Raw genomic sequence first — 42,034 nt, 5'->3', positions numbered from 1 at the left:
TCCTTTGTTTATTCCTACTAAAGACAGTAAATTATTAAGATATTCAGAAGAGGACTGGAGTGACGCTGATATAAAAAATAAAATCAAGGAAGTATACGGTGATATAGAGCATAATCAGCATTAAAGATGGAAACCAGTCTATAATAAAAGTATGGGGCGACTGATTATGAAAAAAAGTATAAAATGGATAAAAATAATAGGTTTATTTGCTTTTTTCTATTGGCTGTGTCTGTTTTCGTCATCCAGTTTTTACGGAAATTTTAATCTTAATTCAACAGTAAAAAGTGAAGATGGTGAGTACTATGCCAATATATACAAACATCTGCCCACTTCACCAATTTCAATTATGCAAATATTAGGCGGTAATAAATACTTCGTCGTTTTATACAATAAAAAGGGAGAAGAACTATGGAGATGCTCTTATTTTGAATATCTTAGTAAAGAGGCGATATTATATCAAGAAATTTTTTTTCCTGATAAAACGGGAAATAGTTTTCTATTTTTTACAGATCATGGTTTAGAAGGACACAATTTTTCTACAACCATACGTAATCATAAAGTAGTACTAATCAAGTAATTTAAACCGGGTTAGCAAAATTTTTGGATGCAGGATAGGATTAAATCGATTTAACTCAAAAATCAAACGAGATAAAATATTGAATAATAAAAGCCCCCCTTTTTTGCTTGCATATTTCATATCATAACAAATGACAAAAATTTATTTTATACGATAAATATTTGTAGGTAGTTGGAAGTTATTCAGTTTGGCTGTTTCCTGAATAGATATTGATGCCGGGTTTAAATCTTCCGGGAGTAATGAAAAATATTTAGCTTTTTAGAAAAAGTGATGGTTATGATGGTATTAATATCAATATAAAATCAAATAAAACCATAGGAAATAAAATGAAACATAATATCCATATATTTTTTGAAAGTATACTACGCAAAAATGCTGTATTTAAAAAAAATATATTAGTACTAATTATGGTGCTGTGGTGGTGGTTTTTCTCGTCCTCCAGTTTTTATGGTGATTTTAATCTGTGCGAGACAATAAACGGTGAGGATCGTGAGTATTACATAAATGTATATGAGCATCTGCCAACAACCCCGTTGGCGGTCTATGAATTGATACAGGGGGATCGATATTTTTATGTTTTATATAACAAACAAGGTAAGAAAATTTGGCGTTCACCCCATTATGCTTATCTATACGATAATGTAGATAGTTTTTCGATACCGACTAAAAAAAGTAATTCATTCAAATATTATGATAAAGAATGGAAAACAGTTAATATAACAATAAAATAAATTAAGTATACAGTAATATAGAACACAAACAGTATTAAAGATGGAAGCCAGTCTATAATAAAAGTATGGAGCGACGGATTATGAAAAAAAGCATAAAATGGATAAAAATGATAGGTTTATTTGCATTTTTCTATTGGCTATGTCTGTTTTCGTCATCCAGTTTTTACGGAAATTTTAATCTTGATTCAACAGTAAAAAGTGAAGATGGTGAGTACTATGCCAATATATACAAACATCTGCCCACTTCACCAATTTCAATTGTGCAAATATTAGGCGGTGATAAATATTTCATTGTCTTATACAATAAAAAGGGAGAAGAGCTATGGAGAGTATCTTATTTTGAATATATTAGCGAAGAAGCACTGTCTACTATGATGTCTTTTCCTGATAAAACAAATAACACTTTTATTTGCCCGACAAATCATGGCGTAGACGGACACGATTTTTCTACAACCATACGTAATCATAAAGTAGTGCCAATCAAGTAATTTAAACCGGGTTAGCAAAATTCTTGGATGCAGGATAGAATTAAGTTAATTTAACTCAAAAATCAAACGAGATAAAATATTAAATAATAAAAGCCTCCTTTTTTGCTTGCATATTTCATATCATAACAAATGACAAAAATTTATTTTATACGATAAATATTTGTAGTAAGTTGGAGCTTATTCAGTTTGGCTGTTTCCTGAATAGATATTGATGCTGGGTTTAAATCTTCCGGGAGTAATGAAAAATATTTAGCTTTTTAGAAAAAGTGATGGTTATGATGATATTAATATCAATATAAAATTAAACAAAACCATAGGAAATAAAATGAAACATAATATCCATATATTTTTTAAAAATATACTACGCAAAAATGCTGTATTTAAAAAAAATATATTAGTGCTAATTATGGTGCTGTGGTGGTGGTTTTTCTCGTCCTCCAGTTTTTATGGTGATTTTAATCTGTGCGATACAATAAACGGTTTGGATGGTGAATATTACATAAATGTATATGAGCATCTGCCAACAACCCCGCTGGCGGTTTATGAATTGATACAGGGAAATCGATATTTTTATGTTTTATATAACAAACAAGGTAAGAAAATATGGCATTCCCCCCATTATGCTTATCTATACGATAATGTAAGTCCTTTGTTTATTCCTACTAAAGACAGTAAATTATTAAGATATTCAGAAGAGGACTGGAGTGACGCTGATATAAAAAATAAAATCAAGGAAGTATACGGTGATATAGAGCATAATCAGCATTAAAGATGGAAACCAGTCTATAATAAAAGTATGGGGCGATGGATTATGAAAAAAAGTATAAAATGGATAAAAATGATAGGTTATTTTGCATTTTTCTATTGGCTGTGTCTGTTTTCGTCATCCAGTTTTTACGGAAATTTTAATCTTGACTCAACAGTAAAAAGTGAAGATGGTGAGTACTATGCCAATATATACAAACATCTGCCCACTTCACCAATTTCAATTGTAGAAATATTAGGTGGTAATAAATACTTCGTCGTTTTATACAATAAAAAGGGAGAAGAACTATGGAGATGCTCTTATTTTGAATATCTTAGTGAAGACACGATAATATATCAAGAAATTTTTTTCCCTGATAAAACGGGAAATAGTTTTCTATTTTTTACAAATCATGGTATAGATGGACAAGATTTTTCTACAACCATACGTAATCATAAAGTAGTGTCAATCAAGTAATTTAAATCGGGTTAGCAAAATTCTTGGATGATTATTTATTTTTGTTTCATTTATAAAAAATCATCTTAGCTTAAGAAGTTTCTTAAATGCAGGGCAGTAAATATAAAAATTAGGTTTAACTGATATAGAGGATATACAGATATCAATAAAGCAATACCAGATGAATCAATCATTAAAATACCGATGAAACCAATTTGTAAATTGTGAAGTTAGATATATTCATTTTGATATCGCTGATATAACAGATAGCAGCAACTAAGACATGGCATTAACCACAAATTCAATAAAAATATTGTGTTTTGACGGCCGTTGTCTGTCGGCTGTATAAAGCAGATGTACTTCTTTTGCCGGTGGTAAAAAATCTTGTAATATGGGGAGTAACTTATTTTGTCTGATGGCATCGCTAAGCATGGATTCGGGCAACATAGTAATACCCAGTCCTTCAATTGCGGCTTTTGCTAATACCAGAGTCTCATTGCTTTGTAATGAACCTGATATAGAAACGTTAACTTTTTTTCCATTTATCATAAATGGCCAAAGGTAATCATGTTTATTTGGATTCATGTACTGATAAATAAGACAATTGTGCTTCTCTAAATCCTTTGGTACAGACGGAACACCATGCTGAGCCAGATAACTGGGAGAAGCGGCAAAAGTGAGTTGATAGGGTTTTAATTTTCGCGCAATTAAACCTGAATCAGCTAACTGGCCAATACGGAACACAACATCAAAATTGTCCTGAACCAAATCTACATAGCGATCACTTAATTGAATATCAACTTCTACTTTTGGATAGCGTTTCATAAAATCGCTGATTACCGGTATTAAATTGTAATAACCATAGCTTACGGGAGCACTAATTCTTAAATTGCCTTTTGGCTCTTCACTGAATTGTTGTGCAAGTACTTTAGTTGCCTGGATTTCCGCTAAAATAGATAAGCATTTCGGGTAATATTGTTTGCCGAATTCGGTCAGATTTTGTGATCGTGTGGTTCGGTTAAGCAGTTTTAATCCTAAATAATTTTCTAAAAATGCTATGTATTTAGCAATCATTTGCGGTGATGTATTTAGTGAAACGGATGCTGCGGCAAAAGAACCGGTTTTTACGGTCAGAATGAATGCTTGCATACATCGGAATAAATTCATATTGCCAACTTTCAGTTGTTAATCAATCAATTTTATTTGTATTTATTGCCTTTTAATTTGTACTGATAATACAGCGCACTATTTAGAAAAGGAAATATTACGATGAAAAAGATTGGCATTATCGGAGCAGGATTTATCGGTCAGGCCTGGGCAAAGCTATTTATGCAGGCAAGTTATCAAGTGATGGTGAGTAATTCCAGAGGGAAAAATACATTGTTCAGTGTGGCTAGCAGCATAGGCTGTGAAATTGGAAGCCAGGAAGAAGCTATTGAGTTTGCAGAAATTATTCTGATTGCTATTCCATTTAATAATTATCTGCAACTACCTGCTGAATCAATGAGTAATAAAATAATATTAGATACCATGAACTATTATCCTGATCGCGACGGGCACTGGCCGCAATTAGATAAGCGTGAAATCACAACCAGTGAATTGGTTGCTCAGCATTTTTCGAAATCCAAAGTGGTTAAAGTTTTTAATGCGATTCTGGCAAGAGATGTTATTAAAGATGCCAGACCAAACGATAAATTAAACAGAAGAGCCATTCCTGTGGCAGGCAATGATTTAACTGCTAAACAAACTGTATTTAAAATATTGGATCAGGTCGGTTATGATTTTGTTGATGCCGGTTTGCTGTCTGATAGCTGGCGATTTGAGCGGGCTAAACCTGCTTATTGTGTTCCGTTAAATATCCGGCAATTACAAGAGGCACTGGAGCAAGCTCAAAGAAATATTGATTTACCTGAAAATTCATGGAAATAAAAAAGTGAATGTTACTAAGATATAAACAGGCTTCATTATTCTGCTATCCTGATTGAATTTAGTAATTAAACAAATTAAAAAGCCCGTAATAATCGGGCTTTTTATAAGTTATATTTAATTCAGAAATAGTATTCGGTAAGCTTTTTGCCATCAGCCAGTAATCTGTTCTATGGTTAAAATTCATTAAATCAGCAATTATTCGGTTTGCAATATTTTAATTAGTATTAACCAGAATAAAAACACAGACTGCCACACAGGCAGTCTGCATAGGTTGCTCACTGTTTTATATGGTTTAGTTAACCTGATATTTCGCCAGTGCCGCACGAATTTGCGGTAAGGCTGCTCTGGCAGCCTGTTCACCCAGCCGGATAGCCTGAGTTTTCTGGTCAAAACCGCCTACTGTACCCAGTTTCTGTACCTGAGGACGGATTACGACCTGAGCTTTGCTCAGTTCGCTGTTCAGGGCTGATGCGCTCATGATATTCAGGCTCTGGTCAAGATAAGAAAAAAATCCCTGACTGGTCAGACGTGCCGGTTTAGCAGATATATCTACTGCAATAACTACATTGGCGCCCAGCTGTTTGGCTGCTGTGACCGGTACCGGAGCAACCAGACCGCCATCGACGAAACTTTTATTGCCGATTACTGTGGGCTGAAAAACATTGGGTATACTGGCCGATGCGCGTACTGCCTGTCCGGCATTACCACTGTTGAAAACAGCCATGCGGCCGGTACCGAATTCAGTAGCCACTGCGCCGAAACGGATAGGAAACTGCTGAATCGGTTTATTGCGAACTTTGTTGTTGATGTAATCCTGCAGTTTTTGTCCTTTGATAAAGCCGGATGTAGACAGTACCGGATCAACTAAATCGGTTTTATTCAGTATTTCAGCCTCAAGCTCCAGCCTGTCCGGACTCATACCGGAAGCATACATGCTGCCAACCAGTGCACCAGCACTGGTACCGGTAACAACCCTTACCGGAATATGGTTTTCCTGTAAGACTTTAATTACCCCTATATGCGCAAAGCCTTTAGAAACTCCGCCACCAAGTGCCAGTCCGATAACAGCGCGAGGTTTGGCCGGAGCAGGAGGAGTAACCGGTGTGGTGTTTTTGCAGGCAGTGATGGTAACGAATGTAGTAATAATAAGTATGCTATTACGCAATAATGCCGAGAATTTCATATTATATTAATAATGTTCGGATTCTAAGTTGTAGATGAGGGATAAAATTGTACTGGTGCTGTATTGTCGGGCAGTACCTGTTTTTTAACACCGTGTCCGTATACCAGCTCAAGCGTAACATTTTGAATATCATTGCTCTGCCATGCATCAGCCAGAATACGAACTGCATCGATTTCACTGTTAAATTGCAGACTTTGCCATAGTCCGGCTGTGCGCATGTCATCAATAAAGCGCTCTGCATTGGTGTATTGCAGAGTCAGCATATCCATGTCTGTTACCGGATCATAAAAACCGTGCTGAAACAACATGTCTCCAAGATCGTGCATATCGATCAGATTCGGTGTTTTCACTACTATACCCTCTGTACGCCAAAGTGTCATGACTTCTTTCAGGGTATCCGGACCAAAGTGGCTGAAAAAAAGCAAGCCATCCGGTTTTAAAGCGCCGGCCCAGTTTCTGATAACAGCCACGGGATCATTCTGGTGAATCAGACCAAGGTTACTCCAGACCATATCAGCAGACTGGTTGCCGGGAAGCTGGTCGGAAACGGTTTGTGCTGGCAGATTGCTGTGGAGTTTTTGCCACCAGTTTTGCTTGGCTTTGCGAATAATCTGTGCTGCCTGTAAATAAGCCTCGCGACTGTCATACTCCTGAAAATGCGCATGCGGATAACGCATGCTGAGCAAACGGTAACTTTCATCACCGTCTGCTGCTGCGAGGATAATCTGTTCCGGCGGTTGTTTCAGAATACACAGACGTTCATCCAGCGTAGCGGCCAGATGTGCATGGAGAAACCAGTCTGGCTTGTGTGGCAGAGTTGTCATGTGTGTCGCTCCCAAAATTGGCACAGTGCACGGGCAAATTGATCAGGATGGCTTAAAAACGGTGTATGTGCAGCCTGTGGCAGGAGGCACCATTCGCTTTGCGGCAGCCGCTGATGAATGTATTCACCCATACGTGGCGGGGTAATGGCATCGCGATCACCATAAACCAGTAATACCGGACAGTTTATGCTAGTGAGTAAAGGGCGTAAATCAGCCTGTTCTAACGCATGCAAAGCCGCGTTAAGAGCAGCAGGCGGCCCATACTGACAAATAGCCGGTATCAGGCTGTTAACACTGGTTTGTACTGAAGTGTCTGCATACAGCATCTGCAAATGTAGAAACTGCTGCATGTATTTGGGATAATCTTCACGAAATTTATCGGCCATAATATTGAGGCTGGTACGTTTCAGCCCTTGCGGATAATCGCTGCCGGCCAGCAGTCTGACCAGACTGGCAGTCAGACACAGTGTGGCTACTTTCTCCGGATAGCGGGCGGCCAGAGTCAGTGCCACCATCCCGCCCAGTGACCAGCCAAGCAGATGTGCAGGAGCCATAAGCTGTGCGGCCAGCTGGTCTGCAATACTGTCTATACTGAAATTGCCATTAAACGGTGCACAGCCATGCCCGGGCAGGTCTGGGGTATACCAGTTTTGTTGCCATGGGGCTGGCAGATATGCCTGTAAAAGGTCGAATATATGGTGGTTAGCGCCCCAGCCATGTATCAATAACGTTCGCGAAGGTGTGATCATGAGTATAACTTCATTGCTTACTTCATTCTGGCACGCCTGCATCGGCGCACCGCACTGTTTATTATGCCACGATTGTGCGGATGTCTCAGGTTTGTGCCGGTCATGCAGGCAGGATATGGCTGCTTTGCGGCGTTCTGATACTGATATCTGTCTGCGTTGCCGTGCCGGCGGGCTGACAGCCGGAGTGTGTGAACAGTGCGGCCAGAAGTGGCCTTTTACAACTTTATATGCCAGTTACCGTTATGCCGCACCATTACAGCAAATGCTGAGTGCATTTAAGCATCAGCGGCAGCTTGCTTTACTGGATACACTGGCAGCACTGATGCTGGCACAGCCGCCGCAGTGGCTGGAGAAGGTAAAAATAGATGCTGTACTGGCTATGCCGCTGAGCCGCCGGCGCCTGTTTGAGCGTGGTTTTAATCAGAGCCAGTTACTGGCTGCAATCATTGCCAGGCACTATACCTTGCCGGTAGTGACACCAGACTGGATAGAGCGTTGTCACCGGCCACCGCAATCAACTTTAAAAAAATCAGCACGTTTGCATAATGTACGCGGTGTATTTCGCCTTAATAGCGCAGTTAAAAAACGTAACTTGTTGTTAATAGATGATGTTGTGACCACCGGCGCAACAATTTTCGAATTGGCTCAGACCCTTAAGAAATCAGGTGTTGCGCAGGTTTATGTCTGGACACTCGCACATCCGGAATGAAAAAATCTTTGACAGACTGAAGTCTGTTTGGCATAGTGTCGCCCAGTTAAATACCTGATTCAATTGTTAACTGCATTACAACCAAGGCGATTTTGCCGGTTAGTAAGCGATTTTCAGAACCCGCCAGTGTGCTGTTTTAATCACAGCCGGTGTTTGTTCTTGCCAATTGAGGCACCAGCCTCTTCTGCCACATTTTAAGTGGCTGCCACTGTTTTTTGCTGTCTTAGTAGAAATTCAGTCTTTACCGGACTATGTATTATTTACCCGCAAATGGTAATTGCGTGTCTGGTTTTTGCGTCTTTTACTCAAAGAAACGGAAATACGGTTTGATCAGAATTAAATTGTTATTTATTAGTGTTGCCATGGTACTTGGATTGAGTGCGGCATATGCCGGACCATCAGGTAATTTGTCTGCACCAGTTTATCATCCCAAAAAATCAGTATCTAATCTTACAGTAGTACCTGCAGAGCATCTGCATAAAACAGCTAATCTTAGCTATCAGGTAGCGGGCAAACGTTATTATCCGCTACAAAAAGTGGCCAGTTTCAGTCAGGTAGGTAAAGCTTCCTACTATGGCAAAAATTTTCATGGCCGTAAAACTTCATCAGGCGAGCGCTTTGACAGCCAGATGCTGACCGCCGCCCATCCGACTTTACCTATCCCCAGTTATGCACGGGTAACCAATCTGTCCAATGGGAAGACAGTGGTTGTACGTATTAATGATCGCGGTCCCTTTCATGCTAACCGGGTAATGGATGTATCCTATGCTGCCGCACAGCAGTTAGGTTTTGTACGTGCCGGTACTGCTCAGGTACGGGTAGAGCAGATTCTGCCCGGAGAGCGTCTGCAACCGGCAGGTACCAGTGGTAATATTTACGTGGATCTGCAGAAATTTGACAGTAAGGAGCAGGCTCAGAAATATCTGAAAACCACTTCACGTCATTTACAGAGTGCAGGAAGCGAACAGCAGGCTAAGCTTGTGAAAGTTCAGAACAGCTATGTTGTCCGCATGGGTCCGTTTAAACAGCAGCAGCGTGCCGATGAGGCCAAAAAATCAATGCTGACTGTATTGTAAAATTGCTCAGGCTCAGAAAAAAGCCCGTGATATGATGCACGGGCTTTTATATATCTGGCTGTTGGGAAGGGAATATCATGATTAGCCGTTTACGCGGAATCATATTGGAAAAAAATCCGCCGGTAGTGGTACTGGATGTTCATGGTGTAGGCTATGAAGCTCAGGTTTCCATGCAAACCTTTTATACTTTACCGGCCGCAGGTGAAGAAACTGCACTGTATACTCAGCTGGTCGTGCGTGAAGATGCTCATCTGCTATTTGGTTTCGGCTCCCGCGAAGAACGGGAAACATTCCGTGCATTAGTAAAGGTAAGCGGTATCGGAGCCAAAAGTGCTCTGGGTATTTTATCCGCACTGACCAGTGAGGAGCTGGCTGCCGCTATTGCTACTGAAGATATTAAACGCCTGACAGCTGCACCAGGCATCGGTAAAAAAACCGCCGAACGCATGGTACTGGAATTGCGTGGCAAACTTGCTGCCGCCAGTGATGATGCTACCGGTTTGTTTACACAGAATACAGCCGGCAATAACGAAGATATTATTAATACATTGCTTGCTTTAGGCTATACCGATAAAGAAGCCCGTACTGCCTGTAAAAATATACCGGCAGGTACAGACGTCAGTGAAGGTGTACGGCTGGCTTTAAAAAACATGCTATAAATTAATTTGCTTTATAATCATATACGCCACCTCGGGAATTTGTATGGCATCTAAATTGATTTTGCTGGATCAGGATGGTGTTCTGGCCGACTTTGAGCAGGGAGTAAGACAACTATGGCAGCAAACCTATCAGCAACCGCTGCCCCTGACAGAACGCAGACATTTTTACCTGCGTGATGATATGGCTCCCGAATTTCACCGACAACTGGCGCAAATTTATAGCAGTAAAGGTTTTTTTGCTTCATTACCGCCTATGCAGCATGGTATTTCAGCAGCTAAGCGCCTGCTGGAGGCCGGCCATGATGTGCGTATTTGTACCTCGCCTATACAGGATTATCACTATTGTGTATCCGAAAAATTTGACTGGGTATGCCAGCATCTGGGTGAAGACTGGATGCAGCGCATAATTCTGGCCAAAGATAAAACCTGGGTGCGCGGCGATATTCTGATTGATGATAAACCTCAGATAAGCGGCAGTCTGGTGCCGCAATGGCAACACTGGATTTATGATCAGCCCTATAATCGGCATCAGACTGAATTATATCGGATAAACTGGGAACAACCGGAAACATGGTCTGAATTACTAAATAATTAAGTTCGGTGACCGGACTATATAAAACAGAGAGGCTGGAAACTACAATGCAAACGATTTTTTTAACATCTTATATTGCTGGAACCGGTCAGAAGCTTGCCGATTTTATGCAGAACAATAAAATTAATAGCAAGCGTGTTCTGTTTATCCCTACAGCCGGTAATGTTGAAGGCTACACAAAATATATAGATGAAGGTAAATCAGTATTAACACAGCTTGGATTGAAACTTGATTTACTGGATATTGCCACAGCGGATATCCGCCAGTGCCATACTGCTTTTTCGGCAGCAGAAATTATTTGCATAACCGGCGGTAATACATTTTATTTATTGCAGGAACTGAAAAGAAAAAATCTTGACCGGCTGCTTGCTCAAAGAATTGCTGAAGGCTGCGTTTATATTGGCGAATCTGCCGGTGCAATTATTCTGGCAGCAGACATAGAATATAATAAAATAATGGATGACAGCAGCCTGGCTCCGGAACTGAACAATTATACAGGTTTAAACTGCATCGATTTTTATCCTTTGCCGCATTATATTGACGAACCTTTTGTCCAGTCAGCCCGGCAAACCTATGCAGAATATAGTAAACGTTTGAATTTGGTAACTTTTAATAACTCTCAGGCTATTGTTGTTATTAATCATAATTATGAGGTGGTGTAAATTCAGAGCTGTAAATACGCAGCCAATCCAGTTTGTTCTGTCTGATTTTTAACCTGTACAGAAGTACTTTAAGGCAAAACTATCTGAATAAAATAAATAATAGTATCGCAGCACATTATCAAATAAATCTCTGTAAGCTACAATAGCACAATTATTCCAATGCCAAAGATCGGTTGTGATTCAGCTTTGGCCTCATATCGTATTCAGGAAAGCCCATGTTTGGATTTTTTAAACGAAAAAAAAATACTGAGCCAGTTGCTGAGCAGCCCGTACCGGCCCCTCACCAGCAGGAAAACTCAGAACAATTACAGAATATAGCTGATGATTCTGTTCAGACTGAAGTAATACCGCAGCCTGAACCGGCTATCAGTGATCCTGTTGCAGAAAAACCTGAGCAGGCCGACACCGCTCCCGTTCAACCACAGACCGAAACAGAACAAGATATTATTGTACCCACAGCAGTAGATGAACCGGCAGCCATTGCTGTAACAGACGATACTGCCTCACCAGTTCAGACACCTGTCGCTAGTGAAAACACAGTTGTGATAGCTGCTGAGCCGGATACAGTGAGTGAGCAGACAGAAAAACCGGCTAAACTGAGCTGGACTGCACGGCTAAAACAGGGGCTGAGCAAATCCCGCAATCAAATGGCCAAATCTCTGGCTTCAGTGTTTGGCGGCGGTAAAATCGACGAAGATTTGTATGAAGAACTGGAAACCGTATTGCTGACCAGTGATATGGGAATTGAAGCCACAGAAAAACTGCTGGCACAGGTGCGCCAGCGGGTTACCCTGAAAGGGCTGAAAAACGGAGATGAGCTGCGCAGTGCTCTGAAAGAAGCCCTGTATGAATTACTGTTGCCACTGGATCAGCCACTGATTTTACCGGATGATAAAAAGCCCTTTGTGATTATGATGGCTGGTGTGAACGGTGCCGGTAAAACTACCAGTATCGGTAAACTGGCGAAATATTTTCAAAGTCAGGGTAAAAGCGTGCTGCTGGCTGCCGGCGATACCTTTCGTGCAGCAGCCCGCGAACAATTGCAGCAATGGGGTGAACGCAATAATGTCACCGTGATTGCTCAGGCTTCCGGCGACTCAGCAGCAGTCTGTTATGATGCTCTGGAGGCGGCCAAAGCACGCGGTATTGATGTGGTACTGGCAGACACTGCCGGTCGCCTGCCTACTCAGTTGCATCTGATGGAAGAAATCAAAAAAGTAAAACGCGTCCTGCAAAAATCCTTGCCTGACGCCCCGCATGAAGTCATGCTGGTACTGGATGCCAATGTAGGACAGAATGCCATCAATCAGGTTGTAGCCTTTGATGATGCGCTCGGATTAACCGGTCTGATTGTTTCCAAACTGGATGGTACAGCCAAAGGCGGTATTCTCGCGGCACTGGCAGCCAAGCGACCGGTTCCGGTACGCTTTATCGGCGTGGGTGAAGGTATTGATGATTTACGCCCGTTTGATGCCCGGGCATTTGTAGATGCATTAATTGAGGATGAATAATAAAATGTCAGATAAAAGCCGGCTATAAAAATGAATAGACGGCTTTTCACTGTTTCAGTATAAACTGATGTTTTCGAAAAAGTGTAACTATAGAAATAGCAACCGGAACATTGAGCAGAATATATCAAAAATGCTTTAAGAATTAATTAGTCTTACCATACAAAATTATTGATATTAAAATAAATTAATAAAGCAGCTGATTATTAAAGTGGAGATACAAATGGCCGAAAATGAAACTAGATTAAACAGCAATTTATTCAAACAATATCAGAAGTTTGGTTTCGATATAATGGAGTATCTGGCTGATTTTTTTGAAAAAGCGGAGTTAGAAGAAATTGATGAGCAGGCCGTAGACAGTATAGATGGTTGTTATCAGCAACTAACTTTTCCTGATCAGTCTTCTATTCGTTATACTTCCTGGAATAATGGACAGCCGTTTTACATTATTTTATTTAACTCACGCGGTGATTATATTTTAGAGTTGGACTTAACCAGACTGGTTTGTATTGAAGACAGATTTACCTGGTATCTGGCCAAGCCGGTTAATCCTGAGTCAAGAGAAGTGTTAGCAGCACATCTGGACTTGGTACAGATTCCTTCTGATTATAGAGCATGGGTAATTAATCAGAAAAAAATGTTGAAACAAGGTGAAAAGGTTAATAAAGAAGGTTTTTTACTGGTAAAAGATAGTAACTGGAAAGAATTAGTAGAAAAACTGGCTGCTCTTATTCAGGTATATCCAAAAAATACGTGATTGGCGGATAGGTAATCAGGGTAGATAATCTAAATTATTTATTATTGGTAGGTATACAATTACACTGGCTTAATAAACGCAGAAGATTTTTTCTGATTAGTCTGGAATCTTCCTGTAAATTGATGGTAGAAAATCTGATTGTGTGGTTTTGAATAATGACATGTTCATTTATGTTCTCATCAATAGCCGGATACAGTAACATCCCGGTTGCATGACAAGATGGGGCATCAGTAGTGTTTTCCTGACTTCTCAGGTAGGCATAAAGCTGATAAATATGTGCACTTTTAAACTTTTTGCTATTATTAGAACCTGATTGCCGAACAATAGAGGTACATTTTGTATCGATAATCATACGATGCTGGCAGGCTGAGTGTTCAATAATTAAATCTGTTCGCATTTGGGGCAGAAATTTATTTATATTGTTACTTGCAGACTTCTGCTGCCAGAATAACCGTTTGCCGGAACTGATTTTCCATCTGCTGGCTGGCAGATTAACCCGGGCAAAGCCTATTGTAGCCTCTTCAAATAATTGCCGTAACCAAGTATCAGTTTTATTAATTTGTTCGGCCGATTGCACGCCGGCCTGTTCTGTCGGAATAGCCAGCTTAAAAATAAGACGGCATAAGGTGAGTAAATATCTATCCTGTGTGCCGGACCGATCAAAATAGTCGGCTCTGAAATCATAGTGAGTTGACTGGCCTATTTTCAGTGTATTAAAGTGGCTGATAATTTTCTGACATCGGATTTTTAATTTTTCATCCTCTATCAGAGGCAATAAAGTGTGAGCGGCTGCATGAATATAGCGGTTTTTTGGTGTATCAATAGTTAAAACCTCAAACTGACATTGTATTCTGCCCTTTTCCAGTAAATGCTGTCGTACTGTAGCAAGAATATCTATTTTTCCTCTGACACGATTCAGTATTTGCGTCTGTTGTGTATATCCGCAGGATAATGATCGCATGAGTTTTTCGGTAGCCTTACAATACAATTCGGCAGCCAGCTTAATCAGATCTTCAGGATTATTTTCCAATTGAACTCGTTGCTGTTTACCCAAAGTCTGGTATAAATTAGAAGCATAAAGTAACAATAACCAAATATTTTTAATCGGTATCTTGGCTACTGTAGTACTGGTTTCCTGCTTATTAGACATATATATTTTTTAGTTAGTTGTTATTTCTTGGTTACAGGAAATAATTTTAGCTTGGCTGCCTTAATTTGCTCGGGGGCATGAAACCAGTATTCTTCCAATAAAGGCATAATTTCAGTTTCAACAATAGTGGTAAACCATTTATCAGCTTTATCATCTTCTATGTGTTGACTGGTGGTCAGGTAGCTGTGTCCAATGGTAAATGCAGGACCAAGTGTTTGGTCATCGCTAATTTTTTTATTCAGTTTAATCATACAATTTTGCCATTTCTGTAATTTTTCCTCTGAAATTCCTGATTTGTCTTTCATATATTCCAGCCACTCATCATCAAAATTTGGTTTTAGATCAAAAAATGCAAAGCGGCGCCGCAATGCAAAGTCAACCATAGCCAGAGAGCGGTCAGCGATATTCATGGTGCCAATGACATACAGATTATCCGGAATATAAAAGCCTTTTTCATTTCCATAGGTTAACTCCAGTGCTTCCTGAGGATTACGTTTACTGGCTTCGAGCAGTGTTAACATTTCTCCAAAAATCTGTGCCGGATTTCCGCGATTGATTTCTTCAATAACAATAACATAGTTTGCGTCAGGATCATTTTCTGCCTGATTGGCTATATTAAGAAAAGGGCCGTCAACTAATTCAAGTTTGCCGTCGCTGGAAGGGCGATAGCCTCGGATGAAATCCTCATAGGATGTATTCGGATGAAACTGGATTGCTTTAATATTGTCAGAATTACGATAGCCAACGATTACACTGGCCAATCGTTTTGCCAGCCAGGTTTTACCGGTACCGGGCGGTCCTTGTAAAATTATATTTTTCTTTTCTTTTAATTTTGTCTGAATACTTTCTAATTCATCTTTGCTGATGAAACAGCCTTCTTCTATTAAATCATCCAGAAGATAAGGTTTTCTGAGTATATTCTTTTGGTCTGGATTTTCCTCACTACTAATATTATTTTTATTTGATATATCTGAATCATAACTTGCTAATTTATATTGACCATTATTATTCAAAAAAATCAAAATATCTTCATCACGTAACTCTTGAAAAGTGCGACTGATACTGTATTTTATTGTGTTATTTTTCGGAAATCGTTCTTGCAGTAGTTGTTCATACTCTTGCAGGAATTGTTGACGGGTAAAAATACTACTATTATTTTTTTCACATAATTCCTGAATCAAATAATGTACTGTTGTTTGCCATCTGGCATTATTATTAAGCTTCTGCTGATTTTGATTATTCATAGCCGGGTCATAATTTGTATTATTAAAACGTTCCTGCCAATAAGGCATCTGACAAAATTGATCAATATCCTGAGGCTGATCATCAAAGGTGAAATTAATCAATTGCTCCGATTGCCAGTTGGTATCTTTATTTACCAGCCAGATGGTTTTCAGACTGGTGTAAAAATACCATTTTTTTTCAGGAGTAGATTTTTGCCAGCTGACTTTCAGAGATTTACCATCACCCGGATTTTCAATAACAGTACCGATGGCTTTAATTTGTGTTACCGGTACAGGATAGCCTTTGTTTTCGAAAGGCAGATCAGATATCTGAGGAGAGACGGATTTGATTGCTACCTGATCGCCGGCAGCTATCAAATGAATTTGCTCAATATCTTTCTTATTATTGCCGGCATATATCCATTTATTATTACGAATAAAAATATCACTCCGGTTATTATTTACCTCTAAAAACCAGTAGTTTTGCTTTGTATTATTCATTTTCCCCATCTTTGTAAATGATTACCGGTTGCTGATGAATCATAGCACAGCAATTAAATTAATTAATATTAACTTTAAATGACATTAAATATGATTAATGTTAATCATAATAAAGTTTAAATACAAACTTTTTTGAAAATAACATTTATAGACAATAACAAACAGCCGCCGATAAAATAATTAGCTGTGATATACGCAGATGCCGGTAAGTTATCTTTTAATCTGAATGTTTTATTATATTTTAGTTCAAGAAATTGCCATAAAAAACGCGATGTAGTCATCGCGTTTTTTATTCTTTACTGAAACTCAGGCAGCTTCATGAAAGCCGCAGTGACGTAACAGTGCATCGATTTGCGGTTCACGGCCGCGGAATGCTTTAAAGGATTCCATCGCTGGACGAGAGCCGCCGACAGCGAGTACTTCGTGCCAGAAACGTTTGCCTGTTGCCGCTGCATCCGCTTCTTCTTCAAAAGCGGCATAAATATCCGCAGAAAGCACTTCTGCCCAGCTATAGCTGTAATAACCGGCAGAATAACCACCGGCAAAGATATGGCTGAAAGAATGAGCAAAGCGGTTAAAATCTGGCTGAGGCATCACGGCTACCCGACGGCGTACTTCCTGCAAGGTTTGCTGCCAGTCACAACCCGGATGGCTGTAGATTTCCATATCAAACTGAGCAAACTCCATCTGGCGCAGCATCCAAAGCCCGCTCTGGAAGTTTTTTGCAGCCAGCATTTTCTTATAAAGCTCCTCAGGCAGTACCGCGCCGGTATCCTGATGGCAGCTCATGCCGGCAAGCACATCATATTCCCAGACAAAGTTTTCCATAAACTGGCTGGGCATTTCTACCGCATCCCATTCCACGCCATTGATACCGGAAACTCCCAGTTCATCTACCTGAGTCAGCAGATGATGCAGACCATGACCGGTTTCGTGGAACAGAGTCAGGATTTCTTCGTGGCTCAGGCGTGCGGTATTGCCGGCTACAGGCGGCGTGAAATTGCACACCAGATACGCAATAGGTGTTTGCAGCTGGCCGGCATGATCGCCTGTTATAAAACGACGGCGGCCGCGGTAATCATTCATCCATGCACCGCCGCGCTTACCGGCTCGTGCATACAGATCCATGTAGACGCCACCGATGATGGCCCCGCCCTGTTCAAGCTCATAATAGCGAACATCAGGATGCCATACCGGTACCTGTTTTTCGATGAAATGAACGCCATACAATTTATCAATCTGGGCAAACAGACCTGCGAGAACGCGATCAGCCGGAAAATATTTTTTTACTTCAGTCTGGCTGAATGCATATTTAGCCTGACGCAGTTTTTCACTGGCATAGGTCATATCCCATGGCTGTAAATCATCCAGACTGAGATGTACTCGTGCGTATGTTTTAACTTCAGCCAGATCTTTTTCAGCAAAAGGTTTGGCTCTGCTCGCCAGATCCTGAAGAAAGGTCATCACCTGTTGGGGTGTATCAGCCATTTTGGTTGCCAGCGATAATTCTGCATAGTTTTGGAAACCCAGTAACTGAGCTTCACGTGCGGCAATCTGCAGAATCCGGTTGATATTGGCGGTATTATTCCATTTAGCCTCGCCAAGCTCACTGGCCCGGGTTGAATAGGCATGATACAGCTGCCGGCGCAGTTCGCGATTGTGGGCATATTGCATTACTGCCAGATAATGCGGCATTTGCAGCCCGATTTTATAGCCGGTTTTACCTTCTGCCTGTGCCGCTGCGGCAAACATGGCCAGTGCCTCTTCTGTTAATCCGCTGATTTCGCTATCCCGTGCAAAGTCGGCATCTGTGCTGGTCTGACCGGATGTATTTTCCTGACCAGCCAGTTCTGCGCCATTAGCAAAATACAATGCAAATGCATCAGTGGCGTCCAGAACATTCTGACTAAAGGCTGCGGAAAGCTGCGCACCTTCTGCCTGTAAGGCTGCAAACTCCGCCTGTTCCTGTTCCGGCAGCTCGGCACCGCTGAGAACAAAATCTCTTAAATCATGGTTCAGTTTGGTTTGCTGTGCCGGGCTCAACTGTGCATATTCTGCACTGGCTTTGATGCTTTTAAAGCGCTCATATAAGGCAATATCCTGACTGATCGCAGTAAAGAATTCGCTTACTTTAGGCATCAGTGCATTATAGGCCGCACGTAATTCAGGTGTATCTGCCACGCTGTTTAGATGGGCAACAACACTCCAGATACGACCGACACGTTCAGTAATACTGGTTAAAGCTTCTACGGTGTTATTCCAGCTGGCATCAGGCTCAGCTTTCAAGGCGGTGATAGCGGCAGCAGCCTGCTGCATCGCTTCGGTCATTGCCGGCTCAATATCTGCAGCCTTAATGGCATCGAAACGGGGTTCACTATCCAGATTCAACAAAACATTTTCAGACATAGTATTCTCAAGAGAAAAATACCTGTAAATTTGCGGTTTTTCAGGTAAATCGGGTGGAAAGAGCAGGAGCTTATATTTATCTTCTGCTATAAATAATATTGCATAATGTAACAGGATAAGGTCAAAAACATGAAAAACAATATTCGTTCTTATTTAGATACGCAACCACAAATTGCCGATAGTTGTTATATAGATGATATGGCTGTGGTTATCGGGAATGTAATTTTGCAGGAAGAAGTATCTGTGTGGCCGTTTGCGGTGATTCGCGCAGATGTGAACAGTATGCGTATTGGTGCCAGAAGCAATATTCAGGATCACTGTATGCTGCATGTCAGCCACAAAACAGCAGCCAAACCGGATGGCTCACCATTGGTGATTGGTGAGGATGTTACTGTAGGTCATCATGTTAATCTGCATGGCTGTACGATTGGTAACAGGGTGCTGGTGGGGATTAATTCGATTGTTCTGGATGATGCGATTATTGAGGATGATGTGATGATTGGTGCCGGCAGTCTGGTACCCCCGCGCAAACGTCTGGCGAGCGGTTATCTGTATTTGGGTTCTCCGGTACAGCAAATCCGCCCGTTAACGGAAAAGGAGCGAAAATTTTTATTATATTCAGCATCGCATTATGTTAGACTCATGAAGAGTTATTAAGTTAACCCTCTAATTAAAGGACTATAAAAAATGAAAAAATTCTTGTCTTTAAGTTTATTATGCAGCCTGCTGGCGTTGGCAGGCTGTGCCAGCGATGGCTCAGGTAAAGGGCAAACCCAGGTGTACGGGGATATCAAAACCGGTGTGGAAACGTCACATACCAGTCATTAATTTATTTGGTCAAGTTAATTCGATGTAAATGAGTAGCAGAGTAATACTAAAATAGATGAGTGTCGTAAAATGGGTATTATATGCAGTTGGAAAATGCAAAATTTGCACGGAACAATTGTTATATTAATGAAGTTAAGCTAGATTGTGAAAATAGTTTTTCAAACCAACCGTTAAAGGACACAATGATGAAAAAGCTATTGGGAATTGGTGCCGTACTGGCTGCTCTGTTACTAACTGCCTGCGCTACTACAAATTCTGATACTAAAGCTGCTCCGTACAGTGATGTACAGGCTGCCGTAGAATCTAACTAAGCAGTAGTGATTAAATAAGTGGTTGGATTCGCTGGATAAATAATTCCAGCAAATCCAGCCACTTTTTTGTATAAAGTAAGCGGACAAATGCCGGTATAAAAAAATTGACAGATATCATCAGAAACGAAATAGGATTGAATAAAGAGATATCGGCACTCAGAGTAGTGCCGGTTAGCTCTAAATGAGGCATGTTATAGATTTGCATGTTTGAGTGTCTGCGACACTCAAAATCTGTTCAGAAATAATTTTTTATTTTAAAGTTAATGATTTTTGCCGGCCTGATTTGGCTAAATATAAGCTGGTCAGAAATAGCCTGAATGCAATAAATATATTATTCACTTTGGCGGAAGATCTACAGCGTATATCAATTCAGACAATCACCTTTAACTTTCAAAACATAGGCTGATAAACATACGCAGTTTAATCAACAGAATTTTTGATATTGGTCTCATCAATAATCTGATAGTAAACAGAAAAATATCCCAACACTATATTGGTTGTACTGATACAGACAATTAAATTACTTGAATAATGTTGGATTTAATATCAGCAAATAAAAATTTTTCCAGCTTTAAGCAAAATGCTTGCAAGGCTGGAGCAGAGCATGATTAGCCTGTTGTATTCCGGAACTGATAAAAGGCAGTCAGACTGCCTTTTATACTGGTTGGCGATTTTAGCAGATCGCTTAATCACCCTTAATGAGTGATGTAGTTGTGCCGTCTGGATGCACTTCTTGCAGAATAACCCCGCATTGGGCTGATGCAGATGCCGCGATGGCCTCGTAATCTTTACCCGGTTCGGCTACAAAAGTAAGTTTGTTACTCTGGCAGGAGGGCTGATAGGAAATGATTTTGCCATCGTTATGAGTATTATTAACATTGGTCAGACCAATAATGGCATTGGATATGGTAATCGGTACATTAGCTGGAATGGTGAATTCACGGTAGTACAGCTTAGACAAATTATGATTATGTCGTTTCATAGTATCCAAAGTAGCCGTTGCCGGTATACCAATGGTACTGTTACGAGCCAGCCCTAATGATGAAGCAAATGCCCCGCCTAAAGTACCACCGGTTGATTCTTTTACCTCATGTCCCTGAAAACTGTATTTCATATTAGTCGGTTTGCCATTCTGCCCGAAGATGCGTATCCGTGCCTGTTGCGAACTATCATCTGAAGCATCCTGTGCCATGGCCAAATTAACATTGAAACTTAAGAAAAAACTGATTATCAGGAATTTTTTCAGGCTGAGTCTGGATTTGTTTTTTTTGATAAAAAACATATGAGTACTTTCTGAATAATTGAGGGTAGAAAAGTTAATAATAAAGTGATATATCAGAATAATTAACTGATATTACTCTATATTCACATAAATAAATATTATTTATCTGCATAATTTTTTTATAGCTGAAACGGTTCAGCCTGATAGAGTGATTCAGATTAGTGTTATGAAATGTGTAATAAATTATAATGCAGATTGGTATTAATGCCAATATCATAATAATATAAATCTGATACCAACCGGATTGCTGTTTTCCGGTTATTTGCTGCGCAGCACTGGCGGATCATTGTAATCAATAACTGATGCCTGAAAAAAGCAGATTTGATTTCAATAAGTGCAAAGAGAATATGCATATTAATATCGGGAAATTCAGATGTAATTTACGATAAATAAATATATATATCCGCATAAATAAACACCATAACGGACACAGTAATTTGTCTCCGTTATGCTGTTTGCTGTTCAGGTGAATTATGTCTGGCTGCCACCCACAGTCAGACCGGCATCAATACGCAGCGTGGGCTGTCCCACACCTACCGGCACGCTTTGCCCGTCTTTACCGCAGATACCTACACCACTGTCCAGACTACTGTTATTGCCTATCATACTAACGTGTTTTAATACTTCCGGACCACTGCCAATAATGGTGGCTCCTTTTACCGGATATTGTAGCTTACCGTTTTCAACCCACCAGGCTTCCGAAGCACTGAATACAAATTTACCACTGGTAATATCTACCTGTCCGCCACCAAAATTAACCGCATACAAGCCCTTATCGACAGAGGCAATAATCTCTTCCGGATTAAGCCGGCCGTTTTCCATATAAGTATTGGTCATGCGCGGCATCGGTGCTGAGGCGTAATTTTCACGCCGGCCATTACCGGTGACGGAGACGCCCATTAAACGTGCATTGGTTTCATCCTGCAAATAGCCGCATAAAATACCATCTTCAATCAGTACCGTACGCTGTGTAGCATTGCCTTCATCATCAATATTCAGCGAACCACGGCGTTCGGCAATATTACCCTGATCAACAACAGTCACACCTTTAGCCGCTACGCGTTCACCTAAACGGCCGGCAAACGCACTGGTTCCTTTGCGGTTAAAATCACCTTCCAGACCATGACCTACAGCTTCATGTAACAATACACCCGGCCATCCACTGCCCAGTACCACCGTCATCTGACCAGCAGGTGCCGGACGGGCTTCCAGATTGGTCAGTGCCTGAGCAACGGCTGTATCTACATATGATTTGAGCATGGCTTCATCAAAATAACCCAGATCAAAGCGACCGCCTCCGCCACTGCTGCCCTGCTCGCGCCTTTCTCCCTGTTTGGCAATCACAGTAACAGATAAACGGACAAGCGGGCGGACATCAGTGTGTATCCGGCCGTCCAGTCGCGCCAGATAAATCAGTTCATGCTCGCATACCAGCCCGGCCATTACCTGCACAATACGCGGATCAGCAGCTTTTGCCAGTGCCTCCACACGCTGTAATAAAGCCACTTTCTCTCCGGCATCCAGACTGAGCATCGGATTAGCCATTGCATACAGTGGTTTGACTGACGGCAGAGAAGTCAGTCCCACTGAGCGCTGCTGACCGGCCTGCCCAATTGCCCGTACAGCCTGTGCTGCATCAGTTAATGCCTGCACATTCAGATTGTCGGCGTAAGCAAATGCTGTTTTTTCACCACTTACCGCACGGACACCGACGCCCTGCTCAATCTGAAAACTGCCTGATTTGACCATGCCTTCTTCCAGATGCCAGCTTTCATAGGTACTGCGCTGGCAGTAAATATCAGCATAATCAATATGGTGTGCTCCCATCAGGGAGAGTGCACGGGTAAAATCGGCTACAGCCAGTTCGTTGTCGGCCAGTAGCTGTTGATGAACAAGTTGCGCGGTTTGAGTTGAGATAGGCATGAGCTGTCAAAAATTAGGTTGTGACAAAAGCACAGACAGAGAAAGATTTAATCAGAAAAGCAAATTGTGGGCAATTATACCGAAAACAAGCTTTGTCCGCGCGAATGCAGGAATACTTATTATACGCAGATCAGGTGTTGGAATAGAGACCGGAAAAACAAATTGTAAAAATTACCAAATTGTTATTGATAATAATTCTCATTATATTATAATGTGACTCACCAGTTAGTTAGAAATAGTTAACCGGTAATGACCTCAAACATCTTTTATCTAAATCTACTTTCAGGAGCGGCGTAACGATTAGCGTTAAATTTTTGCATCAAAACTCAAAAACCGAAAACACTTAACCCACTGAAACATCAGTGGGTTAAGTGTTTATAATAAGCTGATATTCAGTAATCAGATTTCATTGTGGCTGTTGTAGCCCTGCGGATTGAGCTGTTGCCAGTGCCATGCATCAGCCATCATACTGGCCAGACTGCGCTGAGCTGTCCAGCCTAATTGTTCGGCTGCACGTTCAGGATTGGCATAGCACACAGCAATATCTCCTGCCCGGCGCGGGACAATCTGATAAGGAATTTTTTTGCCGCTGGCCTGTTCAAAAGCATGTATGATTTCCAGTACCGAATAACCCTGCCCTGTACCCAGATTATAAATATGTACACCGGGTTGATTATTTGTAACGCGCATGGCACTTAAGTGGCCGTCGGCCAGATCCATTACATGAATATAATCACGGACACCGGTACCATCAGTAGAAGGATAATCGTTACCAAATACCGATAGCTGTGCCAGCTTACCAACAGCTACCTGACAGATATACGGTAATAAATTATTTGGAATGCCATTCGGATCTTCACCAATCAATCCGGATTCATGCGCGCCCACCGGATTGAAATAACGCAGTAATGTCATACTCCAACGCGCATCTGCTGCCTGTATATCCGTTAACATCCGCTCTACCATATATTTGGATGTTCCGTACGGATTGGTGGTTCCGCCGGTAGCCGCGTTTTCATCAATCGGAACCGAAGCCGGTGTACCGTAAACTGTAGCTGAGGAACTGAAAACCAGATTGAAAATACCTGCTTTGGCCATTTCTTCAACCAGAATCAGGCTGCCACTGACATTATTATCATAATATTTCAGCGGCTCCCGTACACTTTCACCGACTGCTTTTAAGCCGGCAAAATGCAGCACATGCTCAATACTGTGCTGTTTAAATATCTGTTGCAACAGCGTACGGTCGCGAATATCGCCCTGATAAAAAGTTACCTCTTTACCGGTAATCTGTTTTAAACGCTCGAGTACCACTGGCGATGCATTACACAGATTATCAATAATAATCACATTGTAGCCGGCATTAAGTAATTGTACAGTCGTGTGAGAGCCAATAAAGCCGGCACCACCTGTTACCAGAATAGCCATAAATTATCCGTAATGATTTTTCATCGAAATACAACAAATAACCGGTATGTAAATAACCAGAAATCCATAAGTATATCTTGTTTATAATCATAGTTAAGCTAACGCGGGATAGAAGATACACTAAAAGAACCGGTATCTGCTGTATCTTTACAACAGTAAAGTGCTGAGCCGCACAGATGAGGTGACACAACAAAAAATATCCGGTACCTCTGACAAAAGTTATTTCTGTTCAAACGGCAATAACTGAACTGGACAGGAGTGATAAAACAGAAATCTGATAGAAATATGACTTGAAATACAGCGGCAAATAAAACCAGATAAACCATTATGCAGATATAGCAGATAAAAAATCAGATTGAATATTTGCTGAAAACCAGCTACTGATAAATATATAACTAATTAATAAATTGAAAGTTTATATTTATTATTTAATGATATACATTTTAAAAACTAAAATAACTTTTTTGATTTTAGCAATGTTCTTCATAATCGGAAGATTGAGACTTTAATATTTGTGCATGATATTGCAGCTATTAATAAGCAAGTTAAGGATAAGTCATTTTTCTATCGGTTAACTCTTAATACTCATCATTATTCTGAAAAAGATACACAAAGTGAAAATAACTATGATTGTAAACAGCCTTTATTTAAAGACCGGCAAAATGTCTGTCTCAATTAAACCTGCAGAATCAGTTTTTTAGATTTTAGCCAGCGAAATCAACACTAGTGCTTTTAAAGATATACAGAAATTGTGGTACAAGGCGATCATAGCCCGCCTGCATCTGTTGTATTAGATGAGTTTAAAGATAGCTTTAAACCGGATTCGGCACTATTTATACACTTCGGATAAATTAAGCAATTTGTAAATAGCAGGATCGGTCTATATTATTTAACCGATTTTTATATCAATGTTGTATTTAAACTAGTTTAACAGTATAGTATGCAAATATTGTGAATACCAAATATCAGCTTGTGATTATTAGATTAGCATTTTGTATTTAGTCATCTACTTAATAATATGGGGTATTTAATTATGCAGATGTATATGAAAAAAATAATATTTTTAATAACTTCGTTGTTGATGATTTTTTTACTAAGTTCTTGCTCTAATTTATTAGACCGATATTTTTTATTTTAATAATATCAAATATTTAATTAGTTGACTGTATATGAAAAGAATAATATTTATAATAACCTCGTTGCTGCTGGCTTTTTTACTAAGTTCTTGTGCTAAATACTACAAAAGTGTAAGTACAGCTGACTACCAGTTAATAAATAGTTCTGACGCCAAGGAATCTTTACATGTCAGTTTACAAATTGATGATTTTTATAATCCTTATTTAACTCATGCAGAAAATGAAGATATTAAACAAAAATTTCCGAAAAAGAATATTAAAATAATAGCAAATTATGAGCCTATAACTGATAAAACAGGCTCCATCATCAAAAAAACGACAAAAAATAGTCCATCACCATTTTTATCATTAAGGGATATTTTGGGAATTGATGATATAGAGATTGTGTATAACAAAATAAATCAATATGCATTTGCGACAAATTTAAAAGTTGATAAAGATAATCAAATTATAAACTTTGATATTCCTAAACCTACTAAAAATAACAAGCAAAAGTATGTTCTTGAAGGTATTTATCTTTATTATCCAGATTTTCAATTTTCCAAAAATCCTAAACCTTATTATTTTCGAAACGGATCAGATTATTATTTACCGATTTTTAAAAATCAAATCGATATCAATAAATTGAAAGGTTCTGTAAATAGATTTATGAACGTGGAACTATTAAATCTTGATATAATAACCGATAAGTTTTTTGACTTTACTTATGATTATGATAGAACACAGTTAACTAATAAAGACTATTTAGCCAGAAATATTGTCTTAAATACCAGTGTTTGGTTTTCAAATGATAAACCAATTAAAAAGAAAGTATTAAGTAATGAAGAAAAAGGTGATTTATTTGATGAAATGACTATCTCCATGGATGGGCAAAAATATGAACATATAGTTATTCCTGACTCAAAATTAAGTTGGTCTGATGCTGAAGATATATATGGTTCTTATGTTAAAGGCAAAACATTTGAAGTTTTACAACTTAAGGGACAACTTTCAAAGTATTCAAAAAAGGGTTATTACGACGGACGACGTGAAAAATGGGTTAAGCAAAAAGGGGATATGGTATATATTGACCAAAAATATGGTTCTCATGTGGATAAAAAAGGTTGTGAATTTGATTATCGAATAGTTTTTGAAAAAGATAATCAACCTAGAAGATATATTTTACACTCATATAAAAGGTCTGAATCAAATAATAAAAAGTTTACAATATTTTCTAATAAAACTTATATATCACAAGAAAATTTGAACTTCTTTGAAAAAACAAAGCAGCGAAAAAAAGAATCCTTTGACTATAGCTTGAGACAAATTCCTGTATTTTATAAAAATTCGGATAAAGAATTTCGTGATCAACTCATACTTGAAAATCAAGACTTAGCACAAGCATGTATGAAGGAAATAGATCATATGAAAAGATTGATGACAATGCCAAAAGAAGATTTAATGCAAGAATTTGAGCAATACAAAAAAATCATCAATAAAGAAAACTCGAAACAACGCTAATATAGCTGCATATTAATACAAATAAAGTAAATATATGGGTATTTCATCAAAATTTAATGAATATTACGATTCAGGTTACAGTTTGATTGGGCTGATAAATTAATATATTAGTAAATTACTTACCCTACTGGAGATGATTAATTTTATAATATAGTCTTATTTAATTTTTTATTACTTTTATTTTAACCACAAAAACAGCTCTGGCTCTGGTCAGAATATTTGTATTCGTTTTATTAATTTTTATTAAAAAACATATGTGCTGAAAAAATCATTAAAACAATGTATACTGAAACTGTATGTAATGATAATTTCAATTATTTATCAGTTAATGCTGCTCTAAGTAGATTGAATCTGAATATTTACAGTTAAGTTATGGTTAATAAACCTTGCCAGTATGATTAACATACTAAATCAATGAAAAATTTTATCGAAATATTAAACCAAAAAGATATTAACTATACAGTTGAAAATGAGATTATCCGCATAGCGGATAATCTGTGCTTTTATCAAAATCCACTTAAATCACTGCCGGATAATTTAATTATTGAAGGTGATCTGGATATCTCCCAAACAAAAATCAGCCAGTTACCGGATAACCTGATTGTCTGCGGTAATTTGGATATCTCCCATACTAAAATCAGTAAACTGCCGGAAAATATGATTTTTCGCGGGGATCTGAATATATCCGGTACACAAATCAGAGTGTTACCGGAAAATCTGGTGGTTCAGGGCAAACTTAACGCCTCTCGTACCAAAATACAAGTTTTACCGGAAACGCTAATTGTTGGTGGTGCGCTGGATTTATCCTATAGCTATATTCAGTCGCTACCAGAAAATCTGACAATAAACGGTAATTTATATTTACAGAATAGTTATATACTGGAATTACCGGAGAATTTGGTTGTTGCCGGAAACCTGGATGCCTCTTCAACCAGAATAACCCGATTACCGGAAAAATTTACGATAAAAGGCAGTCTTTGTCTGGAAAAAAGCGGTATCAATACTCTGCCTGCTAATCTGCATATAACCGATGATCTTGATTTGAGTAATACCCGTATCACAAAGTTACCTGAAAATCTGAAAGTAGATGGTAGCCTGATTCTGGCTGCCTCCAAAATTAAGAAATTACCAAAGAATATTCAGGTAAAAAATAATTTAAACTTACGTTTTACAGAAATCAGAAAATTACCGGATAATCTGACGGTGAACGGAGATCTGGATTTATCAGGAACAAAAATTAAAAAATTACCTGCTAATCTAAGAGTCAATGGATGTTTAGGGCTGAAAAGCTGTCGAAAAATCAATAAATTAATAAAAAATTTTAGGGCTATATGCACTAGTCTGGATTTGTGCTTTAATAAAATCAAAAAAATACCAGAGAATTTAAAAATACAATCCAATCTGTATTTGAATGAATGCAAAATCAAAAAATTTCCCAAAAAAATGAATATAAACGGAAATTTGAACCTGAATGACGCAAAAATAAAAAAATTGCCTGAAATTTTGCATGTTGGTGGCGATTTATCTCTTTTGCTGGTACCGATTAAAAAACTACCTAAAAAACTTTCAGTAGGAGGTGAGCTGTATTTATGGGGTTGCCCGGTTAAAAAAATTCCCAGTCATGTTAATGTAGTCAATGGGCTGGACTTAACTTTGACTAAAGTAAAAAAATTACCTCAGAATCTTACCAAGATAAAAAAACTGGCAATAGAGGAAACTAAAATTAACCGTTTGCCAGATAAGCTCAATGTTGAGGATTATCTGGATCTGAGAAATAGCCGAATTAAAAAATTACCTAAAAAATTACAGGTTGGTAATACATTGCTGTTAAAAAATACCCGGATTAAAAAGCTACCGAATAACCTGAAACTTGATCATGGTATAAACCTGAAAAAAACTTCAATCAGATATTTGCCCGAAAATCTGGAGCTCAAATGGTTAAGCCTTGATCTTAAAAAGATTAAAAATATTGCTTACCGGAAAAATTGTAAAGCTAAAAGAAAAACCATTTTTGCAGCTTATTTGAATGGTGAATATAAAATTTTTCAGAATGAATACTTGGTTGGTACCCTGCAAGAGTATGAGCAATTTGTTAACCAGAGATTTATTGATCCGCAGGCAAGTAAGCTTAAACAGGCAGCCAGGGATTGCGTAGAGCAATTGCAGAAAAAACTCAGTACTCATAAAACTTAATATATTGAATACTGGCTGACAATAAAACCAGACCGGATAAAGTCAAAGTACTTATTCAACTTTGTAACTTTTTAATTAGAAATAGATATTTATACTGAAAATATATACTGAAACTGCATGATATTAATACCAGCTTTCTGGAAATGTATGCAACTAAGTTACCTTCCCTTAAATTTTACCAGTATGCTAACATACTAAATCAATGAAAAAATTTATCGAAATATTAAATCAAAAAAACATTAAATATAAGGTTAAGAATGATGTTATCCGGGTACTGGATAATCTGTGCTTTTATCAACCCTGTCTAAAATCACTGCCTGACAATTTAATTATTAAAGGCAATCTGGATATTTCTCAAACAAAAATCAGAAATTTACCGGATAATCTGATTGTCTATGGGAATCTGAATCTATCCGGTACAGAAATCAGTATATTACCGGACAATCTGGTGGTTCATGGAGAACTAAACGCCTCTTATACCAAAATAATTACGTTGCCGGAAAAGCTTATAATAGGCGGTGCATTAGATTTATCCTTCAGCTATGTGCAGTCGCTACCAGAAAGTCTGACAATAAACGGCAATTTATCTTTACAAAATACCTATATACTGGAATTACCGGAAACTTTGGCAGTTGCCGGAGATTTAGATATTTCTTCAACCAGAATTACCCGACTACCGGAAAAGTTTACTATCAAGGGTAGTCTTAATTTGGGTCGTACTGATATCACAAAGTTACCTGAAAATCTGAAAGTAGATGGTAGTCTGATTCTGGCTTCCTCCAAAATTAAGAAATTTCCAAAGGATGTACAGGTAAAAGCTGATCTGGATTTATGCTATACGGAAATCAGAAAATTACCGGATAATCTGACGGTGAACGGTAATCTGGATTTGTCTGGAACAAAAATCAAAAAATTACCTGCTAATCTAAGAGTCAATGGATGTTTAGCATTGAGAGGGTGCAGTACAATCAATCAGTTACTTAAAAATTTTAAAGCTACTTGCATTAGCCTGGATCTAAGTTGTAATAAAATTAAGAAAGTACCAGAGAATTTAAAAATACAATCCAGTCTGGACCTGAATAGCTGTAAAATCAAAAAATTTCCTGCAGAGCTGATTGTAAATGAAAATCTGAATCTGGAGGACGCAAAAATCAAAAAATTACCTGTGAAGCTGACTGTAAAAGGAAATCTGGATTTATTTTACGCAAAAATCAAAAAATTGCCTGCAAAGCTGACTGTTGGCGGACAATTATCTATTGAAGGGACGTCAATTAAACAATTACCTAAAAATCTTTCAGTGGGAGGTGAGCTAAATTTATCGGGTACCAAAATTAAAAAAATTTCCAGTCATTTTAATATAGCGAATGGAATAAATTTAGCCTGTACACCAGTAAAAAAGCTACCCTCGAATTTTACTGAGATAAAAAATTTATATATTAACATAACAAAAATTTCTCGCTTGCCTGATAATCTCCATGTTTGGGAGAATCTCGTATTGTGTAGCAGCAAAATTAAAAAGTTACCCAAAAATTTGCAGGTCGGTAAAAAACTGCTGTTAAATGATACCAAAATTAAAAAATTACCCGAAAATCTGAAACTTGAAGAAGGCATCGACCTGAGAAAAACTCAAATCAGATATCTGCCGGAAAATCTTGAGCTTAAATGGTTAAGTCTTGATCTTAAAAAGATTAAAAATATTGCTTACCGGAAAAATTGTACATCTAAAAGAAAAACTATCTTTGCAGCTTATTTGAATGGTGAATATAAAATTTTTCAGAATAAATCCCTGATTGGTAATCTGAAAGAATATGAGCGATTTGTTAACCAGAGATTTCTTGACCCGCAGACAGGTAAGCTTAAACAGGCAGCCAGAGATTGCGTAGAGGAATTGCAGAAAAAAATCAGAATTAATTAACTTAATGTACAAAGTACTGGCCGACAGCTGCAAAAAATGCTGAATTTGCCAGTACGTGACTCAGATATATTTGGCCGGCAGTAATTTATTAAAAATAGCATAAACATATTTTGTACTGTTTTTAATTCAACTCCATCCAATTGATTTGTATTAAGTGACTTAAGCTAAAAACACAGAGAAATAAGTTATGGAACAATTTATCACATATTTAAATACACAGCAGATTAAATACAGTATTGGGGATAATTCAATCACAATATTGGAATCTCTTAATCTGGCTGAAGTGAGAATCAAACATTTACCGGATAATCTTATTATTAACGGTAATCTCAATTTGCGATTAACAACAATAAAAAAATTGCCGGATAATTTAACCGTAAATGGTGATTTATGTGCGCGCGCAACTAAGATTAAAGCGTGGCCGAAAAATTTAAATGTAAAAGGCTCTATAGATTTATTACGTACCAGAATTGCATCATTACCAGATAATTTAACAGTAAATGGAGATTTGAATTTAGAACAAACACCTGTTAAATCATTACCTGCTAATCTGAAAGTAAAAGGAAATTTGGCTTTGCGGGGGTCGCATTTTTGCAATATACCGGAAAGATTCGATGTAGCTGGTTCTTTAAATTTGTCAGATACGAAAATTGACAGATTACCTGATAATCTGAATATACAGGGTGATCTGAACATTGCCCGTACCAGAATTAAAAAATTACCTGAAAATTTATCTGTAAGCGGAGATCTCCATTTAAGCAGAACAAAAGTTAAAATATTACCAGATAATCTTGACATTATAGGTGATTTAGATTTAAGTGATACCCGAATTAAAAAGTTACCTGGAAATTTAAAGGTTGGGGGTAAGTTGGATTTATACGGTACCAGAATACAAAAAATACCAAAAGATTTAACAGTAACTGGTGGCATTGCTTTAGGAGGCTCTAAAATTAGAAAGTTACCAGATAATTTAACTGTTAACGATTATTTGGATTTGGGTTTTACAAAAATCAAAAAGTTGCCGGATAATCTGATTGTAAACGGATATCTGGGATTGCGCGCTATTAAAGTCAAAAAATTATTAAAGCATTCAAATGTACAATGCACAAGTCTGGGTTTAGATGGTGCCAGGATAAAACAACTGCCTGCCAATATAGAAGTAAAAAACAGTTTATATCTGAGTTATACCGAAATAAAACAGCTACCGGATAATCTTGAATTAAAAGGTGATCTGACTTTACGTTATGTCCCTATAAAAAAGTTGCCGGATAATTTGACTGTTGGCGGATATCTTGATCTGAGCTGTACCAGAATCGAAACATTGCCTGAGAATTTAAAAGTTGCCGGTAATCTTAATTTAAGTTCTTCAAAACTAAAAAAATTACCGAAAAATTTACATATTGGCGGTGATTTAGACTTACATAATACAAAGATTAAAAAAATTCCGGATAATTTAAATGTGAATGGAACTTTAGATTTATTCAGAACGAAGATTAAGAAGCTTCCAAAAAATTTATTTGTAAAAAATGAGTTGTTTTTGAGTAATACCAGAGTTAAAACATTACCTTCTGATTTAAAAGTAGAAGGAGATCTCTGGCTGAGTTCTTCCTCAATTAAAAAATTGCCAGACAATTTAAAATTAAATGGCGATTTATACTTGCAAGACACTAATATTAAGCAATTACCAAAAAATTTATTTGTAAAAAGGCAGTTATCTATCAGGAATACTAAAATCAGTGTATTGCCGGAAGATTTAATGTTTGGCTCAATTGAACTGGATATAAAAAAAATAAAAAATATAGTTTATAAAAAATGCCATTCAATAAAAGCCTTTATTTTTACAGTTTATTTACAGGGAGAAATAAAACTTGTTTACAATGGGAGTCTGATAGGTAATTTGGAAGAATTTGAACAGTTTACAGATAAACTATTTTTAAAAGCTGAAGCTGATGAGTTTAAACAGATGGCCAGAGATTGCGCAGCGCAATTGAAGCAAAAGCTGTCTCTTGAATAATCATGGTAGTTTTATCAGCGGTTATCAATTAATAGCAGGAGACAGGAATTATGTTTGGATATTCATTGCAAAACTATGACTAATAAAATCGTAGCTGTTATTGTGGATAAAATGCTGATTAGTTGCTATAGTTCCTGGCATATTTTACGTTATAGCGTTATTTGTTTTCAATTTATAGAACTGATTAACAATTATTTTACGGATAGTTATGAATAAAAGCATTATGAATATTTATAAATTGGTTCATTGGTTTGTAATAATTGTTTTAGCTTATTTTATTATCTGTAATGTCATTATTCATCTCTACGCCCGGCAAAAAGCAGCAGACAATGCTGATACTATGGTTATCTTAGGTGCTCAGGTAATGGGTAATCCTGCAGTACCTCATCCTGTTTTAAAAGGGCGTTTAGATAAAGCTCTGGTTTATTTGAAAAATAACCCTAATACCAAAGTAGTTGTTTGCGGAGGACAAGGAGAAGGCGAGCCGGCAACAGAAGCAAGCGTTATGGCTGGTTATTTAATTGATAACGGGATTGATGCCTCAAGGGTTTATCTTGAAGATAAATCAACACGTACTGCTCAGCAGTTTGTTTATGCGAATAAAGTGTTACGGTTAGGTAAAACCGTGGTAGTTACCAATGATTTTCATTTATTGCGTTCTATTATGTTAGCTAAAAGATCAGGAGTAAAAGATGTATCCGGATTATCTGCACCTTTAAGTTTCAGAAATTACAGGAACTATATTTCTCTTATTAGAGAACCATTAGCTCTGATTAATTCATGGTTGTTCGATCATCCCCTGAATAATGATAATTAGAATACAGATAATTAAAACATTGAGAATACTGGGTGAATGATAGTCAGTTTATAGTATTGAATTAGAATAGATACGGTTATTATTAACCGGTATAACCATCAGATGATTGCCCGAATTTAGCCAAATAGCAAACTGCTAAATTCAGGCCGGTAGTGGTTTTGTCTCGTCATAGCAAATGATATCAGCAGTATAGATAATCAGCCCGGAAACAATTACACTGCTCCTCGTATTGCTTGATTTTAAAACCCTGGCACTAGTTTTATTATTCAAACTACCCGATACAGGAATTTAATATCATCTGCCGGAAAAACATAATTTATCAGCCTAGATAGCAGATGCCATATACAACGACAGGGTACAAAATATATTTATAGCCTGTTGGTATTGAATCGAAATGTTTTTATCGCTACCTGAAAATTTCGGGGTTGAGGGAAATAATATTTATTATGGCTTAGCATCAGCTATATTTATCCACAATAAAAAGCCTGCAAATATAATTTGCAGGCTTGTCTAGACTACAATGCTTTTGGCCTAACTACAGTTGGCTGCAAGAATATTCGACGGGGCAAACTGCTTCACCTCATCTGCCGCCCATATCCGGCCTTCACTGCTGCCTCTGGAGAAAGTAGCCATTGCTCCTACCAATTGCTGTACCTGTTCGGCTGTATAGTGCATACCATCCGCAGTATGAATCTGATACTGCCGGTATGACGCATCCGCAAACCAGTTATCCAGCCGTACCTGATCACGTGAACCAATATGGCTGATAAGCAGGTCATCCCCATTCCGGCTTAGCCGCAATTCATCACTACGGTAGTCAGCAAAATCCAGAATATCGCCCTGCGATTCATTTGCTGCCTGGTCAATCACCTCATCGCGTCCATAACCAGCCCGGAATACATAACGATCCCGCTGCCAGCTACCGCCAACCAGCAAATCATTACCGCTGCCTCCCTCCAGAATATCCTCGCCGGTGCCACCAAATAACTGATCATCTCCGGCACCGCCATACAGAATATCATTGCCGTCGCCGCCATCAAGCAAATCATTGCCGTCATAGCCATGTAAAATATCATTACCGCCATAGCCATACATCAAATCCTTGCCGGCCGTACCAAAAAGCTCATTATCCCTATCATTGCCTTCAATAATGCGGTCGTACTTGGCGGCATTATGATGCTGTATGTTATCAGCAAACTGCTGTAAGGAGCGTGTTATATAAGAATTACCACCATTAGGCTGGGCAAATAATAAATTATTCATATTCAGGCTGTTGGCACGTCCATCCAGATAATAGCCAACCAGATAGATTACATCCCCATTAACTCCATTGGTTACCTTAATGCCTTTGTTGTAAGCACTGATAGACAGATGATCCAGTGGCACATCCACAATCACTACCGACTGCCCGCTGTAATCCTCAATTGTGGTAACACCGTCACCACTATTGAACACAAAGTAATCATCACCTGTACCACCATTCAGATAATCATTGCCTTTGCCGCCCAGCAGCCAGTCAAGCCCGTCGCCGCCGTAAAGCCGGTCGTTACCATTACCGCCGCTGAGGTAATCATTTCCTTCATCGCCCTGTAGCAGATCATCGCCTTCGCCGCCAAGTATCGTATCATTACCGTCGCCGCCAAGTATCGTATCATTACCACCGGCCGTATCTGTATCATTTATATTCATCGCATTACCGCCGCTGAGGAAATCATTGCCCTCCCCGCCATAGATCACATCATTGCCGCCACCACCATAAACGGTGTCGTTGCCGGTACCACCATCAAGGTAATCATTGCCATAGCCGCCATCTATATAATCATCACCTTCTTCGCCATAGATGGTGTCATTACCATTATCCTGCGGCCGGCTTTCTTTCGGGCTCTCCGTGCCCATATCACCAAATAATGTATCATTACCCGCACCGCCATAAATCAGATCATCGCCCAGCTGTCCCTGCACCAGATCGTTACCATTGCCTGCGTAAATAGTATCGTTGTAGCCATTATCTGTGGCCACAATATCTGTCACATTAGTGGAGAAATCACCGAATATCCGGTCATCACCATCGCCGCCATAAATAGTATCGCGGCCACCACCACCAAAGAGGATGTCATCGTCGATGCCGCCATCCAGTGTATCATCGCCATAGCCGCCCATTAATACGTCATTACCGGCACCGCCGGAAAGGTAATCATTCCCCGTCATGGTGGTATTCAGCTCATGGCCTTCACGACTATCATCACCCCATAGTATATCATTGCCATCACCACCGATAATCCAGTCGTCGCCACCACCACCGGTCAGCTTATCATTGCCGGCACCGCCATCGATAAAATCATTACCATGTTCGGTAATATCTTTATTTAACCAGTCACCATAAATTTCGTCATCGCCATCGTCGCCATACAGTTCATCATTACCGGCACCACCATAAACCTGGTCATTATCATCACCGCCATGAATCACATCATCGCCATAACCACCATCGAGAATATCATTGCCGGCATCCCCCCAGATATGGTCGTTGCCAGCAAGCTCGGGATGGCGGCCGGCCGGATCTGAATCATCGCCCCAGATTCTATCGTCGTCATCACCGCCATAGAGATAATCATCACCGCCGCCGCCGATGATTTCATCATTGCCGGCACCACCATATATCGTATCGTTACCATGATATTTAGCGTCCAGCATCTCTTCCTTTGTATAGACGGCATTATCACCATACAATTTGTCATTACCATTACCACCAATAATGACATCATTGCCCCCATCACCAATTATCTGATCATCTCCGTCGCCGCCATCAATATAGTCATCACCATGTAAGGCACCCGCCAGTGAATTCAGGAAGCCCGGCCTGAGAATACCATCGCCATGTAAAAAGTCATTACCTTTGCCTCCTACAATATAATCATTGCCAGCCATACCATAGATGGTATCGTCACCCTGTTCTGTGCTGGCCGGAGCCACTGAATCACCTTCAATATAGTCATTCAGATTACTGCCTACAATATAGTCGCTGCCATCACCACCATATAAAAAGTCTCCGCCCACATCTGCGGCATCATCAAAAGTTTCACTAAGACCATCAAATATCCTAATATCTTGCTGATCAATATATATACCCCAGTTCGGGCCGGCATAAATCATTTTTTTACCGGAAGCCGGCATCGTCCAGCGCTCACCCGGGCGGATACGATCTCTCATGTTTAAATGATTATTAGCCCAGATAAAATCATCACCGGCACCTCCTTTGATGATGTCGGAGCCGCCACCTCCGGCAAGTAAATCTGTGCCATCGCCGCCGAGAATAATATCGTTGCCGCCCATGCCGTCAATCGCATCGCCACCATCAAGGCCATTAATTTCATCGGCGCCGTCTGTGCCCTTAATCACATCTTCAAAGCCTTTTTCTACCACACCACCAATAATCGCACCTTTGGCATTGCGATTTTTCCAACCCCAGTAATATTGGCCGGCTAAACTCTCGTCCAGCTCAAAGTAGCCTTCTTTATGAATAATTTTGGTGCGCCAGTCGCCAATAATTTTATTGATTTTATTGTTATTACTATCCTTGAATTTGGGCAGCCTGATACCAAGCTTGCCGCCGCCCATATCATTCCAGCCGACAATGGTTAAAACATCATCTTTATTTTCCAGCGACTGAATCACCAGATTGCCGGTGATATTATCCAGATGTACGCGCCATTTATTGTTGGCTGAAATCCAGACACCATTTTCTTTTGCTGTCCATTTTATTTTTGAAAATTGTTGATTATCAATAAAAATACTGCCTTTGCCGTCAGAATCATAAATCTCATCTTTGCCATCGCCGCTGTTGAAATAATACTTGTCTGCGCCATCACCGCCCACCAGAACATCATTGCCCTTACCGCCCATGAGCGTATCATTGCCGGCACCGCCAAACAGATAATCATCACCCTCTCCGCCAGAGATATCATCACTGCCCTTGCCGCCAAAAATCACATCCGCCAGCTTGCCGCCTACTACCTTGGTATTACCATTGCCCAGCATCACCACCTGATGGGCGTCATCGTCAGCATCGGCATCGGTATTCCAGCTTTGCCCGGTCTGCTCATCACGAAACACAATCGCATCTTCGGTGCCGAAGCCATACTGTTTACGAATCGATTCAACTAATGATTTTTGATCCAGATAGGTCTTGCGTGTGGAAAAAGCAACACCGTCAGGTTCTTGATATTTACTACTTAACGTCTGATTATTTTCATTAGCCTGAGCAAGGCGCATTTCCTGAATCATCCAGGTGCGCACCTTAATCCATTCTTCACCTACATCATCAATTTTGCGTACCGCCGGCATTTTGTCCGGATTGAGTATCACCACCGGATTAAGCTGCATCAGTGCATTCAGATACAGCGATACCATTTGTTGATTGCCTTGTTTTTCCCATGTCTGCAACTGCGATAATAATTTTTCCGGCAGTTCATCAATAAACGCCAGCTGGTATTTAAATTCAAATTTGCCCGGCTGGCCGGCAATTTCCTGGCGATGACCATTTACCGGATCAAAGATAAATCCCCATCCTTTATCAGCAAAATTATCGTCATTAATGCTATTGATGCGCGGATCGGATGAATTAATGCTATTGGTATTTAATACTGCTGCCATAATCCACTTTGTTACCCCTTTGCCACCAGCCACATCCCAGTTAAATTTAAGTTGCTGTTTTGCAGCGTCGGTATTTTTCTGATTTTCAAAATAACTGCCTGTATATTGGTCAGATGGAGAAGCATAGTCCTTGTACCATAAATTTTCATGACCTTCTCTGCCGAATTCAACCCAATAATCCTTTAGCGGGGCAAACATGCTTGTATTATCCACCCACTTTTTCGCCAGTGCCTGATCAGCGCTGGAAATTGGCACTTTTTTATAGCAACTCCAGATCAGTAAATTTCCAACCGGACCCATACTCGCTGCCTTTAGCGTTATCGAAGCAAGGGATTCAGGTGTACCAGTTAGTTTATCAATAAAAATATACCCATTTTGAGCATCGCTCATAATTCCAGATAATCCCAAACTCATCAGCCAGCTATCGACATTGGTGCCTTTGGTTGCCCACATAGCTTCCCACACTTGTTCGACAACCTGTTCGCCTTTGATTTCACGCCCACCAATGAGTTTCCCCGACGCATACTGTTCAATAATGCGCATCGGTTCATACAGCGTCCAGTAGTTAATATCAACATTATTATTTTTAAATACCTCAATATGAAACTCTTTCATTTGTTGATAAGTAATATCCTGATTGACACTACCCGAACCGGCCTTTTTTTCCAGCATATCCAGATAACCCAAGGCCATGCCGCGGCGAATCTTATTGGTTTCATCTGCTGTTAAAATATGATTATGTTCATTCGCCACTGCCTGCATAAATTCCAGTGCGCCATTACCGGTAATGCTATCCGCAGAAGCTACTCCATAGGCCCATTTAGCATAATGATAGCCACGCTTGGCCAGTTGCTGATACACCGCGCCAACATCGGATAAATCACCATTTTCAATCTGTTTACGCCATGCCTGAATTTCACTTCTGCTTACTTTTTGTGCTTCTAACATGCTCTTCTCCCTAAGATAACCAATAGGTTGTACCACGATTAAAAACTAAGCCTTACCAATCTGTTTGCCCAGCAGCTTGCCTTCCCGGCTTACGCGCCAGCTATCCAGTATTTTGATAATATTATTCTCCATCTCCTGCCACTGTGGCAGATAAGTACGGCTGTAACTAATCCATACTTGGATATGCCAGTCATCGTTATAAAACATATGATGACAAGAATTTATATGCTGAGTGAATTGACAGTCGATATAGGTTTTAATATTGCCGACCTGATCTTTTTTAATCATTCTATCTTTGGTAAGGGTATCCGATTTCCACGGTTCGCCGGTTTCCGGATCAATACCATTATTTGCCCGATATACGGTTAGGCCATACAGCGGTTGTGGCTGCTGAATATAATCAATATTTGAAATTTCTTTTGATATTTTAAAACCTTCCTGCACATAGGCGTTAAAATTTAACGCTACCTTAGCATCATATTGACCGTAGACACTTACGCTTGCCCAAGGGAAAGGCTTGCCATAAGGGATTAAAGTTTCATTATCGTGGCGATAATCCTGTTGTGTCTGCCGGAATGAAGTATAGACATCGCCATCGGTAATCCGATATTGAAAGCCAAATGATTCAATCGGCAAATCATAAGATTCCGGCGGACGCTGGTATCTGGCTTTGATTTTCGGATCAGCAAAATCACCCGGATCGCCCATATAGCGTGCCCAGCCATCAATCACTCCTGCAGGAATGCTGATAGAGTAAGTACCTAGTTTGCCAATAGTATCGGCGCGGCCACGGCTATCACGGTTATAGAACGGGGGTGCTTGCCGTGCTGGTTGTTCGCTCACATCATAATCACAGCCGGCAAGTAGCAGCACCTGCCACAGCAGCACCAGGATAAGCAAAATCTTTTTATATCCAGACTTCATAAACAGCCTTGTTTCTCTATTTCACAGGATAAAAATTAACAGAAACTTTACCAAAAGAAAATAAAAAGAATGCTATTTTAGAATTTTTATTGTTTTAAATTAAATGTTAAGCAAAATTTCAGTATTGATGCATATAGAATATATTAATAAATATTTACATTTAAATAAGCTTAACCAGCGCGGCGAATCTTATTGGTTTCATCGGTCGTTAAAATATGATTATGTTCATTCGCCACCGCTTGCATAAATTCCAGCGCGCCATTACCGGTAATGCTATCCGCAGAAGCTACTCCATAGGCCCATTTAGCATAATGATAGCCACGTTTGGCCAGTTGCTGATACACCGCGCCAACATCGGATAAATCTCCATTTTCAATCTGTTTACGCCATGCCTGAATTTCGCTTTTACTTACTTTTTGTGCTTCTAACATGCTCTTCTCCCTAAGATAATCAATAAGTTGTACCGCTATCAAAAACTAGGCCTTACCAATCTGTTTGCCCAGCAGTTTGCCTTCCCGGCTTACGCGCCAGCTATCCAGTATTTTGATAATATTGCCCTCCATTTCCTGCCACTGCGGCAGATAACTACGGTTATAACTAATCCATACTTGGATATGCCAGTTATCGTTATAAAACATATGATTACAAAAATTTTTATGCTGGGTAAATTCACACTTGATATAGGTTTTAATATTGCCGGCCTGATCTTTTTTAATCATTCTATCTTTGGTAAGGGTATCCGATTTCCATGGTTCGCCGGTTTCCGGATCAATACCATTATTTGCCCGATATACGGTTAGACCATACAGCGGTTGTTCCTGCTGGATATAATCAATATTTGAAATTTCTTTTGATACTCTGAAGTCATCCTGGACCGTAAAATTAAAATTCAACGGCACAGTAGCATCATATTGACCATAGACACTTACGCTTGCCCACGGGAAAGGTTTGCCATACGGGATTAAAGTTTCATTATCACGGCGATAATCCTGTTGTGTTTGCCGGAAAGAGGTATAAACATCGCCGTCAGTAATCCGATACTGAAAACCAAATGATTCAATTGGCAAATCATAAGATTCCGGTGGGCGCTGGTATCTGGCTTTAATTTTCGGATCAGCAAAATCGCCCGGATCGCCCATATAGCGTGCCCAGCCATCAATCACTCCTGCAGGAATGCTGATAGAGTAAGTACCGAGTTTGCCAATAGTATCGGCGCGGCCACGGCTATCACGGTTAT

General features: G+C 39.3%; 36 protein-coding genes. 21 read left to right on the top strand and 15 right to left on the bottom strand.

The features are described 5' to 3' along the window. Positions 1-166: 166 nt before the first annotated feature. The 5 genes from GYX91_RS10835 (at position 167) to GYX91_RS10815 (ending at position 3,018) form a co-directional block, all read left to right on the top strand. Entirely contained in the window at positions 167-577 is a 411-nt protein-coding gene (locus GYX91_RS10835) for a DUF6201 family protein (RefSeq protein WP_144235861.1), read from the top strand. A 326-nt stretch (positions 578-903) separates the two neighbouring features. Continuing rightward, entirely contained in the window at positions 904-1,308 is a 405-nt protein-coding gene (locus tag GYX91_RS10830; protein ID WP_255454447.1) for a DUF6201 family protein, read from the top strand. A gap of 65 nt (positions 1,309-1,373) precedes the next feature. After that, complete coding sequence (locus tag GYX91_RS10825) at positions 1,374-1,796, top strand: DUF6201 family protein (protein WP_370520390.1); 423 nt, start codon at positions 1,374-1,376, stop codon at positions 1,794-1,796. 325 nt (positions 1,797-2,121) lie between these two features. Further along, positions 2,122-2,565 carry a DUF6201 family protein gene (locus GYX91_RS10820; RefSeq protein ID WP_078475243.1) on the top strand — a complete coding sequence of 148 codons (444 nt, stop codon included), beginning with the start codon at positions 2,122-2,124 and terminating at the stop codon, positions 2,563-2,565. A 42-nt stretch (positions 2,566-2,607) separates the two neighbouring features. Beyond that, entirely contained in the window at positions 2,608-3,018 is a 411-nt protein-coding gene (locus GYX91_RS10815) for a DUF6201 family protein (protein WP_144235858.1), read from the top strand. 255 nt (positions 3,019-3,273) lie between these two features. Here the strand turns inward: GYX91_RS10815 and GYX91_RS10810 are convergent, their stop codons facing one another. After that, positions 3,274-4,146 (bottom strand): LysR family transcriptional regulator, encoded by an 873-nt coding sequence (locus GYX91_RS10810; RefSeq protein ID WP_171991518.1) that lies wholly within the window; start codon positions 4,144-4,146, stop codon positions 3,274-3,276. 120 nt (positions 4,147-4,266) lie between these two features. Here GYX91_RS10810 and GYX91_RS10805 point away from each other — a divergent pair, with 120 nt between their 5' ends. Continuing rightward, positions 4,267-4,926, top strand: a complete 660-nt coding sequence (locus tag GYX91_RS10805; protein WP_174830801.1) for an NADPH-dependent F420 reductase — start codon at positions 4,267-4,269, stop codon at positions 4,924-4,926. A 292-nt stretch (positions 4,927-5,218) separates the two neighbouring features. Here GYX91_RS10805 and GYX91_RS10800 read toward each other — a convergent pair whose 3' ends face one another. From GYX91_RS10800 to bioH, 3 genes are read right to left on the bottom strand one after another with little or no spacing between them, the layout of a single operon-like run. Further along, positions 5,219-6,109 carry a patatin-like phospholipase family protein gene (locus tag GYX91_RS10800; RefSeq protein ID WP_078475239.1) on the bottom strand — a complete coding sequence of 297 codons (891 nt, stop codon included), beginning with the start codon at positions 6,107-6,109 and terminating at the stop codon, positions 5,219-5,221. A gap of 23 nt (positions 6,110-6,132) precedes the next feature. Beyond that, positions 6,133-6,933 (bottom strand): methyltransferase domain-containing protein, encoded by an 801-nt coding sequence (locus GYX91_RS10795; RefSeq protein ID WP_174830800.1) that lies wholly within the window; start codon positions 6,931-6,933, stop codon positions 6,133-6,135. Continuing rightward, on the bottom strand, positions 6,930-7,682 hold the full coding sequence (gene bioH / locus GYX91_RS10790; protein ID WP_174830799.1) for a pimeloyl-ACP methyl ester esterase BioH: 753 nt from the start codon (positions 7,680-7,682) through the stop codon (positions 6,930-6,932). The genes GYX91_RS10795 and bioH overlap by 4 nt, the downstream gene beginning before the upstream one ends. Between bioH and GYX91_RS11125 the strand changes: the two genes are divergently transcribed. The 7 genes from GYX91_RS11125 (at position 7,681) to GYX91_RS10755 (ending at position 13,645) form a co-directional block, all read left to right on the top strand. Further along, on the top strand, positions 7,681-8,391 hold the full coding sequence (locus GYX91_RS11125; RefSeq protein ID WP_238791344.1) for a ComF family protein: 711 nt from the start codon (positions 7,681-7,683) through the stop codon (positions 8,389-8,391). The genes bioH and GYX91_RS11125 overlap by 2 nt on opposite strands. Positions 8,392-8,717: 326 nt before the next feature. After that, entirely contained in the window at positions 8,718-9,467 is a 750-nt protein-coding gene (locus GYX91_RS10780) for a septal ring lytic transglycosylase RlpA family protein (protein WP_269146745.1), read from the top strand. 77 nt (positions 9,468-9,544) lie between these two features. After that, positions 9,545-10,126 carry a Holliday junction branch migration protein RuvA gene (gene ruvA, locus GYX91_RS10775; protein ID WP_025331789.1) on the top strand — a complete coding sequence of 194 codons (582 nt, stop codon included), beginning with the start codon at positions 9,545-9,547 and terminating at the stop codon, positions 10,124-10,126. Between the two features lie 43 nt (positions 10,127-10,169). Beyond that, positions 10,170-10,721, top strand: a complete 552-nt coding sequence (locus tag GYX91_RS10770; protein ID WP_100126044.1) for a 5'-3'-deoxyribonucleotidase — start codon at positions 10,170-10,172, stop codon at positions 10,719-10,721. Between the two features lie 44 nt (positions 10,722-10,765). Beyond that, positions 10,766-11,380, top strand: coding sequence for a Type 1 glutamine amidotransferase-like domain-containing protein (locus GYX91_RS10765; protein ID WP_174830798.1), 615 nt, complete (start codon positions 10,766-10,768; stop codon positions 11,378-11,380). 215 nt (positions 11,381-11,595) lie between these two features. After that, on the top strand, positions 11,596-12,891 hold the full coding sequence (gene ftsY / locus GYX91_RS10760; RefSeq protein ID WP_174830797.1) for a signal recognition particle-docking protein FtsY: 1,296 nt from the start codon (positions 11,596-11,598) through the stop codon (positions 12,889-12,891). Positions 12,892-13,111: 220 nt separating this feature from the next. After that, positions 13,112-13,645 carry a hypothetical protein gene (locus GYX91_RS10755; RefSeq protein ID WP_174830796.1) on the top strand — a complete coding sequence of 178 codons (534 nt, stop codon included), beginning with the start codon at positions 13,112-13,114 and terminating at the stop codon, positions 13,643-13,645. Between the two features lie 34 nt (positions 13,646-13,679). Here GYX91_RS10755 and GYX91_RS10750 read toward each other — a convergent pair whose 3' ends face one another. The 3 genes from GYX91_RS10750 to GYX91_RS10740 form a co-directional block, all read right to left on the bottom strand. Further along, positions 13,680-14,795 (bottom strand): 5-methylcytosine-specific restriction endonuclease system specificity protein McrC, encoded by a 1,116-nt coding sequence (locus GYX91_RS10750; protein ID WP_174830795.1) that lies wholly within the window; start codon positions 14,793-14,795, stop codon positions 13,680-13,682. 20 nt (positions 14,796-14,815) lie between these two features. After that, entirely contained in the window at positions 14,816-16,519 is a 1,704-nt protein-coding gene (locus GYX91_RS10745) for an McrB family protein (RefSeq protein WP_174830794.1), read from the bottom strand. Between the two features lie 306 nt (positions 16,520-16,825). After that, positions 16,826-18,925 (bottom strand): M3 family metallopeptidase, encoded by a 2,100-nt coding sequence (locus GYX91_RS10740; RefSeq protein ID WP_174830793.1) that lies wholly within the window; start codon positions 18,923-18,925, stop codon positions 16,826-16,828. A gap of 129 nt (positions 18,926-19,054) precedes the next feature. Here GYX91_RS10740 and GYX91_RS10735 point away from each other — a divergent pair, with 129 nt between their 5' ends. The 3 genes from GYX91_RS10735 (at position 19,055) to GYX91_RS11170 (ending at position 20,064) form a co-directional block, all read left to right on the top strand. Further along, a complete protein-coding gene (locus tag GYX91_RS10735; protein WP_174830792.1) occupies positions 19,055-19,582 on the top strand; it encodes a gamma carbonic anhydrase family protein in 528 nt (175 codons plus the stop codon). Positions 19,583-19,612: 30 nt separating this feature from the next. After that, positions 19,613-19,753 carry a hypothetical protein gene (locus tag GYX91_RS10730; protein ID WP_171991516.1) on the top strand — a complete coding sequence of 47 codons (141 nt, stop codon included), beginning with the start codon at positions 19,613-19,615 and terminating at the stop codon, positions 19,751-19,753. Between the two features lie 185 nt (positions 19,754-19,938). Continuing rightward, a complete protein-coding gene (locus GYX91_RS11170; protein ID WP_255454304.1) occupies positions 19,939-20,064 on the top strand; it encodes a hypothetical protein in 126 nt (41 codons plus the stop codon). A 10-nt stretch (positions 20,065-20,074) separates the two neighbouring features. On the opposite strand, the gene GYX91_RS10725 is transcribed toward GYX91_RS11170, so the two are convergent. From GYX91_RS10725 to galE, 4 genes are all read right to left on the bottom strand, one after another. After that, a complete protein-coding gene (locus tag GYX91_RS10725; RefSeq protein WP_084565212.1) occupies positions 20,075-20,269 on the bottom strand; it encodes a hypothetical protein in 195 nt (64 codons plus the stop codon). Positions 20,270-20,749: 480 nt separating this feature from the next. Next, positions 20,750-21,346, bottom strand: coding sequence for a hypothetical protein (locus GYX91_RS10720; RefSeq protein WP_084586879.1), 597 nt, complete (start codon positions 21,344-21,346; stop codon positions 20,750-20,752). Positions 21,347-21,817: 471 nt separating this feature from the next. Then, a complete protein-coding gene (gene tldD / locus GYX91_RS10715; RefSeq protein WP_174830791.1) occupies positions 21,818-23,269 on the bottom strand; it encodes a metalloprotease TldD in 1,452 nt (483 codons plus the stop codon). 399 nt (positions 23,270-23,668) lie between these two features. Continuing rightward, positions 23,669-24,697: a UDP-glucose 4-epimerase GalE gene (galE, locus tag GYX91_RS10710; RefSeq protein WP_174830790.1), complete on the bottom strand. Its 1,029-nt coding sequence runs from the start codon at positions 24,695-24,697 to the stop codon at positions 23,669-23,671. 1,169 nt (positions 24,698-25,866) lie between these two features. Here galE and GYX91_RS10705 point away from each other — a divergent pair. The 5 genes from GYX91_RS10705 (at position 25,867) to GYX91_RS10685 (ending at position 34,272) form a co-directional block, all read left to right on the top strand. Further along, on the top strand, positions 25,867-27,333 hold the full coding sequence (locus GYX91_RS10705; protein WP_174830789.1) for a hypothetical protein: 1,467 nt from the start codon (positions 25,867-25,869) through the stop codon (positions 27,331-27,333). Between the two features lie 414 nt (positions 27,334-27,747). Further along, on the top strand, positions 27,748-29,526 hold the full coding sequence (locus tag GYX91_RS10700; RefSeq protein WP_174830788.1) for a hypothetical protein: 1,779 nt from the start codon (positions 27,748-27,750) through the stop codon (positions 29,524-29,526). Between the two features lie 202 nt (positions 29,527-29,728). Next, complete coding sequence (locus GYX91_RS10695) at positions 29,729-31,441, top strand: hypothetical protein (protein WP_174830787.1); 1,713 nt, start codon at positions 29,729-29,731, stop codon at positions 31,439-31,441. A gap of 187 nt (positions 31,442-31,628) precedes the next feature. Beyond that, positions 31,629-33,455, top strand: a complete 1,827-nt coding sequence (locus GYX91_RS10690; protein WP_174830786.1) for a hypothetical protein — start codon at positions 31,629-31,631, stop codon at positions 33,453-33,455. Positions 33,456-33,663: 208 nt separating this feature from the next. Then, entirely contained in the window at positions 33,664-34,272 is a 609-nt protein-coding gene (locus tag GYX91_RS10685; RefSeq protein WP_144235857.1) for a YdcF family protein, read from the top strand. A 531-nt stretch (positions 34,273-34,803) separates the two neighbouring features. On the opposite strand, the gene GYX91_RS11185 is transcribed toward GYX91_RS10685, so the two are convergent. The 4 genes from GYX91_RS11185 to GYX91_RS10625 form a co-directional block, all read right to left on the bottom strand. Continuing rightward, positions 34,804-39,873 carry a calcium-binding protein gene (locus GYX91_RS11185; protein ID WP_180214693.1) on the bottom strand — a complete coding sequence of 1,690 codons (5,070 nt, stop codon included), beginning with the start codon at positions 39,871-39,873 and terminating at the stop codon, positions 34,804-34,806. Positions 39,874-39,918: 45 nt separating this feature from the next. Then, a complete protein-coding gene (locus tag GYX91_RS10635) occupies positions 39,919-40,797 on the bottom strand; it encodes a hypothetical protein (RefSeq protein WP_084554550.1) in 879 nt (292 codons plus the stop codon). 170 nt (positions 40,798-40,967) lie between these two features. Next, entirely contained in the window at positions 40,968-41,228 is a 261-nt protein-coding gene (locus GYX91_RS10630; protein ID WP_174830785.1) for a hypothetical protein, read from the bottom strand. A gap of 45 nt (positions 41,229-41,273) precedes the next feature. After that, a partial coding sequence (locus tag GYX91_RS10625; protein ID WP_174830784.1) for a hypothetical protein occupies positions 41,274-42,034 on the bottom strand: 761 nt, incomplete at its 5' end.

Source organism: Snodgrassella sp. ESL0304, from assembly GCF_013344995.1.
Taxonomy (GTDB): domain Bacteria; phylum Pseudomonadota; class Gammaproteobacteria; order Burkholderiales; family Neisseriaceae; genus Snodgrassella; species Snodgrassella alvi.
The sequence above is the reverse complement of the archived record's forward strand: the minus strand, read 5'-3'. Positions and strand labels throughout refer to the sequence as shown.

Coding starts and splice junctions, on each gene's coding strand:
- GYX91_RS10835 (WP_144235861.1), top strand. CDS start 167: ATGAAAAAAAGTATAAAATGGATAAAAATAATAGGTTTATTTGCTTTT.
- GYX91_RS10830 (WP_255454447.1), top strand. CDS start 904: ATGAAACATAATATCCATATATTTTTTGAAAGTATACTACGCAAAAAT.
- GYX91_RS10825 (WP_370520390.1), top strand. CDS start 1,374: ATGGAGCGACGGATTATGAAAAAAAGCATAAAATGGATAAAAATGATA.
- GYX91_RS10820 (WP_078475243.1), top strand. CDS start 2,122: ATGAAACATAATATCCATATATTTTTTAAAAATATACTACGCAAAAAT.
- GYX91_RS10815 (WP_144235858.1), top strand. CDS start 2,608: ATGAAAAAAAGTATAAAATGGATAAAAATGATAGGTTATTTTGCATTT.
- GYX91_RS10810 (WP_171991518.1), bottom strand. CDS start 4,146: ATGCAAGCATTCATTCTGACCGTAAAAACCGGTTCTTTTGCCGCAGCA.
- GYX91_RS10805 (WP_174830801.1), top strand. CDS start 4,267: ATGAAAAAGATTGGCATTATCGGAGCAGGATTTATCGGTCAGGCCTGG.
- GYX91_RS10800 (WP_078475239.1), bottom strand. CDS start 6,109: ATGAAATTCTCGGCATTATTGCGTAATAGCATACTTATTATTACTACA.
- GYX91_RS10795 (WP_174830800.1), bottom strand. CDS start 6,933: ATGACAACTCTGCCACACAAGCCAGACTGGTTTCTCCATGCACATCTG.
- GYX91_RS11125 (WP_238791344.1), top strand. CDS start 7,681: ATGAGTATAACTTCATTGCTTACTTCATTCTGGCACGCCTGCATCGGC.
- bioH (WP_174830799.1), bottom strand. CDS start 7,682: ATGATCACACCTTCGCGAACGTTATTGATACATGGCTGGGGCGCTAAC.
- ruvA (WP_025331789.1), top strand. CDS start 9,545: ATGATTAGCCGTTTACGCGGAATCATATTGGAAAAAAATCCGCCGGTA.
- GYX91_RS10770 (WP_100126044.1), top strand. CDS start 10,170: ATGGCATCTAAATTGATTTTGCTGGATCAGGATGGTGTTCTGGCCGAC.
- GYX91_RS10765 (WP_174830798.1), top strand. CDS start 10,766: ATGCAAACGATTTTTTTAACATCTTATATTGCTGGAACCGGTCAGAAG.
- ftsY (WP_174830797.1), top strand. CDS start 11,596: ATGTTTGGATTTTTTAAACGAAAAAAAAATACTGAGCCAGTTGCTGAG.
- GYX91_RS10755 (WP_174830796.1), top strand. CDS start 13,112: ATGGCCGAAAATGAAACTAGATTAAACAGCAATTTATTCAAACAATAT.
- GYX91_RS10750 (WP_174830795.1), bottom strand. CDS start 14,795: ATGTCTAATAAGCAGGAAACCAGTACTACAGTAGCCAAGATACCGATT.
- GYX91_RS10745 (WP_174830794.1), bottom strand. CDS start 16,519: ATGAATAATACAAAGCAAAACTACTGGTTTTTAGAGGTAAATAATAAC.
- GYX91_RS10740 (WP_174830793.1), bottom strand. CDS start 18,925: ATGTCTGAAAATGTTTTGTTGAATCTGGATAGTGAACCCCGTTTCGAT.
- GYX91_RS10735 (WP_174830792.1), top strand. CDS start 19,055: ATGAAAAACAATATTCGTTCTTATTTAGATACGCAACCACAAATTGCC.
- GYX91_RS10730 (WP_171991516.1), top strand. CDS start 19,613: ATGAAAAAATTCTTGTCTTTAAGTTTATTATGCAGCCTGCTGGCGTTG.
- GYX91_RS11170 (WP_255454304.1), top strand. CDS start 19,939: ATGAAAAAGCTATTGGGAATTGGTGCCGTACTGGCTGCTCTGTTACTA.
- GYX91_RS10725 (WP_084565212.1), bottom strand. CDS start 20,269: ATGCAAATCTATAACATGCCTCATTTAGAGCTAACCGGCACTACTCTG.
- GYX91_RS10720 (WP_084586879.1), bottom strand. CDS start 21,346: ATGTTTTTTATCAAAAAAAACAAATCCAGACTCAGCCTGAAAAAATTC.
- tldD (WP_174830791.1), bottom strand. CDS start 23,269: ATGCCTATCTCAACTCAAACCGCGCAACTTGTTCATCAACAGCTACTG.
- galE (WP_174830790.1), bottom strand. CDS start 24,697: ATGGCTATTCTGGTAACAGGTGGTGCCGGCTTTATTGGCTCTCACACG.
- GYX91_RS10705 (WP_174830789.1), top strand. CDS start 25,867: ATGAAAAGAATAATATTTATAATAACCTCGTTGCTGCTGGCTTTTTTA.
- GYX91_RS10700 (WP_174830788.1), top strand. CDS start 27,748: ATGAAAAATTTTATCGAAATATTAAACCAAAAAGATATTAACTATACA.
- GYX91_RS10695 (WP_174830787.1), top strand. CDS start 29,729: ATGAAAAAATTTATCGAAATATTAAATCAAAAAAACATTAAATATAAG.
- GYX91_RS10690 (WP_174830786.1), top strand. CDS start 31,629: ATGGAACAATTTATCACATATTTAAATACACAGCAGATTAAATACAGT.
- GYX91_RS10685 (WP_144235857.1), top strand. CDS start 33,664: ATGAATAAAAGCATTATGAATATTTATAAATTGGTTCATTGGTTTGTA.
- GYX91_RS11185 (WP_180214693.1), bottom strand. CDS start 39,873: ATGTTAGAAGCACAAAAAGTAAGCAGAAGTGAAATTCAGGCATGGCGT.
- GYX91_RS10635 (WP_084554550.1), bottom strand. CDS start 40,797: ATGAAGTCTGGATATAAAAAGATTTTGCTTATCCTGGTGCTGCTGTGG.
- GYX91_RS10630 (WP_174830785.1), bottom strand. CDS start 41,228: ATGTTAGAAGCACAAAAAGTAAGTAAAAGCGAAATTCAGGCATGGCGT.